Here is a 53,786-nt window from a genome sequence, read left to right on the forward strand (position 1 = left end):
CGGGAGGTCACGGCCCAGCTCCACGGTCAGGTCGACCGTGTCGCCGGGGCGCGCCACGCCGGTGGCGCCGAGGTCGATGTCGCCGACGACGTCCGCCGTACGGATGTAGAACTGCGGCCGGTAGCCGCTGCCGACCGGGGTGCTCCGGCCGCCCTCCTTGGTGGAGAGCACATACACCCGCGCGGTGAAGCGCCTGTTCGGCACGGTGCTCGCCGGCTCGGCCACGACATGGCCCCGGCGGACCGCGTCGCGCGCCGTGCCGCGCAGCAGCAGCGCGACATTGTCGCCGGCCTCGGCGGACTCCATCGGCTTGCCGAAGGTCTCCAGACCGGTGACGGTGGTGAGGAGCGGCCCGCCGTCGCCGCCCAGCACCTCCACCCGGTCGCCGACGCGCACCGTGCCGCGCTCGACGGCGCCGGTGACGACGGTGCCGCGCCCGGTGATGGTGAGGACGTTCTCCACCGACAGCAGGAACGGCGCGTCCGTGTACCGGACCGGCATCGGCACATAGGTGTCGACCGCGTCGAGGAGCGCCTCCACGGCGGCGGTCCACCGTGGCTCGCCCGCCAGCGCGCCCAGCGCGGAGACCCGGACGACGGGCGCCGCGTCGCCGCCGTACCCGTGCTCGGTGAGGAGTTCGCGCACCTCCAGCTCGACCAGGTCGGTCAGCTCGTCGTCGCCCAGGTCGGCCTTGGTGAGGGCGACGACGATGTGGTTGACGCCGACCTGCCGGGCGAGCAGGACGTGTTCGGCGGTCTGCGGCATGATCCCGTCGAGCGCGGAGACGACGAGGATCGCCCCGTCGAGCTGGGCGGCGCCGGTGACCATGTTCTTGATGAAATCGGCATGGCCGGGCATGTCGACATGGGCGTAGTGCCGGGTGCCCGTCTCGTACTCGACATGCGCGATGTTGATGGTGATCCCCCGGGCCGCCTCCTCCGGGGCCCGGTCGATCCGGTCGAAGGGCACGAAGGTGCCGGTCCCCCGGTCGCTGAGGACCTTGGTGATGGCGGCGGTCAGGGTGGTCTTGCCATGGTCGACATGGCCCATGGTCCCGATGTTGACGTGCGGCTTGGTCCGGACGTATGCCGTCTTGGGCATGGTTTCCTGCCTGAAATCTCGAAGCGTGAGCGGGACCCCCGGTTCCTGCCGACCCTCCCCCTGCGGGGTCCGCCGGACGTTCCGGGAAGGGTCAGCTTCGGGCGCCGCCGAGGAGCGCCCGTGCCGCTGCCGCGGCGAGCGGGGCCGCTGCGAGGTCCAGTGCGAGGTCCGGGGCAGCCTTCGGCGCGTCCGCGACGGCGGACGGCGCTGCGAGGAAGGCGTACCGGAACATGCCGCTGATCCTGCCGGGCCGGCCCGCGCCGCGTCGAATGGTTTTCTTTCCGGGCCCGGCGGTCGGCGGCCCACCCGCAGGGCCTGCGCGGGGGCCTGGCCCGGGTGCGGGCACGGGCCCCTGGGGTTGGTGCGGGGGCCGTACGACGTGCGTCACGTTTTACGGTCCGCGTCATCCGGGTCGGTTAGTCTCCCCGAATGCTCGACACCGCACGCCGGTCCTCCGCTCAGGGCCGCGCCGCCGCCGGGGTACGCCGCCGGGGCGCCCTGCTCCTCTCGCCGTGGGGCCGGTTCGCCCTGCTGGTCGTCTTGTTGGGCGCGGCGGCCGCCCTGGTGGTGGTGTACGAGCCGCAGCGGCTGCTCGCGGACGGCTGGCCCGCGCGGTTCCACGGACCGACGGCCGTGGTGCTCTTCGCCGTGGGGTACGGGGTGTGCGCCACCGCCTTCGTGCCGCGCCCGCTGCTCAACCTCGCGGCGGGCGCGCTCTTCGGCTCGTGGTTCGGTCTGGCCGCCTCGCTCGGCGGCACGGTCTTCGCGGCCTGGGCCTCGTTCGCGCTGGTCCGCGCCCTGGGTCAGGACGCGCTCCGCCCCCTGCTGCGGGGGCGCTGGCTGAAGGCGGCGGACGGCCAGCTCAGCGGCCACGGCTTCCGGTCGATGCTGGCGATCCGGCTCTTCCCTGGGCTGCCGTTCGCCGGGGTCAACTACGGTGCGGCGGTCTCCCGGATGCGGATGGCGCCGTTCCTGCTGGCGACGGGGATCGGGTCGGTGCCGAACACGGCGGCGTATGTGGTCGCGGGCAGCCGGGCGGCCTCCCCGACCTCGCCGGTCTTCCTGCTGGCGACCGGGTTCATCGTGGTCACGATGGTGGTCGCGCTGATCGTCGCCTGGCGCCAGCGCCACCGGCTCGCGCCCCCGGAGGAGCAGCCGGCACCGGGGCCCGGGACACCCGGGACGCAGGAGCCGAGCGCGTCATCCCGTACGGCCGCACCATCCCGTACAGCCGACTCACCGGGTACGGCCGCAGCACCGGGTACGGCGGCGGCCTCGCCCCGTACGGCCGCCGCACCCGGTACCACCGAGCCCTCGGGCGACAGGCTCTAACTCCCCCCGGCGAGCCCCAGATCCCCGCCCGGCGGCGGGGCCGTGAAGCGGGCCGCCTCCGCCTCGGCGACCTGGCCGAGTTCCGCCGGGGACCAGCGCGGGCTGCGGTCCTTGTCGACGACCCGGGCCCGGATCCCCTCCACCAGGTCGGGGTGGGCGAGCGCGGCGCACGAGGCGCGGTAGGCGCGGTCGAGGCTCTCCGCCAGGGTGGCCGGCGGCCCGTCGGCGCGCATCGCGGCGAGCGTCGCCGTGAGGGCGGTGGGCGAGCGGGTGAGCAGCGTCTCGGCGGCGGCCTTCGCCGCGGGCACCCCGCTGTCGAGGAGCCGTTCGAGGATCGCGGGCACCGAGTCCGCGGCGTAACAGGCGTCGATCCACGGCCGCTCCCCGGCGAGCAGCCCCTCGGGGGGTGTGGCCGCGTACCGCAGGACGGTCTCCCGTACGTCCGCCGCCGTCCGCACCCCGGGCGCGGCCAGCGCCTCGGTCAGCTCGGGCAGGAGCGCGGCGGGTACGCAGTGGTCGGCGAGGCCGCAGAGCAGCGCGTCGGCGGCGCCGACGGAGTCTCCGGTGAGGGCGAGATGGGTGCCGAGCCGGCCGGGCGCGCGGGCCAGCAGATGGGTGCCGCCGACATCGGGGACGAGGCCGATGGCCGTCTCGGGCATGGCCACGGCGGAGCGTTCGGTGACGACCCGGACCGAGGCGTGCCCCGAGAGGCCGACGCCGCCGCCCATCACGATGCCGTCCATGAGCGCGACGAAGGGCTTCGGGTAGCGGGCGATACGGAAGTTGAGCCGGTACTCGTCCCGCCAGAACCCCGGCGAGGCCGTACCGCCGCTCCGCGCGTCCTCGTGGATGGCCCGGATGTCGCCCCCGGCGCAGAGCCCGCGCTCCCCGGCGCCGGCGAGCACCACGGCGGTGACCTCGTCGTCGTGCTCCCACCGGTCCAGGGCGGCGGCGATCGCCGTCACCATCGGGTGGGTCAGGGCGTTGATGGCGCGCGGCCGGTTGAGCACGATACGGCCCGAGCGGCCCGCCCGGTCGAGGAGTACGGAGTCGTCGTCACGGCGCATACGGCCAGTATCGCCCCCGCCCCACCGGCCCCGGACGGCGGCCGGGGCACCCGCGCCCCCGCCGTCACCACCACTGTCCCCGTCCCCGTCCCCGTTCCCGTCACTATCACCGTCACCGTCACCGAGGCGGCGTCAGCGCCGCGATGATGCGTTCCGCCGCCAGCGTCGCGGTGAGGGTGCCCGCGCGGACCTCCCGCTCCAGCGTGGGGGCGATCTCGCGGACGCCCGGGTGGTCGCGGAGGCGGTCCAGGAGGTGGTCGCGGACCATCGACCAGGCCCAGTCGACCTGCTGGTCGCCGCGCTTGCGTGCGAGGCGGCCGTCGGCGGCGAGGAGCCCGCGGTGCTGTTCGAGCCGGTCCCACACCTCGTCGAGGCCGGTGCCCTCGCGCGCGCTACAGGTGAGCACGGGGGGTGTCCACGCCGCGTCGGCGGGGTGCATCAGCCGCAGCGCGCCCGCGAGTTCGCGGGCCGCGGCGCGCGCGTCGCGTTCGTGGGGGCCGTCCGCCTTGTTGACGGTGATGACGTCGGCCAGTTCCAGGACGCCCTTCTTGATGCCCTGGAGCTGGTCGCCGGTGCGGGCGAGGGTGAGCAGCAGGAAGGAGTCGACCATGTGGGCGACGGCGGTCTCCGACTGCCCCACGCCCACCGTCTCGACGAGCACGATGTCGTACCCGGCCGCCTCCATCACGATGATCGTCTCGCGGGTCGCCTTGGCGACCCCGCCCAGCGTGCCGGCGGTGGGCGAGGGCCGCACGAAGGCCGCCGGGTCGACGGCGAGCCGCTCCATCCGGGTCTTGTCGCCCAGGATCGAGCCGCCGGTCCGGCTGGAGGAGGGGTCGACGGCGAGCACGGCGACCCGGTGGCCGAGCACGGTGAGCCGGGTGCCGAGCGCGTCGATGAAGGTCGACTTGCCGACCCCGGGCACCCCGCTGATCCCGATCCGCCGGGCCCGCCCGGAGTACGGCAGCAACTCGGTCAGCAGCCGCTGGGCGAGGGCGCGGTGGTCGGCCCGGGTGGACTCCACCAGGGTGATGGCACGGGCGATGTACGAACGGGAGCCGTCCAGGACGCCCTTGGCGTAGGCGTCGAGGTCGATACGGGGCGGCACGCGCTCACCTCTCGGAGCCGTCGGAGCCGTCGGGGGCGTCCGGGGCGGTCGGGGCACCGGGACCGTCATCGGCTGCGGGGCCGTCGGCGTCGTCGGCGGCCCCGGGCGCGCCCGGCCCGTGCCCCAGCGCCTCCCCCAGCGCGCGCAGCAGTTCGTACGCCGCGTCCGGGATCACCGTGCCCGGCGGGAAGACCGCCGCCGCGCCCGCCCGGCGCAACTCCTCGATGTCCTGGGGCGGGATCACCCCGCCGACCACGATCATGATGTCGTCCCGCCCCTCCTCGGCCAGCGCCTCGCGCAGCGCGGGGACGAGGGTGAGGTGCCCGGCGGCGAGCGAGGAGACCCCGACGATATGCGCGTCGGCCTCCACCGCCTGCCGCGCCACCTCGGCCGGGGTCTGGAAGAGCGGGCCGACGTCGACGTCGAAGCCCAGGTCGGCGAAGGCGGTCGCGATGACCTTCTGCCCCCGGTCGTGGCCGTCCTGGCCCATCTTGGCGACCAGGATGCGCGGGCGGCGCCCCTCGGCCTCCTCGAACTCCTCGACGGCGGCGCGGGTCCGTTCGACGGCCGGGGAGTCGCCTGCCTCGTTGCGGTACACACCGGCGATGGTACGGATCTGACCCGCGTGGCGCCCGTACACCTGCTCCAGCGCGGCGGAGATCTCGCCGACGGTCGCCTTGGCGCGGGCGGCGTCCACCGCGAGGGCGAGCAGGTTGCCTTCGAGCCCGGGGCCAGGGCCTGCCTCGGCGGCGGCGGTGAGGGCGCGCAGCGCCTCCTGGCAGGCGGGCTCGGAGCGTTCGGCGCGCAGCCTGCGCAGCTTCTCCGTCTGCCGCGCGCGCACGGCGGAGTTGTCGACCTTGAGGACCTCGATCTCCTCGTCGGTCCCGACCCGGTACTTGTTGACGCCGATGACCGGCTGGCGCCCGGAGTCGATCCGGGCCTGGGTGCGCGCGGCGGCCTCCTCCACCCGGAGTTTGGGGATGCCCGCGTCGATGGCCCGGGCCATGCCGCCGGCCTCCTCGACCTCCCGGATATGGCGCCAGGCGCGGTGCGCGAGGTCGTGGGTGAGGCGTTCCACGTACGCGCTGCCGCCCCAGGGGTCGATGACCCGGCCGGTGCCGGACTCCTGCTGGAGGAGGAGCTGGGTGTTGCGGGCGATCCGCGCGGAGAAGTCGGTGGGGAGCGCCAGCGCCTCGTCGAGCGCGTTGGTGTGCAGCGACTGGGTGTGTCCCTGGGTGGCGGCCATCGCCTCGACGCAGGTGCGGGTGACGTTGTTGTAGACGTCCTGCGCGGTGAGCGACCAGCCGGAGGTCTGGGAGTGGGTGCGCAGGGAGAGCGACTTGGCGTTCTCCGGTTCGAACTGCCGGACCAGCTTGGCCCAGAGCAGCCGGGCCGCCCGCAACTTGGCGATCTCCATGAAGAAGTTCATGCCGATGGCCCAGAAGAAGGAGAGCCGGGGCGCGAACGCGTCCACGTCGAGCCCGGCGGCGAGCCCGGCGCGCAGATACTCGACGCCGTCGGCGAGGGTGTAGGCCAGCTCCAGATCGGCCGTCGCGCCGGCTTCCTGGATGTGGTAGCCGGAGATGGAGATGGAGTTGTAGCGGGGCATCTTCCGCGAGGTGTAGGCGAAGATGTCGGAGATGATCCGCATCGAGGGTTTCGGCGGATAGATATAGGTGTTGCGGACCATGAACTCCTTGAGGATGTCGTTCTGGATGGTCCCGGCCAGCTTCTCGGGCGGTACGCCCTGCTCCTCGGCGGCGACGATGTAGAGGGCGAGGACGGGCAGGACGGCGCCGTTCATCGTCATCGACACGGTCATCCGGTCGAGCGGGATGCCGTCGAAGAGCTGCCGCATGTCGTAGATCGAGTCGATGGCGACCCCGGCCATGCCGACATCGCCGGTGACCCGGGGGTGGTCGCTGTCGTAACCGCGGTGGGTCGGCAGGTCGAAGGCGACGGAGAGGCCCTTCTGCCCGGCGGCGAGGTTCCGCCGGTAGAACGCGTTGGACTCCTCGGCGGTGGAGAATCCGGCGTACTGCCGGACCGTCCAGGGCTGGTTGACGTACATCGTCGGGTAGGGGCCGCGCAGATAGGGGGCGATGCCCGGGTACGTGCCGAGGAAGTCGAGCCCGGTCAGGTCCTCGGCGGTGTAGAGCGGGTGGACGGCGATGCCCTCGGGGGTCTCCCAGCTCAGCTCGTCCGCGCTCCGGCCGGTGCGTTCCTTGACGGCCGTACGCCACTGGTCGGCGGTGACCGGGGCGGGCTCCCCCGGGCCCAGGTCGACCGTGGAGAAGTCGGGGATCGTCATGGCGCCACTCCCATCAGGTCGAGGGCGGAGGTGAGGAGGGCGACCGCGTCGCCGCCCGTGGTGATGAACGCGTCGACCCCGGCCCGGACATGGCGCTCGCGCGACTCGCCGGGGCGGCCGGCGAGGTACACCCGGAGCGCGCCCGCCGCCTTGAGCGCCGCCGCGACGGGCGCGGCGCCCTCGGCGTAGAGCGCGTCGCTGGAGCAGAGGCAGGCGATGGCGGCGCCGCTGCGGGCGAGCGCCTCGGCGGCGCTCTCCGCACCGCTCTCCGTACCGCGTTCGGCGCCGCTCGCCGGGCCGGCCGTCACCGGGGCCTGGACCGCTTCGATACCGCCCGCCTCGAAGAGCCCGGCGGCGAAGGCGGCCCGCGCGGTGTACGCGGCGGCCGGGCCGAGCGTGGCCAGCAGGACGCGGGGGCGGCGGCCGGTGGCGGCCAGGTGGGCGTCGGAGCGGGCGCGCAGCCGCTCGTACGCCTCGTCGCGGCGGACGACGGGCAGTCCGCCCGGGGGGCCGGCCGGACCGGCCGGTTCCGGTGGCGCGTCGCGGACCACGGGGGCCTGGGCGAGCTGCGGGAACTCGCTGACCCCGGTGATGGGTTCGCGCCGCTCCGCGAGGCGCGCTGAGCGCTCGGCCCAGGTGGCGGCGAGCCGTTCCGCCACCAGCCCGGAGCGGAGCGCGGCGCGCTGGCCGCCGGCGCGTTCGAGCTCCTGGAACCAGGCCCAGGCGGCGTGCGCGAGCGCGTCGGTGAGCGACTCGACGTACCAGGAGCCGCCCGCCGGGTCGATGACCCGGCCGAGGTGGGACTCCTCCAGCAGGATCGTGGAGGTGTTGCGGGCGATCCGGCGGGCGAAGGCGTCGGGGAGGCCGAGGGCGTCGTCGAAGGGGAGGACGGTCACCGCGTCGGCGCCGCCGGTCCCGGCGGCCAGCGCGGCGACCGTGGTACGGAGCATGTTCACCCAGGGGTCGCGGCGGGTCATCATCACCGGGGAGGTGACCGCGTGCTGCCGCTGCGCGCGGGCGGCCGGCCGGGCGCCGCAGGCCTCGGCGACGCGGGCCCAGAGCCGCCGGGCCGCGCGGAGTTTGGCGATGGTGAGGAACTGGTCGGCGGTGGCCGCGTACCGGAACTCCAGTTGCCGGCAGGCCGCTTCGACGGTCAGCCCGCGCGCGGTGAGTTCGCGGAGCCAGCCGACGCCGGTGGCGAGCGAGCACCCCAGCTCCTGGGCGTCGGAGGCGCCCGCCTCGTGGTACGGCAGAGCGTCCACGACCAGGGCGCGCACCCCCGGGTGGCGGCGGTCGCAGAGCGCGGCGAGTTCGGCGGCCTCGGCGGTGCCGTCCGCCGTCTCCCTTCCGGTACGGGCGAGTTGGCCGACCGGGTCGGCGCCGAGGATGGCCCGGACATCGGCCGGGGCGACCCCCCGCTCCTCGTGGAGGGCGAGCAGGGCGCGGGCGGCGGCGGGGAACGCGTCGCCCGCGTCGAGCACGACGGGCGCCAGGTCGAGGTGGACACCGTCGAGGACGGCGGGCAGGGCCGCGACGGGCACCCCCCGGTCGCCGACGGCGAGCCAGAGGGAGGTGACGCCGTGCTCCAGGTCGGCGAGGACCGCCTCGTTGGCCGGAGCGGGATCGGGGCGCGCATGGCGCTGCCGTACGTCCCATCCCGAGGCGGCGGCGCCCTCCGGGGTGGCCCCCCGGGTGAACGGCGCGAAGCCGGGGAAGCCGCCGGTGCCGGCCGCGCCGGGGGCGTCGCGGGCCGTGTAGAGCGGACGGGTGATCACCCCGTCCTGGAGCCGGGTGGCGAGCGCGTCCTCCGCCGCCGCCCCGGTGAGGTCCCGGCCCGCCTTGCGCAGCACGCCGGAGACCAGCTCCTGCCACTGGCCACGGGTGGCGTCGGGGAACTCTGCCGCCAGAGAGAGCCCATCGTCGTTGAGGAGCGTCATGGCGCGATCGTAGGGCAGCGCTCCGTACCCGCAGCAGAGCGCGTGGCTGTGATCTTGCCGACCTCGCGGGGGCCCGTGGCACACCGGGGCGTCAGATCCCTGCCGCCTTCCGTTCACCCGCAGGCGCTACGCTGCCCACGCCCGGGACGATCGGAACGCCATAGTTTGCACCTGAACGGGGTCTTTCGCCATGCCATGACTCCGCCTCAGCACCGCCGCGCCGGAGGAGGAGTCAGCGTGCGCGGGCATCCGCGTTCCCTCGTACGGGCGACTTCGCCCCGGGCTTCCCGGCCACGCACCTCCCGTACCCCACCCACCGCGCTCACCGCCGCCGCGCTCGCGCCGGCCGGTGCCTGATCTTCTTTTGGACGGCGTCGCACTCCATGTCTTGGTTCGAATCTTTCATCCTGGGGCTCGTCCAGGGTCTGACCGAGTTCCTGCCCATCTCGTCCAGCGCGCATCTGCGGCTGACCGCGGTGTTCGCGGGGTGGCACGACCCGGGTGCGGCGTTCACCGCGATCACCCAGATCGGCACCGAAGCGGCCGTGCTGATCTACTTCCGCAAGGACATCGCCCGCATCCTCTCGGCGTGGTTCCGCTCGCTGTTCAGCAAGGAGGCGCGGAGCGACCACGACGCCCAGATGGGGTGGCTGGTCATCGTCGGCTCGATCCCGATCGGGGTGCTCGGGGTGACGCTGAAGGACCAGATCAGCGGCCCGTTCCGGGATCTGCGGCTGATCGCCGTCACGCTGATCGTGATGGGCATCGTCCTCGGTGTCGCCGACCGGCTCGCGGCCCGCGAGGAGACCGCGTCGCGGCACCGCGCGGTGAAGGAGCGCAAGACGCTCAAGGAGCTGGGCGTCAAGGACGGCCTGATCTTCGGTCTCTGCCAGGCGATGGCGCTGGTCCCGGGCGTCTCCCGGTCGGGCGCGACGATCAGCGGCGGCCTGCTGATGGGGTACACCCGCGAGGCGGCGGCCCGCTACTCGTTCCTGCTGGCGATCCCGGCGGTGCTCGCCTCGGGCGCGTACGAACTGAAGGACGTCGGCGAGGGGCATGTCTCCTGGGGCCCGACGGTCCTGGCGACCGTGGTCGCTTTCGTGGTGGGATACGCCGTCATCGCGTGGTTCATGAAGTTCATCACCACCAAGAGCTTCATGCCCTTCGTGATCTACCGGGTGGCGCTGGGCATCGCCCTGTTCGTCCTCATCGGCACCGACACCCTGAGCCCGCACGCGGGCGAGTCGGCCGGCTGACGTGGCGGCCGGCCGACGTAACACCCTGCCGGTGTGACCAACGGCCGGGCGGCCTTACGGGAAGAGCACGATCCCGACCCCGATCACCACGACGACGATGGCCACGATGGCGATCATGGCCCAGGTCCCGGGGTGCACCAGCGGCTCCTTCGGGCCACCACCACGGGGCCGGTCCTCCGGGAGCTCGGGGTGAGCCGGACGGTCGCTCGCGTAGAACTCTGTCTCGGTCAGCATCAGAGCCTCCTGCACCAAGACCCCCCACGCCCCCTATGTCCATATTAATCGCAAATGAATGCGAGCTGACATTCGGATGTGTGAGGGGTTGCCTACCACGAGTGTGAGGAAGAACGCCCCCGGAATGGCACTGAGTGCCCCCACCCTGCCCCTAGGGTGGGGGCATGTCCTCACCTTCCGCATCCGCCATCCCGGCCTCCGGTGCCGTCGCGGCCAATGAGCGGATCCGCGCGCTGGTCGACGCGGCCGATGGAACGTGGCCCTCGGAGGCGTACGAAGTCCTCCTGCTCGAATGGGCCGCCGCCCTGCACGACGAGGTCGACCAGGCGGCCTAGCGCCCCTCCCGGCAAGCTTTGCCCCGTCGCGGCACCAGGCACGGCCGGCACACCCCGCACGACGCGCGAAGCGGCCCCCGGAGCAGATCCGGGGGCCGTTCCTCTGCCGCCTCCCCTGCCCCTCCTTCAGGCGCCTCCTTCAGTCGTCGGCGTGCGCGTCTCTTGGTCTGGGGCGTCCGCTGCCGGAGACTGATCCGATGACACAGCGTGTGGATCTGGCGACCGTGATGGACCGGCTCGCCATCGATGAGGTGATCACCCGCTACGCGGTGGCCCTGGACGAGGCGGACTGGCCCGGGTTCCGTGCCCTGTTCACCCCCGAAGGGCGCGCCGACTACACCGGGGCGGGCGGGATCGAGGGTCCCGCCGCCGAGGTCGCCGACTGGCTGGCCGGCACGCTGCGGCCGTATCCCGTACGGCAGCACCTGATCGTCAACCGGCGGCTGCGCCTCCAGGACCTGGGCGGCTACCCCGGCGACCGGGCCGAGGCGCGGGCCGACTATCTCAGCCCGCTGGCCGGCTCCGGCGGGGTGGAGCTGCTGCGGGGCGGCACCGTCCGCTTCGGGCTGCTCCGTGACGACGGGCGGTGGCGGCTCGGCTCCGTCGCCGTGACCGAGAAGTGGCGGTCGGCGGGGTGACGGCGGCCGGCGGGGTGACGGCCTGGTGGCGCGGGGCCGGGGCGGTCGCGGCGGGCTCGCTCGGCGCGCTCGCCTTCCCCGCGCCCTCCTTGTGGTGGTTCGCGTATGTCTGCCTGGTGCCCTGGATGGTGCTGCTGCGCACCGCGCCCACGCCCCGCCGGGCGGCCCTGGAGGGGTGGCTGGGCGGACTCGGGTTCATGGCCGCCGTACACCACTGGCTGCTGCCGAGCCTCCATGTCTTCCTGCTGGTGCTGGCGGGGGCGCTGGGGCTGCTCTGGGCGCCGTGGGGATGGCTGGTGCGCTCGGTGCTGGGCGATCCCGGCGAGCCGGGTGGCCCCGGCGGCCGGGCCGGGCCGCTCTCCGCGCGGCGGGCGTTCGCTGCGGTCGCCGTGGTGCCCTCGGGGTGGCTGATGATCGAGGTGACCCGGTCCTGGGAGGGGCTGGGCGGCCCGTGGGGGGTGCTCGGCGCCAGCCAGTGGGAGGTCTCCCCGGCGCTGCGGCTCGCCTCGGTGGGCGGGGTGTGGCTGGTGAGCCTGCTGGTGGTCGCCGTCAACACCGCGCTGACGCTGCTGCTCACGGTGGCCGCCGCGCGCGCCGCGGCCACCGTGGCCCTGGTGGTCTGCGCGGTGACCACCGGCGCGGTCGCGGCGTGGGCGCCCCGTCCGGAACCGGCCGGTTCCGCCACCGTCGCGGTCGTCCAGCCGGGGGTGGTCGCGGGCCCGGACTCCGTGGAGCGGCGCTTCACCCGGGGCGAGACGCTGACCCGTGCGCTCGCCGGGCGCGGGGTGGACCTGGTGGTCTGGGGCGAGAGCAGCGTCGGGACGGACCTGACGGAGCGGACCGACATCCGGGAGCGGCTCGCGGCGCTCTCCCGTACGGTCGGCGCCGGGATCCTGGTCAACGTGGACGCGCGGAGCACGGACGCCTCGGGCCGTACGGGCATCTTCAAGCGCACCGTCCTGGTGGGCCCCGAGGGGCCGGTCGGCGACCCGTACGACAAGATGCGCCTGGTCCCCTTCGGTGAGTACATACCGGTGCGCGGCGCGCTCGGCTGGGCGACGTCGGTCGGGAAGGCGGCGGGCGAGGACCGGGTGCGCGGCACCCGCCAGGTGGTGCTGACGGTGCCGGTCCACGGGGCGCGCGGCGGAGCCGCGGATCTCCGGGTCGGCCCGCTGATCTGTTTCGAGTCGGCGTTCCCCGATATGAGCCGGCGGCTGGTGCGGGCGGGCGCGGCGATGCTGGTGGCGCAGTCGTCCACCTCCTCGTTCCAGGAGAGCTGGGCGCCGGAGCAGCATGCGTCGCTGGCCGCGCTGCGGGCCGCCGAGACCGGCCGTCCGACGGTGCACGCCACGCTGACCGGGGTGAGCGCGGTCCACGGTCCTGAGGGGCGGCGGGCCGGGGAGCCGGTCGGCACGGACCGTTCCGCCGCCACCGTCTTCGAGGTGCCGCTGGCGGCCGGTACCACGCCGTATGTCCGGCTGGGCGACTGGCCGGTGTACGGGGCGCTCGCCGTGCTCGCCGCCGCGCTGGCGGTGGAGGGCGTACGGTCGCTCGGCGGACCCGCCCCCTCCGGTCCCGCCGGCCCCTCCGCGCCTTCGGTCAGTCCGGCTGCGGGGGCCGCCAGTCGGCGATGGACTCGAAGCCGCGCAGCATGAGCCCGGGGGCGAGCCGGGACACCCCGGCGAGCAGGTTGTCCCGTACGGCCACGGCGAACGCCCCCTGGAGGCTGGAGGCCCGGCCGGTCCGGTGGGCCTGGCGGACGATCGCGGTGGTACGGGGCAGCCGGGCGGCGGTGTACGCGGCGAGGTCGGGGGTCCCGGGGACGGACGGTGCGCCCGGGGCCGCCGGGGCGGTGCCCGGTCCGGCGTGGTGGGCGAGGACGACGGCGTCCTCGATCGCCTGGTTGCCGCCCTGCGCCAGGGTGGGCTGCATGGCGTGGGCGGCGTCCCCGACCAGGGCGGTGCGGCCCCGGTGGTACGCGGGGAGCGGTACCCGCATCTCCCGTACGTCGTGGCGGAGCACGTCCTCGGGGGCGGCGGCCTCGATGAGCCGGGGGACGGGGTCGTGCCAGTCGCCGAAGAGGCGGCGCAGCTCGGCCCGTTCGTCGTCGGGGGCGTGACCGCCCTCGGGGGTGAGGGCCATGGCGTACGCGTAGACCCGGCCGTCCTTGAGCGGCTGGGTGCCCCAGAGGCGGCCCCGGCCCCAGGTCTCGTGCGGTGCGAAGGGCCGCTCGGGGCGCGCCACGACCACCCGCCAGGTGGTGTAGCCGGCGTAGGCGGGCCCGGGGTGGTCCGGGAAGAGGACCCGGCGCGCGGCGGAGCGGATCCCGTCGGCGGCGACGACGAGTTCGGCCTCCAGAGGCCCGTCCGGGGTCGCCACGACGGCGGGCCGGCCCACGGGGGCGAGGGCGCCGGGGTCGGCGAGGGTGGCGGGGACCCCGGTTCTGACGGCCCCTTCGGGGAGCGCGTCGCGCAGCAGGCCGACCAGGGTGGCCCGGTGGAGCAGGACGAGCGGCCCGCCGAACCGGTCGGCCACCGCGCGCCCGTCCATCCGGCTGAGCCAGCGCCCCGCGGGGGTACGGAGCCCGCCCGCGCCCTGCCAGGCGGCGAGCTCCCTGACCCGGTCGCCGAGGCCGAGGACGTCCAGGGCGCGCTGGGCGTTGGGCATCAGGCCGATACCGGCGCCGACCGGGGTGAGCGCGGGGGCCCGCTCCAGGACGGTGACCGCCCAGCCGCGCTGGTGCAGGGCGGTGGCGGCGGTCAGTCCGCCGATCCCGCCGCCGATGACAAGGGCACGGGGCTGGTGCATGGCGACTCCAGGGGGTGCGGGCAGGCCCGAAGGACCCGAACGGCACTACAGGTGTAGTGTTCAGCGGATCTCAGCGTACTACAGGCGTAGTGACGGTGGCCCTCCGGCGAGGGATAGATTGGCGCCATGCCCCCTCGCACACCGTCTCCCACCAGCACCTCCCGGGCCGCCTCCGGCGCTGCGGACACCCCGGGCGCCCCCGGCGCCGCCCGTACGGAGCTGATCGCCGACGCCTCCCTCGCCCTGCTCGTGGAGCGCGGCATGCGCGGGCTGACGCACCGGGCGGTGGACGAGCGGGCCGGGCTCCCGCAGGGCTCCACCTCCAACCACGCGCGGACCCGGCAGGCGCTGCTGGAGACGGCGGTACGGCGCCACGCGGAGCTGGAGATGCGCGTCCTCGCCCCGGACGAACTGCCCGGCGCCATGGGCGGCCCGGGCGCCCCCGTCGACGCGCTGGCGCTGGCCCTGCACCGCTATCTGACCCGCCATCCCGATCTGCTCATCGCCCGCTACGAGTTGGCGCTGGAGGCCACCCGCCGCCCGGAGCTGCGGGCCTTCTACGACACGACGGGCGGCCAGTTCCGCGCACCGCTGGTCGCGATGATGACGGCGGCGGGCTCGCCGGAGCCCGAGCGGCACGCGCTCTCGCTGGTCGCGTGGTGCGACGGGCTGATGTTCTCGTGCGCGGCCGGCTCGTACCACAGCGCGGTGCCCACCCTGGAGGAGTTGCGCAGGGGCTTCGCCGAACTGCTCCGCGGCATGCTCGGCGACCGCGCCCCCGGGGCCCCGGAATAACCTCTGGCGGCGCTCTTCGGCGGTGGGTCACGATGGCCACATGACGACAACACCGAACGTGACGGCAACGAACACGACGACACCGGACGCGACGGCGACGGCACCGCCCGCGACGGGCCAGGACACCCGTACCACGCCCGCCGGTCTCGCGGGCGACCGCGAGATGCTGGAGGGCTGGCTCGACTTCCACCGGGCGACACTCGCCCTGAAGTGCGCCGGGCTGACCGACCGACAGCTCAGGGAACGCGCCGTACCCCCCTCGGAGCTGAGCCTGCTCGGCCTCGTCCGACATATGGCCGAGGTCGAGCGCTCGTGGTTCCGCAACCGGCTGACGGACGAGAAGGCCGCACCGCTCTACTTCTCCGAGGCCGACCCCGACGGGGACTTCCACACGGGCGAGGACGACACCTGGGAGGAGGCGTACGCGAGCTGGCAGGCCGAGATCGCGTACGCGCGGGAGGTGGCGGCGGCGCACACGCTGGACCAGCCCGGCACGGGCGAACGTCAGCGCAGCACCGGGGAGCCCTTCGGCCTCCGCTGGATCTACGCCCACCTGATCGAGGAGTACGCCCGGCACAACGGCCACGCCGACCTGCTGCGCGAGTGCCTGGACGGGACCACGGGCGACTGAGGCGGGGGCGCCGGGGCGGGGCACCGGGGCGGGGCTGGGGCATCGGGGGCGCGGGAGCGCCATCCGCGTCAACTCTCGTACGTCATGCCCCGGCCGGTGTCACCCGTGCGGGCCATCGCCTCCGCTTCCGGCCCGGCGGGGCGCCGGCGCCCGGCAGAGTGACGGGCGTGCGGCGGACGAGAAGCATGACGATGGCCCTGGTGGGGATGGCGGTCACGGCCGCCTCCGGATGTGTGGCGGTGCCCCCTGATCCCGCGCGGGAGGTACGCCCCGCGCCCCAGGCGGCGGCCCCCTCCCCCGCGACCGGCGAGGCGGCGGCACCGATCGCCCAGTCCCCGGCCAAGGAGGCCCTGGAGCGGATCGCCCCGGCCCCGGCCGGGGCCACCGGGGGCGCGGGCCCCGGCGGGCCGGACGGCGCCCCGGCCCCGGGAACAGGACCGGCGGGGACAGGACCGACAAGAACGGGACCGACGGGGAGGGGAACGGGGACGGTACGCACCCCGGCCGCACCCGCCGTCCCGGGGCACGGGCCGCGTCCCGGGACGCCCCGTCACCCCGTACCGCCGCCGACACCGGTGCCGCTTCCGTCCGTACGGTCGTTCAGCGACCTGTGCGCGCTGGGCGAGCGGTACGGGCGCTGGCCGGCCGACAGCCCGCAGGCCCGCGTCTGCCGGGGCACACAGCCGGACTGACCGCCGGGCGGGCCCCGCTCCCCGCCCCCGCCCGCCGCTGGCTCACCCCTCCCCCAGCAGCCGCCCCAGACGGTCGAGGCCCGCCCTGACCCCGGGCCCGTATCCGGCGGCCCCCAGCGCGTCGGCGGCGGCTTGGGCCCGGGCGAGGTGGAGCCGGGCCACATCGGGGCGGTGGAGCTTGAGATAGTCGGCCGCGAGGTCGAGATGGAGGGTGGGGCGGAAGGCGCGCGCGGCGGGCGAGAGCCGCCCCGCGCACCCGTCCGCCGCCAGGGCGGTCAGCGCCCGCAGGTCCCACGCCAGTTCGTCCCCCGGGTCGTCCTGGGCGTCGGCCAGGTAGTGCGCCAGGGTGCAGCGGTGCAGGGGGTCGCCCGTCTCACCGATCTCCGCCCAGAGCGCGCCGAGGCGGTTGCGGGCCTCCTCACGGTCGCCGGCGTGCAGCAGCATGACCGCCTGTCCGATCCTGGTCGGGACGGCGTCCGCCGCCTGCCGCTGCTCCGCCACTGCCGCCTCCGCTCGCCCGGGACCGTCCGGCACGCACCCGGCATCCGTCCGGCCGCACCCGGCGTACGCCCGGCAGGTCCGCCGGACATCACCGGTGTCCGCCGGACATCACGCTAGCCGGAGCCCCGGAGTTCCGCCCTCAGCCGAGGTCGGGGATGCGCCAGTCGATGGGCTCGTGGCCCTGCGCGGCGACCGCCTCGTCGATCTGGGTGAAGGGGCGCGAGCCGAAGAACTTCTTCGCCGAGAGCGGCGAGGGGTGCGCGCCCTTGACCACGACATGGCGGTCCTGGTCGATCAGAGGAAGCTTCTTCTGCGCGTAGGCACCCCAGAGGACGAAGACCGCCGGGTCGGGCCGCTCGGCCACGGCCCGGATCACCGCGTCCGTCACCTTCTCCCAGCCCTTGCCCTTGTGGGAGTTGGCCTCGCCCTCGCGGACCGTCAGCACCGCGTTGAGCAGCAGGACCCCCTGCTCGGCCCAGGGCATCAGATAGCCGTTGTCCGGGATCGGGTGGCCCAGCTCCTCCTTCATCTCCTTGTAGATGTTCCGCAGCGAGGGGGGCGTCCGCACCCCGGGGCGGACCGAGAAGCAGAGGCCGTGCCCCTGGCCGGCGCCGTGGTAGGGGTCCTGGCCCAGGATCAGGACCTTCACCCGCTCGTACGGGGTCGCGTCGAGCGCGGCGAAGACCTCTTCGCGCGGCGGGTAGACCGGCCCCTTGGCCCGCTCCTCCTCGACGAAGTCGGTCAGCTCCTTGAAGTAGGGCTTCTCCAGCTCCTCGCCGAGGACACCACGCCAGGACGCGGGCAGCATGTCGGTGACGGTCACGTCAGGAACCTCCGGTAAGCGATCACTTGTACTCCTCGAACCTACCGGCGACCACTGACAACGGGGCCCGCGCTCCGGAAAGCCGGAGACAGCGGACCCCGTGAGGGGGGCGGGACCGTCAGCCGACCCCGGCGTTGAGGAAGATCCCGCCGTCGACCACGAGGGTCTGCCCGGTGATCCAGTCCGACTGGTCGGAGGTGAGGAAGGCGGCGGCGCCCCCCACGTCCTCCGGCATCCCGAGCCGGCCCAGCGGGTAGGCGGCCGCGGCCTCGGCCTCCCGGCCCTCGTACAGCGCCTTGGCGAACCGGGTCTTGACGACGGCGGGCGCGATGGCGTTGACCCGGACCGCGGGCGCGAACTCGTGCGCGAGCTGGAGCGTCAGATTGACCATGGCCGCCTTGCTCATACCGTACGCGCCGATGAAGGGCGAGGCGGAGATCCCGGCGACGGAGGCGATGTTGACAATGGCGCCGCCGTTCTCCTTCTGCCAGGCGCGCCAGGTGTGCTGGGCGAAGCCGAGCGCGGAGATCACATTGGTCTCGAAGACCTTGCGGGCCACACCATGGTCGAGTTCGGCCAGCGGGCCGAAGACCGGGTTCGTCCCCGCGTTGTTGACGAGGAAGTCGACCCGTCCGAACGCCTCCATGGCGCGCTCGACGGCGACCGCCTGGTGCGCCTCGTCGTGCGCCTTGCCCGCCACGCCGATGACCCGGTCGGAGCCGAGCCGCGCCACGGCCTCCTTCAGGGCGTCCTCGTTCCGTCCGGTGACGCACACCCGGTCGCCGCGTGCCAGCAGCGCCTGGGCGATGCCGTATCCGATGCCCCGGCTCGCGCCGGTGACCAGGGCGGCCTTCCCGCTCTCCGGGGGGCGGGGGTCCCGTACCGTATCTTCGGCGGTCATGTCCGTTCTCCTCCGGGTCAGTTGAGCGGGCCGCCGGCGATGTACAGGACCTGCCCGGAGACGAAGCCGGCCGCGTCGCCCGTGAAGAAGGCGATGGCGTTGGCGACGTCCTCGGGCCGCCCGACGCGCTGGACCGGGATCTGACTCGCCGCGGCGGCCTGGAACTCCTCGAAGCCCATCCCGACCCGGGCGGCGGTCTGCGCGGTCATCTCGGTGACGATGAAGCCGGGGGCGACCGCGTTGGCGGTGACGCCGAACTTGCCCAGCTCCTTGGCGAGGGTCTTGGTGAAGCCCTGGAGGCCCGCCTTGACCGCCGCGTAGTTGGCCTGGCCCCGGTTGCCCAGCGCGGAGCTGGAGGAGAGGCTGACGATACGGCCGAACCCGGCGTCCACCATGTACTTCTGGCAGGCCTTCGACATCAGGAAGGCGCCCTTGAGGTGGACGCCGACGACCGTGTCCCAGTCGGACTCGCTCATCTTGAAGAGCAGGTTGTCGCGGAGTACGCCCGCGTTGTTGACGAGGACGGTCGGCGGGCCCAGTTCGGTGGCGATCCGGGCGACGGCCGCCTCCACCTGGGCGCCGTCCGAGACATCGCACCCCACGGCGAGGGCGGCGCCGCCCGCTTCGGTGATCCGCGCGACGGTGTCCGCGCAGGCCTTCTCGTCGAGGTCGAGTACGGCCACGGCGCGGCCCTCGGCGGCCAGCCGTACCGCCGTGGCGGCGCCGATGCCGCGCGCCGCCCCGGTCACGACCGCTACCCGCTGCTCGGTGGTGGACATCACTGCTCTCCCTCGCCCTAGGATCCCGCGGCCCAGAATGCTGAGCAACCGCTTAGTAGGTTCAGCAGGGAGACGCTAGAAGCCACGGCACTCCGTGTCAACGCCCAGCGGGTCGCGGCTCACCGCACGAGCGACCGCAGCAACCGCTCCATCTCGGCCTCGGGGTCGGCCGTCAGCCCCGTATGGACGGGCCCCGGCTGGACGACGGTGGAGCGCGGCGCGATCAGCCACCGGAACCGCCGCCCCGCGTCGTCCGCCCCGGCCTGGCCGGCTCCGTCGCCGCCCGCACAGACCCCCTCGACGGCGCGCAGCGCGGCCCGTACCCCGGCGACATCGGCCTGTGGGTCGAGCGCGGCGAGTTTGGCCTCGTCGAGGTGGGTACGGGCGCCGACCCAGGAGCGGGCCCGGCAGTAGACGAGCACCCCGGCGTTGAAGAACTCGCCGCGTTCGACCCGTGGCACGACCCGTACCAGGGCGTACTCGTACACATCCTTGTCGGCCCGGGAGTTCCTGACATAGGTGGGCCCGGTGATGTCCCGCATGCTCATCGGACACCCCTCCCGGTGAGCCAGCCCGGCGCCTGCGAGGGCCGGTCGGCGGTGGGCGGCCCGAGCACCACCCGTTCATGGATCGTGGCGGCGCGCTCCAGCAACGGCTCCACATACGCGCGGCGCAGCGCGTCGGCCGAATCGAACTCGGGCTCGTCCGCGAGCCACTCCTCGGGCACCTCGGCGGTGACCTCGGTCAGCAACTCCTCGGTGACCAGCGGGGCGAGCCGCGCGGCGGCGGCGGCGATATCGGGCGCGAAGGGCGCGAGCACATGGTCGGAGGCGTTGTAGGGCTTGGCGGCGGATGCCCGGGCTCCCGGCCAGTTGTGCTGCCAGATCATGGTGGCGCCATGGTCGATGAGCCACAGATCGCCGTGCCAGACCAGCAGGTTGGGGTTGCGCCAGGAGCGGTCGACGTTGTTGACGACGGCGTCGAACCAGACGATCCGCCCGGCCTCCTCGGCGCTCACCTCGTACGCCAGCGGGTCGAACCCGATCGACCCGGGCAGAAAGTCCATCCCGAGGTTGAGCCCCCCACTGGCCTTCAGCAGCTCCTGCACCTCCTGGTCCGGCTCGGAGAGCCCGATGACGGGATCGAGCTCCATCCGCACCAGTTCGGGGATCCGCAGCCCGAGCCGGCGGGCGAGTTCCCCGCAGACGACCTCGGCGACGAGTGTCTTGCGCCCCTGCCCGGCCCCGGTGAACTTCATGACGTACGTACCGAGGTCGTCGGCCTCGACGAGCCCCGGCAGCGAACCACCCTCACGCAGGGGCGTGATGTAGCGGGTGGCAGTGACCTCTCTCAGCATATTTCAAGGCTCCACCGATTGTTTTCCGGCCTCTGGTGTTTTCCGGCCTCTGGCATGAAGTGAGCATAGTGATCAGGCAGGACAGCCGTCACCGAGGTCATGGCTGTCACCCCTGATCAGCCAGCCGGTTCGCGCCCGAGACGTTCCGCCGTGACCTGCGCCGCATCGCATCCGCGCCGTCGGAGAGCACGACGGCCGACCGGGCGGCCGGCTGCCCCCTGGGCCAGGTCACGGGCGCGCCCGGCCCGCCCAGGGTGAGGGCGCCCGAGGTCAGAGGGGGAGTTCGGAGGTCAGTTTGATCTTCTCCATGGGCACCTCGGTCTTGACGTTCTGAACGCCCTTGATCCGGGTGAGGTGCTCGACCTGGAAGCGCCGGTACGCGGCCAGATCCGCGGCCACGATCCGCAGCAGGAAGTCGCTCTCGCCCGCCATGAAATGGCACTCCACGATCTCCGGCAGGCGCCGCACCTGCTCGGTGAAGTGATCGACCGTGGCTGGCACGACGCGCGGGTGGAGCCGTTCGGCCCGCTGGCGATCCTGCCGGGAGCCTCGGCACTCCAGTACGCGCAGCAGGTTTCGAGGGGATCAAGGCATACCGGCATCCGGACGGCAGTGTGTGGACCTTCCGGCCGGACCGTAACGCCGCCCGCCTGCGCGCCTCCGCCGAGCGGTTCTTCCTGCCCGCGCCGGACGACGAGCTGTTCCTGGCATCGCTCCGCGCCCTGCTCGCCGCCGACCACGCCTGGGGCCCCGCACCGGACGGCGAGCGGAGTCTGTACCTGCGGCCCTATCTGATCGGGACCGAGCAGTTCCTCGGGGTGCGACCCTCGCGGGAGGTCACCTACGGGGTGATCGCGAGTCCGGCGGGCGCGTTCGTCGGCGGGCCGGAGCGGCCGGCCGACGTCTGGCTGAGCGAGAGGCACGTACGCGCCGTACCGGGCGGCACCGGCGAGGCGAAGTACGGCGGCAACTACGCCGCCGGGCTCGGCCCGTACGCGGAGGCGGAAGCACACGGCTGCCGGCAGACGCTCTTCCTCGACGCCGAGACGCGCACCCAGGTCGAGGAGTTCAGCGGCATGAACGTCATGCTCGTCACCGGCGACGGGCGCCTGGTCACCCCGGAGCTGACCGGCACCATCCTCCACGGCGTCACCCGCGCCTCCCTGCTCAGGATCGCGGCCGAAGACCTCGGCCTGACGGTCGAGGAACGGCGTGTGAGCGTCGCGGAGTGGCGCGAACGGGTCGCCGACGGGACCTTCTCGGAGGTGTTCGCCTGCGGCACCGCCGCGGTCATCACCCCCGTCGGCCGGCTCAAGGCCCGCTCCTTCGAGGTCCCGCCCGCCCGTGACACCGCGGGCAGGGTCACCCGGGCGCTGCGGGAACGGCTCACCGGCATCCAGTACGGACACGTCCCGGACACGCGCGGCTGGATGGTGAAGATCCATGGCTGACCCGTATCCGCCGCTGGGCCCGGCCGAGCCGGTCGCGGTCATCGGCGCCGGGGCGATCGGCATGTTCCTCGCCGCCGCACTCGCCCGCGCCGGCCATCCCCTGACCGTCTACGGCGGGCGCCCGATCGACCGGATCGAGGTCACCGAAGGCGACCGGACCGACGTCTTCCCGGTGCGGCACAGCGCGGACCCCGCCGAGGCCACGGCGCACCGGCTGGCCGTCGTCGCGGTCAAAGCCCACCACACAGACGAAGCGTCGCCCTGGCTGCGGGCCGCCGTGCACGACGCGTCGACCGTGCTCGTCGCGCAGAACGGCATCGAGCACCGGGAGCGCGTCGCCCCGTACGTCGGCCGGGCGGCCGTCGTCCCCGCGATCGTCTACGTACCGGTCGAACGCCCCGCCCCCGGCCACGCGATCGTCCACCGCCCCGCCGACCGCGACCTCACCCTCCCCGCCGACCCCGCCGCCCTCGCGGCGACCGAACGGCTCGCCGCAGGCGGCATCAGGGTGGAGAACGCCGCCGACTTCACGACCGCGGCATGGCGGAAGGTCCTCACGAACATGGGCAGCAACCCGATCACCACCCTCACCACACGCCGCACCGAAGTCATCCGCGACCCCGGCGTCGCCCGCTACGCCCTCCGTCTCCTGCACGAGGCCGCCGCCGTCGCCCGCGCCGAAGGAGCCGCCATCGGCGACGACGTACCGGAGACGACCGTCACCTGGCTGTGGCGACTCCCCGACGGATCCTCCACCTCCATGCTCCAGGACCGCCTCTCCGGCAACCCACTGGAACACGACGCCCTCACCGGAGCGATTCTCCGCACCGCCGCCCGGCACCACCTCGACGTACCCCACATCGAGTCACTGCACGCCCTCCTGGAAGCCATCAGCGCGACCGCCACACCACACAACAGCACCACACCCCCGAAACACACACACCCCCGCACCCCCTGATCCCTCAACCCCCGCTCCTCCGCGCTCAGAAGTCGTCGGCGTCGGTCTCCCCGTCCTCGTATGTCCAGCCGAGGACCACCTGTCCCTCCTCTTCCGGTTCGCCGCCGGCGCGGTGGTATGTGGCGAGGGCGGCGGTGTTGTCCTTGTCCGTGATCGTCCACATGCCCTCGCAGTCACGCTCCCGGGCCAGTTCCCCGAGCGCCGTCACCAGGCCCCGGCCGACGCCGCGCCTGCGGAAGGCCTCGTCCACCCCCAGTTCGTAGAGGAACATCTCGGTCCCCTTGTCCGGGTGCGTCATCTCGACCCCGGTGACCATGCCCGCCGGGGCACCGGCCACGTACGCGATCAGCAGGTGATGGCGTTCATCGGCCAGAAAGCGCGCGGTCGCCTCGTCCTCCGGCCAACTGTCGAACAGGTGGCCGGCCGCAGTGACGTCCTCCGCCTGGGTGATACGACGAATCTCCATACGGGGATAGTGGCAGGCTCCGCCGTTCGGGGCGCCGCTTTCCCCGTCCCGTATCGGGGAGTTCGCTGTCGCGTTCACCACTCCCGGCGCGCGGTCTCGCGCAGCAGGGGTTCCGCCGGTTCCGGGCGGCATCCCGTCGGCGGGGGCCCGGGGCGCCGGTGGCGGGCCCCGGCACGGGCGCCCCGGAGCGGCCGGGGAACGCGGTCCCCGCCCCGGGCGTTCACCAAGAAATCTCCGAAGGGTTGAGCATCCCGGCGCCCGTTCGCGTACCTCCTGTCGAACCGGCGATGCGGGACAGACCAGATCGATCGGTGGAGTGACCAAGTGCCGGACGGAACACGGGAGCTGGGCATGACCGAACCGCAGGGGACCGCACGGATCGTGGAGCGCCGGACCATCGGGCGCAGAACGGTGGTCGCCGCCGCGGGCGCCGTGGGGCTGGGCGCGGCCCTGGTCGCCTGCGGGGGTTCGGACGACTCGGCGGCGGACGCCGCGGGCACCGGCTCCGAGCAGCCCGCCGCCACCGGCGGCGGCACGGCCGGCGCGGGCGGCGAGGGCGCGGGCTCGGGGAACGTCCTCGCGGAGACCACCGACATCCCCGAAGGCGGCGGCAAGGTCTTCGCGGACCAGGGCGTGGTCGTCACCCAGCCGACGGCGGGTGAGTACAAGGCGTTCTCGTCCAAGTGCACCCACACCGGGTGCGCGGTGAAGGACATCGTGGACGGGGTCATCCACTGCCCCTGCCACGGCAGCAAGTTCAGCGCGGCCGACGGCAGTGTGCAGGCGGGCCCGGCGACCACGCCGCTCCCTGCGGCCTCGATCAAGGTCTCCGGGACCTCGATCACCCTCGCCTGACCGCACCACGGGCGGTGACCGCGCCACGGGCGGGGTGACACACCCGGGTGTGCCGGGGGGACCTGACGACTCCGGTCCCCGGCGCGCCACCGCCCCCACAGACGACGGCTGACGGACCTCACTTTTCGTCGGCAGCGGGTGAGGCCCGTCAGCCGTCAACCTCCGCACCGCCGGGCCCGCCCGCGCCGCTCACCCCGGCCGCCGCCCGGCGCAGCGCCCCGACCGCCGCCCGGATCGACGGGCGGCGGTCGGCGTCCGTCCGCCACACCGCCGAGACATGACGGCGCATCGCGTTCCGTACGGGCACCACGGCCACCCCCTCGGGCAGCACCCCCCGCCCCAGCCGGGGCGCGACACAGACCCCGAGCCCCGCGGCGATCAGCGCGAGCTGGGTGTGCCCCTCCCCCGCCAGATGCCCGATCCTCGGCTCGACCCCCGTGCCCCGCAGGGTGAACATCAGCCAGTCGTGGCAGAACTCGCCCTCCGGCCAGGAGACCCACTCGTCCGTCGCGAAGTCCGCCAGGTCCACCTCGGTCCGGTCCGCGAGCGGATGGCCCACCGGCATCGCCACATCGGCGGCGTCGTCGAGCAGATGCGCGGTCGCGAGGCCGCCGGGCACCGGCATCCGCTTGTTGCTCCAGTCCAGAATGACCGCGAGATCGAGATCGCCCCTGACCACTCCGCGCACCCCCGCCTCCGGCTCCAGCTCCCGCGAGTGCACGCGGAGTTCGGGGTGCTCCTCGTGGAGCGAGCGGAGCGCCGCCGGGAAGAGCCCGCGGGCCGCCGTGGGGAACGCGGAGATCCGGACCTCGCCGACCACCCGGCCGCGCTGCGCCTCGATGTCCGACTGGGCGACCTCGACCTGCGAGAGGATCCGCGCGGCGTGGTCGGCGAGCAGCCGCCCCGCGTCGGTGAGACGGACGCCCCGGCCGTTCCTGGCGAGCAGCCGCTGGCCCACCTCGCGCTCCAGCTTGGCCATCTGCTGGGAGACGGCGGAGGTGGTCACATGCAGCCCGTCGGCGGCGGCGCTCACCGAGCCGTGCCGGGCCAGGGCGTCCAGGGTCCGCAGGCGCTCCAAATTCAACATGTAAGCAATACTAATGAAAGGGGTGGACAAAGTCTCGCTTGTTCTACGAGGTCCACCGCGCCATCGTGGATGCCATGACCACGGCCATCCCGCCCCGGCGTCCCGCGCCCGACACAGCCGGCACCCTCCCCGACGCCCCTGCCGCCCCTGCCGCCTCAGGCGCCCCGGGGATCCCCGAGACCTCCGTCTCCGCGCCGCCCGCGCCGCCCGCGCCGCCTGCCCCGGCCCCGGCCCGGCGCGCCCTGGACTGGCGCGTCCGGTTCGCCGTGCTCTCGCTCATCTGGGGTTTCAGCTTTCTGCTGATCAAGGTCGGCACACACGGCTTCGCCCCCTTCCAGGTCACCTTCGGCCGGCTCCTCTTCGGCACGGCGGTGCTCGCCGCCGCCCTGGTGGTCAAGCGCGACCGGCTGCCCCGGGGGGTCCGTACCTGGGGCCATCTCGCGGTCGCCGCGTTCCTCCTCAACGCGCTGCCGTTCTCGCTCTTCGCCTACGCCGAGCTGACCATCCCGTCCACCCTCGCCGGGATCTGCAACGCCACCTCCCCGCTCTGGGGCATGGCGCTCTCCATGGTCGCGCTCTCCGAGGACCGGCCCACCCGCCGCCGGGTCGCCGGGCTCGGCCTCGGCTTCCTGGGCGTGCTCACCGTGCTGGGCGCCTGGCAGGGCTTCGGCGGGCTGGACCCGGCCGGGACGTCGATGGCCCTGCTCGCCTCGCTCTGCTACCCGATCGGCTGGATCTACGTACGCCGCACCCTGGCCGGCGGCGACAGCTCGCACCTCGCCCTGACGGGCGCGCAGCTCTTCCTCGGTACGGTGCAACTCGCCCTGGTGACACCGGTGTTCACCACCCTGCCCGCCTCCTTCCCGGTGCTGCCGCTGCTCTCCGTGGTGGTGCTGGGCGCGCTGGGGACCGGGCTGGCGATCCTGTTGCAGTACGGGATCGTCGCGGAGGCCGGGCCGACCACCGCGCAGATGGTCACGTACTTCATCCCGGTCATCGCGACCGCCGCCGGGGTCACCCTGCTCGGGGAGCCGCTGAGCTGGAACACCCCGGTCGGCGCCGCGATCGTCCTGGCGGGCGCCGCCCTGGCGCAGAGCCGGGGCGGCCGGCGCGGAAACCGGGACCGTACCCCCGGCGGGAGCAAGGCCCCGGCCCAGGACCCCGCCCCCGTACGTCAGCCGTAGGCGCGGGCGGGCGCCGGGCCCGCCGCCATGGCCACCGCGTCCGCGAGCGGCCCCAGGTCATCGGCCGTGACGCCCGACACCGTCAGCCGTATGCCCGGGGGCGCCGCGGTACGGAAGCGGGCGCCCGGCGCCACCGCCCATCCGGCGCCCAGCAGCCGGGCCACCGCACCGGTCTCGTCGGCCACCGGCACCCAGACGTTCATCCCGCTCCGCCCGTACGCCGCCACGCCCCGCTCGGCGAGCGCCGCGACCAGCCCGTCCCTGCGCTCCCCGTACGAGCGCGCCACCGCGGGTACGTCCACCGCGCCCGAGCTCCACAGATGGACGACGGCCCGCTGGAGCAGCCGGCTCACCCAGCCGGGGCCGAGCTGCTGGCGCCCGCCGACCCGGTCGACGGTGAGCGTGTCCCCGGTGAGGACGGCGACCCGCAGGTCGGGGCCGTACGCCTTGGCGGTGGACCGTACGAACGCCCAGTGGTCCGTCGTCCCGGCCAGCGGGGTCAGCGGCAGGTCGACGATGGCGTGGCCGTGGTCGTCCTCGACGAGCACCACCTCGGGGCGGTCCGCGAGAAGTCCGCGGAGTGCGGCGGCGCGCCCGGGGCTCACCGACGCGCCGGTCGGGTTCTGGGCCCGGCAGGTGATCACGACCGCGCGGACCCCCTCGCGCAGCGCCCGGTCGAGCGCGCCGGGCAGCGGCCCCTCGTCGTCCAGCGCCATGGGCACCAGCCGCAGCCCGAGCGCCGGGACGAGGTCGAGCAGGCTCCCCCACCCCGGATCCTCCACGGCGACCGCGTCACCGGGGCGCAGATGCGCGGCGAGTACGCGTTCGATGGCGTCCAGCGATCCCGAGGCGACGGCGAGCGGCCCCGGTGCCACCCCGTCCGCGTCGAGCGCGGCACGGGCGAGCCGGGCGAACTCCGGGTCGACCGGGTCCTGTCCGTAGAGCCCCGGATGGCGGGCGTGGTGGCGCGCGGCGGCGGCGAGCGCCCCGTCCAGCGCGGGCAGCAGCGCCGTATCGGGGTTGCCCTCCGAGATGTCCCGCACCCCCGGCGGGGCGTCCACCCGGAGCGAGCCGCGCGGGGTGGACGCCGGGCGTGGCCGCACCCGGCTGCCCCGGCGCCCTGCGGTCTCGATCACGCCCCGGTCGCGCAGGGCGCGGTAGGCGGCGGCGACGGTATTGGGATTCACCCCGAGATCCGCCGCCAACTCCCGCATGGGCGGCAGCGATTGGCCCGGGGCCAGCTCCCCGGAGGCGATCCCTCGCTCCACGCTGGCGGAAATTTCGGCGGCGCCCCGCCCCACAATCCGATACTCTCCTAGCACAAAGAAGATTATGCACTAGTGCAATGGAGGACGCAAGTGTCCCAGCCGACGGAAACCACGAACCCCGCCGCCGACTCCCCCACCGCCGCGCCCGCCGGCACCGCGGCCCCCTCCGCCACGCCCACCGACATCACCGGCCCCGACGCCACGCCCCCCGCCTACCCCGCCACGCCCCGCACCGTCCCGACCCGCCACCGGGAGCGGGCCGCTTACGACCGCGCGTCGGTGCACGCGATCCTGGACGAGGCGTTCCTCTGCCATCTCGGCTTCGTCCGCGACGGCGCCCCGGTCGTCCTGCCCACGCTCTACGCACGGGTGGGCGAGCGGCTGTACGTGCACGGGTCGACCGGTTCCCGCCCGGTGCGCATGGGGGCGTCGGATCCCGGTCTCGCCGTCTGCCTGACCGTCACCCATGTCGACGCCCTGATCCTGGCCCGCTCCGCCTTCCACCACTCGCTGAACTACCGCTCCGTGGTGGTCCACGGCACCGCCCACCGGGTCACGGAGGCGGAGGAGGTGCGTACCGCGCTCGACGCGATCGTGGACCAGGCCGTCCCCGGCCGCTCCGCCGACTCCCGCCCCGCCAACGCCCGCGAGCTGGCCGCCACCGCCGTGCTCCGGCTGGATCTGGCCGAGGTCTCCGCCAAGGTCCGTACGGGCGGGCCCGCCGACGACCCCGAGGACGCCGGCCTGCCGTACTGGACGGGCACCGTTCCGCTGGTACGCGGCTACGGCGCCCCCGTACCGGCCGACGACCTCGACCCGTCCGTCGCGCTTCCGGACTACCTCTCGGCGCTCTGAGCCACGCTCCCGGGTGCCCCGGCGGGCCGGGCCCGGCGCCGTACGGACGCGCCCCGCGTCTCCGCGACCGCGAGCCCCACCACGGCCGCGAGCAGCAGCGCCGTGCCCAGCACGGTGGTCGCGGTCAGCCGCTCGCCGAGCAGCGCGACCGCGATCACCGCCGCGCTCACCGGCTCCAGCAGCATGATCACGGAGACGGTCGCCGCACGCACCACCGCGGCCCCGGCGAAGTAGAGGGCGTAAGCGAGCGCGGTCGGTACGGCGGCCACGTAGACCAGCAGCCAGACCACCCGGGCGGGTTCCGAGGTGACCGGAAGCAGCCCCTCCGTCGCGGCGAACGGCAGCAGCAGGACGGCGCCGACGGCGAAGGCCCAGGCGGTGGTGGCGGTCGGGTCGGCCCCGCCGCCGTCCCGACCCAGCCACCGGGTGAGCAGGGTGATCCCGGCGTATCCGGCGGCGGAGAGCAGGGCGTATCCGATCCCGGCCGGGCGTACGGTGGCCGCCTCGCCGCCGAGCACCAGCACCCCGAGCCCGGCGAGCGCGCCGGTCACCGCGGCGAGCCCGCCCGCGCCCAGCCGCTCGCCCAGGAGGAGCCGGGCGCCGAGCGCGATGAGGACGGGTCCCGCGCCGAGCGTCACGACCGTACCGACGGCGAGCCCGGTGGCCCCGACGGCGGCGAAGTAGGCGCTCTGGAAGACGGTGAGCCCGACACCGGTACCGAGAATCCGCACCACCCTGCGGCGGCGCGGTTCCCCGGGCGCCGGCGCCCTGCGCCGGCGCAGGGCGAGCGCGCCGAGCAGCAGCGCGAGGCCGCCGACGCAGCGCCAGAAGGAGAGGGCGAGGAAGCCGAGGTCGCTGACCCGGTAGAGGAGCGAGGCGGCGGCGCCCGCGGTCCCCCAGGCGATCCCGGCGACGATCAGGAAGAGGAGACTCCGCCCGGTGGAGGGCCCGGAGGCGGGCAGGGCGGCGCTGGACAGCGAGGTGGACACAGGGGTGGACGTAGGGGTGGCATTCGACACGGATGGACTCCGACGGAAGAACGGGCGGTGGTCGCTGGTCTCCGCGCGCGGGCAGCGACGGACCGCCCGGGGAGGGAGCGGCGCCCGCTGGGGTGCCGGTCCGGCCGGGTCCGGTCTTCGTCGGAAGGAGGGGCCGCCCGCGCTTAAGCGACGGGAGGCGGCAGAACGGTCGAGTGCATGACCGGCACCCTACGGGTTCGGCCGTACGGGGGACAACTCCACCGGATCCACCGGCTCACCCGCGGCCCCAGCCCCCGCTCCCGCCACCGCCGCCGCGCCGCCGGCGACCGGACCCGAGGGCGCCTTGGGGGTGGCGGACTGGGCGATGAACGCGCCGACGAGAACGACCGCACCGCCGAGGATCTGCGGTGCCGACAGGTGCTCCCGCAGCAGCACCCAGGCGAGCACGGTCGCTATGACCGCCTCCAGGCAGGCCACCACGCCCGCGATCTGCGGGGAGAGCTTGCGTACGGAGATCACCCCGGTGACGTACGCGAGCACGGTGGCGATCAGCACGATCCACGCCAGCAGCAGCCAGGCCGCGACCTGGGCGCCGCCGACCTCGACCGGGCCGCCGAGGACCCCGTAATCCAGGGTCCAGGGGCGGGCGACGGCGGTCAGGACCAGGGCACCGACGAGCAGCCCGTACGCGATGACCCCGAGCGGGTCGGGGGCGTCGGCCCCGTCGCCGCCCTGGTCGGCCAGGAGGAAGTAGGCGACCTGACAGCACGCGGCGCCGAGGGCGAGGAGGATCCCGAGCGGGTCGAAACCGAGCCCGGCCCAGATCTCCACCACACAGGCGAGCCCGCCCACGGCGAGGACGACCCCGACGGCGGCGGCGCGGGAGACCGGGCGGCGCTGGACGAAGCGGACCCAGAGCAGCACCAGCGCGGGGGCGAGGTACTCGACGAGCAGCGCGACCCCGACGGGGATCCGGGAGAGCGCGGCGAAATAGCACGCCTGCACCCCCGCGACGGCGAAGAGCCCGAACCCGGCGAGCAGCGCCGGCCTGCGCCGCACCAGCGCACGGTGGCGCCAGGCCACCGGCACCATGACGAGGGCGGCGCCCGCGACCCGGAGCCAGACCACATGGAGCGGGTCGAGCCCCGCCTCGATCAGCGGCTTGGCCGCGACCCCCGACCCCCCGAACGCGACGGCCGACCCCAGGGCCAGGGCGAGACCGGCGTTCCGCTGCTGTGACGCGTGCATGGCGCCATCATGACAGTTACCGTCAGGAGCGTCACGCCCGTGACACCTGTCGAGACGGCGCGGGCCCGGGCCTCACTGCCGCCCGGCGACCCGGGCCAGCCGGCGCTCCAGCGTCGCTGCGTCGGTCCCGGCCCGTTCCAGCACCTCGACGGCGCGGCAGCCGGGGTCGGCGATGAGCGCGGCCAGCAGATCGAGCCCGCCGACACGCTGCTCACCCCGGTGGGCGGCCCGCTCCAGGGCGCAGGCCAGGGCGGCGAGCGCCTGCGTGGACCAGCCGCTGACCGTACGGTCGTCCACGGCGTCCCGTGGTACGGGGGCGCCGCCGGTACCGGCGTCCTCCGCGGTGGCCTGCCAGCGCAGCCCGTAGCCGATGGAGCGCTGGACGAGATAGCCCAGCACCCTGACGACCTTCTGGTCGCCGCCGAAGACGTCCCGCACGCTGGGGTCGGTCTCCAGCAGGGAGTGCAGCAGATGCGCGGTGTCGACCTGGCTGTCCCCGCCGCGCAGCGCCCGTCGGCGCGCGCCCGAGACGACCGTCACCAGCTCCGCGGTGAGCCCGGACCCGACGGCGGCGCGGACCGGCGTGATGCCGGTGGGCTGCGGGGCGGCCGTTACCGGCACCAGAGGCGAAGGGTTCTGCACGTTCCCACCCCATCAGCCTCAGAGGCGCGGGTCCATCCCCGCGCGGGAGCATCTTCTCGTCCGACGGAAGGTGGGTACGCGTGGACGGGCCCTCCTCCTTGGGGATGAGATTTCCCCCATCTCCCCTGATTCTCCCACCCGGAGCCCGGCACCCGTATCCACCCGCGCGGGAGGCCCCGCGGCCGGGGCCGCGGGGCCTCCGCCCCTGCTCCGTCGCCCACCGGGCGGTCAGCCCTTGCCGTCGGTGACGTCGTCGTCGGCAAGGATCAGATAGAGCTTCTTGCGCGACTCGTTGATGACCGCGAGGGCCTTGGCCCGCTGGTCGGGGGTGCCGGTCTTCCAGACCTGGCCGAAGGCTTCCATCAGCCCGAACCCGGCCTGCCGTATCTCGTTCATCGACTCCCAGTCGATGCCGCGACCGGCCTCCTCCCAGGGCGCTTCGGGCCCCGAATCGGCCTCGGCGACGCCCGCCTCGGTGAGGGTGAACAGCTTCTTGCCGCCCTCGCTCTCGCTGACGATCAGCCCCTCGTCCTCCAGCAGTTGAAGGGTCGGGTAGACCGAGCCCGGGCTGGGCCGCCAGGCCCCGCCGCTGCGCTCGCCGATCTCCTGGATCATCTCGTAGCCGTGCATCGGCCGGTCCTTGAGCAGCGCGAGGATCGAGGCGCGCACATCACCGCGCCGCGCCCGCCCCCGCCCGGGCCCGCCACCGCGTCCCCGGCCGCCTCCGCCGAAGGGCCCTCCAGGCCCCCCGAACGGCGGCCCGAACGGCCCGAAGGCCCCCCGCAGCCGCTCGAACTCGCCCCACCCGGCCCGCCCGGGGCCACCGAAGCGACCGGGGCCGTGCTCGTGGTCGTGCTCATGACCGTGTCCGTGTCCATGTCCGTGTGAACGCATGATCGCGCTCCTTTCGTCGTCGAAGTATCGCGATCGAGTATCGCACCATCGTCGATCAGTCGCGATGCCTCAACGATATATCGGAAACAGTCGCCTGGCAAACCCCTCGCTCCGGCCGTTGCTGACCTGTGACTGAGATCTTGGGCCGATTGCCACCGAAGCTGGACCAAGGGCACTTTGTGTCAGCGAAGCGGGGCCGCTGCTTTGTCTGTGACATCGAAGATGGGCCGATGGCCGCTGCTCGGGGATGCGGAACACCGTGTGTCATGTGACAGCGGACCCTTGGGGAGCCTTCTGATTACGGGGCGCGGAATGTCGATGAGAGCGGACAACTCTCCCGGGCGGCTGGGGTTTTGGGTAGGGCGGCTGCCCGGCTTCTGACTGGAGGAGTCGGTCTTGGCTCTTGGGGGGGGTGCGTTCAGGGTTGTCCGGTCGCCTGTCGACAGGCGTGTGCGTAGTCCCGTACCAGGGGACGGTGGTCGTCGGCACGCCAGGCGAGCGCAAGTTGGCTGGGCGAGATACCACGCACCGGGCGGGTGACGACGCCGCCCAGGGCGATCAGTGGTGCGTTCCCGCTGGCCAGCAGGCAGACGCCGCGTCCGTCCACGAGCGCTTCGTACGTCTCGTCAGTGCTGGCGATCTCAGCCCCGATGCGCGGCGGCCTGCCACCGCGGGCGTCCAGCGCGAGCCAGTACTCCCGCAGCACCCCGGCGCTCTCCGGTAACGCGAGGAAGGGCTCGTCCAGCAGGTCGGCGAAGTCGACGGCTTCGCGAGCGGCCAGCGGATGCTCCTGGGACAGGGCGACCAGGCGCGGTTCCTCGGCCACCACCACCCAGGTGTAGCGGTCGGGGTCAGGCAGGGGCAGCCAGACGAAGGCGAGGTCGCTGGAGGCATCCGAGAGGCCCGCGGTCGAGTCCTCCCAGGTGATCTGGCGCAGTTTCACCGTGGCGTCGGGGTGTGCGTCGGTGAACCGGGATCTGATCGCCGGCAGCAGACCGCCGCGGCCCGGGCTGGTGCTCATCCCCACGAGGAGAGTCGTCCGCTGCCTGGCTTTGGTGACCTCGACCGCCTCCCGCGCGGCGTCCCAGGCGGCGAGCACCTGGCAGGCGTGGGGCAGCAGTGCGGCACCCACCGATGTGAGCCGGACACCCTTCCGGTCGCGCTCGAACAGCGGCGCGCCGAGCTGCCGTTCCAGCATCCGGATCTGTTTGCTCAGCGCGGGCTGCGAGACGAACAGCCGCTCGGCCGCACGGGTGAAGTGCAGTTCCTCCGCCACGGCGGCGAAATACCGAAGATCTCTGCCATGCACATCCATAACCATTGGTTATCACAGCGGGTCTTGGACGGGCGAACGATGCCCCGGCAGGGTTGAACCAGAAAGGTTCGCAGCACTTTCCGGGAAGGGGGATGTTCGATGAGCAAGGTATGGCTGGTGACCGGGGCGAGCAGCGGCTTCGGCCGGGCGATCACCGAGGCGGCGGTCGCCGCCGGGGACGTGGTCGTGGCAACCGCGCGCCGCGTCGACGCGCTGGCCGGCCTGGTCGCCGCGCATCCCGACCAGGTTGAGGCGCTGCCGCTCGACGTCACCGACACCGCAGGGATCGAGGTCACCGTGCGGGATGTGGTGGACCGTCACGGCAGGGTCGATGTACTGGTCAACAACGCTGGACGCAGTCATGTCGGCGCGGCGGAGGAGACCACCGACGCCGAACTGCGGTCTCTGTTCGACCTACACTTCTTCGGACCGGCCGCACTGGTCCGGTCCGTGCTCCCGCACATGCGCGCCCGACGCAGCGGTGCGATCGTCCAGATGAGCAGCATGGGCGGCCAGATGTCCTTCGCCGGGTTCTCCGCCTACAGCGCCACCAAGTTCGCTCTGGAAGGATTCTCGGAGGCGCTGGCCGACGAGGTGCGCCTGCTCGGCATCAAGGTGCTGATCGTCGAGCCCGGCGCCTTCCGTACCAGCCTGATGGGCAACATCAGCGCCAGTGAGGAGATCGCCGACTACGCCGAAACGGTCGGTCCCACCCGGCGGATGACCCAGACCGCCGACGGCGATGAACCAGGCGACCCAGCCAAGGCCGCGGCGGCGATCCTGGCCGCCCTGGACGCCGAGCAGACCCCGCTGCACCTGCCCCTGGGCAGCGACGCGGTCGACGCGGTCCTCGCCCATCTCGACGCCGTCCGCTCCGACGTCAACACCTGGGAGAAGACCGCTCGCGATACCGCCTACCCGCGATAAGGGCAGCGGGACCGGCAGACGCGTTATCCCACGGCCCGCGGGCCGTTGCGGTGCGGGCAACCACGTATGTTGACGGCTTGGCTATTTGTGCGGCTTCGGCTTTTCGGGCCAGCCACGGGCCAGCCGGTAGCACTTCATGGAGCACCAGCGTCGATCTTGGCCGTCGAAGGGCTTCTCGCAGTGCTTGCAGATCCGTCGTTTGAAGTAGGCGGCCGGGTCGTAGCCGCGGGATGCGCGTGAGCGGCATCGGCGGCTGCACCAGCGGCGGTGGGGGTCGGATGGGGATTTCGCTGCGATCGGGGTTCCGCAGAACGCGCATGTCCTTGAAGGCAGGGGAAGCCCGTGCTGTTCGATAAGCCAGTTCCAGCGAGAGACCAGTCTGTTGCTTTTCTCCGAGCAAGTGGCGTGCTCGGAGGTCTGGGCGGTTGGCGGTAAGGGGCCCTCGCAAGCATCGCAGACGGTGGGTTTGTTCTGCCTGGTGGTGTCGCTGCGGCGAAGTTGACGCTCGATGTAGGCCACTCGGCGACAGGCGGAAGAGCAGAGCCGGTGGCGTTGGCCGAACTGGATCTTCATGGGTTGTTGGCAGATCCGGCAGGGCTCGGTGATCTTGCGTTTGAGGGATGGACGGGCTCGGCATCGGGCTGAGCAGTAGCGGGGTAGGTGGCCGAACGTGCGGTCGAGCAGGAAGACGGAGCCGCATTCCTTGCACTTTGTGGTGTCGAGGATCCTCCGCAGTTGTTCGGCGTCGCGGCCGGTGAGGGCAGCGAGCCGTTCCCAGGACGGGTTGCCTCGATATCCGGGCGGTCCGGCGAGGAAACGCCGCAGGCAGGAGGGTGGGAGGCAGTTGGCTTGAGCGAGTCGCGCGATGAAGGGGTAGCAACCTTCCCCTGCGATCGGCCGGATCTGGAGCGGGAGTTCGGCGATCGGCTCGCCGTGCGTGCCGGGCTGTGTCACGTGCTGGCATCCGTGTCCGGGCTGCCGGGCCGCTTACGGCGGGAGGCGATGTCCAGGTCGACGGCCAGCAGGCCGGCTTTGGTGATCTTCTCGGTGCCGGTGAGGATGGCGTCGACGGCGGCTCCGCGGAGCTGGTGGGACAGCGAGCCGATCATGCCGCTGGTGCGGGTATGGAGGACGCGGTCCAGCCGGGACAAGGTGCCGCGTTTGTGCTGGTGCAGCAGGAGGTTGGCCTCCATCTGTGCGACCAATGCTTTCCATTCCGCGTTGTAGGGGAACGGGTTGGTGGCCACCGAGGTGAAGCGGGCGGCGATCTGGTCGCCGCGGGTGCCGGTGGGCAGGCTGCTGTCCTCGATGTCGATGCCCGCGTAGGCGAAGGTCGCCGGGATGCGCTCGGGATCACTTCGGCCAGCGTCTCCTCGTCCTCCGCCACTTCTTGCGGGGAAGGTTTGTCATCCGGCTCTGGCTCGGGTGGCGGCGGTGCTGCCGATGGCGCGGTGGCCTTGGTCCGCGCCGCGACGCGGCGGTCGCCCTTGGCAGCCTTGGCCTTGCGGCCCTTCTTCGGCGCCGACTGGTCGGGACCGGCATGAGCGCGGGTCAGCAGATCGGCGACGGCTTGTGCGAGTTCCTCTTCCGTCGCTTTGGGCAGCTGGTGGCTGACGTGGTCCCAGGCCAGGTCGCCGAACGGAACCGGGGACCGATTCGGGTACTTCCAGGTCGCTTGGATCCAGTTCCCGGCGCCGCGATGGTCACGGACCCGGACGCGAGAGACGTCGTAGGGATCACGGTGGACCTCCCAGAGCCCACGCTTGGCACGGACACCGGAATCACGCCGTCGCCTCGGCCCGATTTCAGGGCTGTCGTAGGTACGGTTGTTGATCCGGATGCCATAGGCGTTGACGGCCCGCCAGGCAGCCGGCAGCAGTTCGGTCCGATTCGCTTGCGATCTCAGGTGACCTGGTCCGCTGACGTCAGTAGTTGTCCCGCCTCACGGAGCTTCGACCGGTGGCTCGCCTTCCCTCTCGCGCGGCCAGCCGGGCGGCGCACAGGCTGAGGTGGTGCCGCTCCGGGAGGCTGGCGGTGCGGCGGGCGGCGGTGCGGTAGTCGGTGATGGCGGCCTCCCTTTCTCCGGCGAGTTCACGCAGATGGGCGCGGACCGCGTAGAGCCGGTGGTGGCCGGCGAGCGTGGGCGGTGGGTCGGCGAGCAGGGCGAGGCCGGCGGCGGGGCCGTTCACCATGGCGGTGGCGACCGCCTGGTTCAGGGTGATCAGTGGGCTGTCGGAGATGCGGGCGAGCACCCCGTACAGAGCGAGGATCTGGGGCCAGTCCGTGTCGGCGGCGGTGGGCGCCTCGTCGTGGACGGCCGCGATCGCCGCCTGCACCTGGTACGGCCCGACCCGGCCGCGCGGCAGGGCGGCGGTGACCAGCGCGACACCCTCGGCGATCGCGGCGGTGTCCCAGCGGCTGCGGTCCTGCTCGGCGAGCGGGACGAGTTCGCCGTCCGGGCCGGTGCGGGCCGGCCCGCGTGCCTCGGTGAGCAGCATCAGCGCGAGCAGTCCGTCCACTTCGGCGTTGTCCGGCAGCAGTGCGTGGACGGCCCGGGTGAGGCGGATCGCCTCGTGGGAGAGTTCGACGCGCCGCAACCGGGGGCCGGTGGTGCTGGCGTAGCCCTCGTTGAAGATCAGGTAGAGGACGTGCAGGACCGCGTCCAGCCGGGCCGGCCACTCGGCGTCGTCCGGCATCCGGAACGGGACTCCGGATTTCTTGATCCGCTGCTTGGCCCGGCTGATCCGCTGGCCCATGGTCGCCTCGGGGACGAGGAAGGCGCGGGCGATCTCGCCGGTGGTCAGGCCGCCCACCGAGCGAAGGGTGAGCGCGATCGCCGAGGCCGGCGACAGCACGGGGTGGCAGCACAGGAACAGCAGCGTGAGGGTGTCGTCGTGCGCGCCTTCGTCCCCCGCGTCGGCGCCCGGGGCGGACCGCAGGTGGACCGGGATCTGCCCGGCCACCAGCTCCTCACGCCGACGGCGGGCCTGCTCGCCGCGGACCTGCTCGGTCATCCGGCGACCGGCGACCCGAACCAGCCAGCCGCGCGGGTTGCGCGGCACGCCCTCGGTGGGCCACTGTGCGGCGGCGTCCAGCAGGGCCTCCTGGACGGCGTCCTCGGCGGCGGCGAAGTCCCCCCAGCGGCGGGTCAGGACGCCGACGACCTGCGGCGCGAGCGTGCGCAGCAGGTCCTCGACGGCCGGTTCGAAGGTCGTCACAGGGCGATGTTCACAGGTCGGCGGGCGGGGCCGCCATGACCTGGCGCACCTCGATCGGCATGTTGAGCGGCCGCCCGCCCGGGCCGGGAGCGGCGGAGACGGCGGCGGCAATCTCGATCGCCCGCTGCTCGGTGTCGCAGTCCACGATCCACCAGCCGGCCACCCACTCCTTGGCCTCCGGGAACGGGCCCTCGGTGACGACCGGCGCGCCGCCACTGTGGGAGCGCACGATCCGGGCGGTCTCCGGCATGGCCAGGCCCTGGGCATCGACCAGCTCACCGGCGGCGGTGAGGCCGGCATTGGTCTGCTTCATGAACTGGATGTGGGCCTGGATCTCCTCAGGCTTCCACTCGCCGAGCTGGGGGAAGTCGACGCTCTGCTCGCTGAACTGCATCAGCAGCATGTACTTCATGGTCCTGCTCCTCGTTCGTCGTGCCGCCCCGGGCGGGGCTCTCACGGGTAGGTAGAAACACGCCCGGCGTTTTCGACATCCTCGGCCGGAATCCGAGAAAAACTCAGCGGCCACGCCAAGAGGAACGAGCCCGCGGCGGCCCCGCGACCGACTACCGCCACGGGCATCCGCTTTCCTCGGACCGGATCACCGGGGATTCCCTGCCCCTGCGCCTCCGCGTCTCACCTGATCTGGTCGCTCCAGGTCCGAGCCGATTCCGCGGACCGGATCCGCTGCGACGGGACAGCACGGGGCCGGGCGGTTCGGAGGATCGGTTCACGGTGACCGGGTCCCTCTGAACCGGGTCACGGTGACCGGTCACGGTGACCCGGTTCAGAGGGACCGGTGGAAGTCGAGGATCAGTTGGCGGGACGCGATGGCTCCCCGCGCGGGGTCGGGGTCGCCCAGGCCGTTCTCCGCGTAGATCTCCAGGACCAGGGTCGCGTCGGTCCCACGCCAGTGGTTCGCCGCCAGCTCCTGCCACGGCACCGACCCGCCGCCGAGCCGGAAGTGGTTGTCCGCGCCGAGGTTGTTGTCGTGCACGTGCCAGTGCGCGACGGCGGGCAGAAGCGGTTCCAGGGCCTCGATGCCGCCCTCCATGGCCGCGTGACCGATGTCCGCGGTGGCGGCCAGCGAGGGCGACCCAGTGCGTTCGATGAGCTCGGCCAGGGGGCCGCAGCCGCCCGACAGGTCGGTCGGCAGGCTCGGCGGGGTGTTCTCCAGAGTCACCTGTACCCCACGCTCCGCGCCGTAGGCGGCGAGTCCGGCGAGCGGTCCGGCGAGCACGCGGTGCCGTTCCCGCTTCTCCGCCGGGGTCCTGCGCGCGGGCTCGCCTTCGAGGTGGAAGACGACGGGTCCGGCTCCGACGGTGGCCGCGTACTCCAGCACCTCACGGGCGAGCCGGTACGAGGCGGCGCGGCGGTCCGGGTCGTCGGCCGCCAGCACCAGGGTCGGTGCCGTCGGCGCGTGGATCGAGAGGGACAGCGCCCCGGCCGCCGGCCCCACCGCTTCGGTGGCGGAGCCGGCCGTCAACTGCCGACGGAGGCGCAGCGGATCGAGAAGGGCGATTTCCAGCGCGGGAAATCCGTTGGCCACGGCGAATTCGGCGCATTCACCGAAGGACGCGTCGGGGAGCGACCACGTGGACATCGCCAGTCGAGGAGTGCTCATGCTCACTTGGTGCCGATGAGCGGGGTGACGGTCTTCGCGGCGTCGTCCAGAGCCTGTCGCGCGCTCTTCTTCTGGTTCATCGCGTACTGGAGTTCCTTGGTGATGGTCTCGCTGATCTCGACACTGCGGGAGCCGGGGTACGTCGTCCACTGCTCGAGCCGGGGGATCTCCGCGATGGCGGGCCGGCGCAGCGGCTGGCCGGCCAGGAAGCCGCTCAGATACTTCGAGGAGTCGCGTGCCTCCTTGTTGATCGGCAGGTAGCCGGTGGCCTTGGTGAGGATCGTGGACGCCTGCGGCGTGGCGAACTTGGCGAGGGCCTTGGCGGCGAGTTTCTGCTTCTGGGCGTCCTTGGTGAGCACGATGAGTGCGGCTCCGCCGGCGGCGACCTTCGTGGGACTGCCGGTCTCGGTCGGGAAGGTGGTGGTGCGCACATCGAAGTTGACCTTGCTGGTCACGCTCGCGGCGAAGGCGCTGGATCCGACCCACATGCCGAGCTTGCCCTGGGTGAAGGCGGTCTGGTCGTCGGGGTTCGGCGTCGATGTGAGGGGCGGGAAGCTCCCGGACCTGGCCAGGTCGACCCAGTACTGGAGCGCCTTCACCCCTGCCGGGTCGTTGAAGGCGACCTTGCCGGAGCCGGTCAGCATGGTGCCGCCCGCGCTGTTCACCTGGGACTGGAAGACCCACTGGTCCTGGTCCCACTGGTAGACGATGCCGTGCCGTCCCGCGGCCTTGTCGGTCAGGGCCTTCGCCGCCTTCGCGACCTCGGCCCATGTCGTGGGCGGCTTGGCGGGGTCGAGTCCCGCCTTGGTGAACAGGTCGGCGTTGTAGTACAGCATCGGGGCGCTCAGCGCGAAGGGTACGGCGTACTGCTTGCCCTTGACCTTCGCGAGGTTCATCGCGGCCGGGTCGATGCCGGAGAGGTCGATGTGCTCCGCGTCCAGCAGCGTGTCCAGTGGCTGGGCGATGCCCTGCTCGACGAAGTTCGGCACCCGGTTGATGGGCACGAGGGCGATCTCGGGGCCGGAGCCGGTGGAGGCGTCCGCCTGCACGCGCTGGGTGAGGTCGTTGTAACTGCTCCCGACCACCTCGGCCTTGAGCTTCGGCCCCTGGGGGCTCCAGGTGCCGGCCTGGGCGACGATGTCGCTGATGGGCGCCTTGAAGACGTCGGGCATGGTGTATTCCACGGTGACGGTGTCGACGTCACCGGAGGCGCCCGGGGCCGAGGCACCGGAGCACGCGGTGAGCGCGAGCAGCGCGACACCCGTGCCGATGGCGAGCGGGAGCATCCCGCGCCGCTTGCGGCGGGCGAGAGCGGTGGAGAGCGTGGTCATGATGTTCCGGTCTTTCCTTCGTACGGGGCAATCGGGCGGGTCAAGCGGGTGGGTCAAGCGGGTGGGTCAAGCGGCCGGAAACGGCCGAGAAGGGCGCGAACGGGATCGTTATCGCTCGGTCTGGAGCGCGATTCCGGTGATGAAACGGCGCTGGAAGAAGAGGAAGAAGACGATGAGCGGGGCGATGGCGAAGAGTGCCGCCGCCATCTGCAAGCCGTATTGCGTGCCGGATTCGTTGCTCGCGAACATGGCGATCCCGAACGGCACCGTGGCCACGCTGTCCCCGCGGAGGGTGAAGAACGGCCAGAAGAAGTCGTTCCAGTGCGCACTCACGCTGAAGACGCTGAAAGAGATGACCGCGGGGCGTGACATCGGAAGCACCATGTGCCAGATGATGCGAGCCGTCCCCGCGCCGTCCAGGCGGGCGGCCTCGATGACCGACTCCGGCAGTTGCAGAAAGAACTGCCGGAACAGGTAGACGCCGAACGCGGAGCCGAGGAAGGGCAGGATCAGACCGCCGAGCGTGTTCAGGAGCCCGGCCGAGGAGAGCATCAGATAGACGGGGATCGCGCTGACCTGCGTCGGCACCAGGATGCAGAGCAGCACGATCCAGAACACGCCGCGCGAGCCCCGGAACTTCATCCGGGCCAGCGCGTACCCGGCCGGGATCGACGTGACGAGCTGGCCGATGAGGATCCCCCCGGCGACCAGCAGGCTGTTGGCGTAGTACCGCAGCAGCGGCAACTGCCGCCATACGGAGACGAAGTTCTCGACCGTGAACTGGTGGGGCAGGAGGCCGCCCGCGTTGATGTCCTGCTCGGTGCGGAGCGCCGTGAGGACCACCCAGACGAACGGGAAACCGATGAACACGCCGCCGACGGCGAGCAGGACGTGCACCCACCAGTCGCGCGCACGCCGCCGCCCGCGCTGCGGACGCGCGGCCGGCACGCGACGCGCGTCCGGAACACCCTGGGCCGGGGCGCGAGACGTGGTCGGCTCGCGGTGTGTGGTCGGGTCGCGGTGTGTGGTCGTCATCGGGCGCCCTCCTTCTCCAACTGGCGGAAACTCCGCACCTGCCAGACCGTGATCAGCGCGACGAGGAGCAGCAGCGCGACCGCGAGCACGGCCGCTCCCCCCACGTCCAGGTAGGAGACGCCCCTGCTCCAGAGCAGGAAGGTGAGCGTCTTGGTGGCATCGCCGGGCCCGCCGCCGGTGAGGACCTGGATCTGGTCGAACGCCCGCAGCGCCGTCGTGGTGCTGGTGATGACGGCGAACGTCGTCGAGGGCCCGATCGCGGGCCAGATGATGTGCCGGAACCGCTGCCACGCGTTCGCGCCGTCGAGGGTCGCGGCCTCGATCGCGTCGTTCGGCACCGCGGTCAGACCGGCCAGGAACAGCACGGTGTTGAATCCGCTCTGCTGCCACACCCCGACCACGGCCAGCGCGGGCAGCGCGAGGGAGTAGTCGTTGAGCCAGTCGGAGGTGCCGGTCAGCGCCCCGACGGTGTGGTCGAAGAGACCGTCGGGGGCGAAGATCCACTTCCAGGCGACCGCCATGGCCACGAGCGTCGCCGCGGTGGGGAGGAAGTAGACGGTACGCCAGAACGACTTGCCCCGCCGGATCCTGCGGATGCCGAGGGCGCTCAGCAGCCCGACGGCGAGCGCGGGCGGGACCGTCAGCACGGTGTACAGCACCGTGTTCCGCACCCCCGTGAGCAGTTCACCGTTGCTCACCTCCGCCCGCAGGTTCTGGAGTCCGGTGAAGGAGGCCGTGCGGCCGATGAGGTCGATGTTGAACAGGGCCAGTACGGGCGTGAGCAGCGCCGGCACGAACACGAAGACGGCGAGGAACGCCAGCGCGGGCGTCAGCAGCACGGCGGGTACGGCGGAGCGACGGCGCGCGGCGCGGTCACGGGGGAACTGCCGGCCACGAGGGGCCTGCCGGAGACGAGGGGAGCCGGTGGTGGTGGCCATGGTCAGACCTGGTTCGTGGTCGTGGTGCGCTGGAGCAGATCGAGGGCGGCGGCCGAACGTTCCGGGTTGCTCACCGCGACGGCCGTGCAGAGGGCGTCCACGACGCAGAGGTGCGCGAGCCGGCTCGCGGCGGCCTCCGCCCGGTACGGAAGGTTGCGCCCGCCGGCCGGCAGCAGGTTGTCGACCAGCTTGCTGAGCGGCGTACGGCGGTACGAGCTCACCGCCACCCCGGTCGCCCCCGCCGCCTGCGCCGCCGCGACGCACTGAAGGATGACGGTGGTCGCCCCGGTGTGGCTGACGGCGAAGCAGACGTCGTCGGGACCGAGCCGGCCGGCCTCGAAGAGCTGGGTGAAGCCGTCGACCGGGGCGTCGACCCGCAGCCCGATGGAGCGGAACTGGTGCGCCGCGTCCTGGGCGATCGCCGAGGACGCCCCGATGCCGAGCACCAGGACCCGGTCGGCTGCCGAGAGGGCGCGTACGGCGGCGTCGAAGGCGTCGAGCGCCTCGTCGTCCATGCCCGTCGCGACATCGGTGATGAGCGCCGCCGTCTCCCCGACGGTCTTCTGGATGATCTCCTGGCTGGAGTCGCCGGGCCGCACATGCCCCCGGGCCAGTTGGAGCGGGCTCGACGTACGCCGCGCGAGGATGAGCTTCAGCTCACCGAACCCCTTCAGGCCCAACTGCTGGCAGAGGCGCACCACGGTCGACTCCGAGCTGGACACCCGGGCCGCCAGCTCCGTGATGCTCTCCAGCGGGATCCGGTCGGGCTGCTCGACGATGACCAGCAGGACCTTGCGCTCACTCGGTCGCAGAGCGGGCAGGAGGAGTCGGGCCTCGGCGAGGAATCGGTCGGGATCGATCACCGGTTCGCGCGGTGGCGGGTCGTCGTTCATGCGCTCGATGCTCGGCGGCGAGAGTGACACGCAGCCGAACGCGCACACCGCTCCTGGTGAATATTTCCAGAGGAGCCGGAGTCCTGGAATTTCTCTCCCGGACCGCCTCTCCCCGGTACGCCCGCCGCGCCGGAGAGGATGGCCCCCATGAATACGACACCACCGACACCACCGACACCACCGATGCCACCGATGCCACCGATGCCAACGGCGCCGTCGGCCCAGGAGCTGGTCGAAGCGGGCTGGCGGAAGGTACGCGCCGACGGCCGGGTCCGTCCCGAGCTGCTCGACGCCGCCCGCGCCGAGCCCCGCCTGCGGCAGTTGTTCCCCTGGACCGGAATGGGAGAACTGCACTTCAGCCGCTGTACGGAGCAGCCGTGGACCTGGGACATCCCCTATATCGGGCCGGCGGCGGACGGCGGCTACCAGGTCTCCGGCCCCCTGCGCGGCGAGACCGTCGGCCCGGCCGCCACCGCGCGGGAGGCCGTCGCCATGGTGGCCGAGCGCCTCCCCGCCGGCTCCGGCCCCGCGTTCCCCGGCACCCGGGAAGAACTGGCCAAGGTGCGCAAGCGCCCCTTCCTTGTGCTGCACGACTACGGGATGGGCGGCGTGTGGTGGCGGATCCGGGCGCGTTCCGAGCGGGAGATCCTCGAAACGTACGCCTGGGTCGAGGTCGTCACCGACCCGGAGATCGTGGCCCGGTTCCAGGACGAGGAGCTGACGGACGTCGACATCGACATTCCCCGGCCCCATCCCGGGCTGGACGATCTGCGGGCCGAACGTGACGCGCAGCGCGGGCGCGAGGGGTTCGGCGCCCTCGCGGGCCGGGATGTCGTGTATCTGCGGCGCCCCTGGGACGAGGAGGACGAGGAACCGTTCGACTACCTGATGGAGGTGGGACCCGACGGCCGCCGGACCCGCCAGGTCGAACTCGCCGACGACGGAACGGGGATACGCAGCGGCCCCGACGACTGGCCGCTCAACCCGCCGATCGTGGATCTCTTCGACCCCGCTCTCCAAACCCAGGAGATCGGCCGGAGCGAGTTCGAGGAACACTGGGCGGCGGCTCGCCCGGCGGATACGGATACGGATGCAGGTGCGGATGCGGATGCAGGTGCGGATGCGGGTACGGGTACCGCTGCCGCCGGAAATGGCCATGCCGATACGGGGCGGAGTTCATAGGCTCCGTCCATGACCGACGAGGACGACCAGGCAGTACGGGCGGCACGGGCGATACGGGCGGCCACCGAGGGGGAGTTGCGGCTCCTCGATCCTGAGGTGCGTGCCTCTCCGGCCCTCGTCTCCGAGCTCCTGGACCCGGAGTTCACCGAGATCGGGGCGTCCGGCCGCTGGTGGGACGCGGCGTCGATCCTCACGGTCACGAGCGCGGAATCGGTGTCCCCGCACTCGCCGGTCCAGGTCAGCGAGGTGTCGGGGACCGTGCCGGCCCCGGGGATCGTCCATCTCACGTACTTCGCCGACAACCAGGGGCGCCGGACCTGGCGGAGTTCCCTGTGGCGCCTGACGGAGACGGGCTGGCGCCTCTACTTCCACCAGGGCACCCTGGCCGGTACCCCGGCGTCCGGGACCGGGGACGAGAACAAGGACGGCGGTGGCCGAAGGCAGGCCCCCGGGCGGCGATGATGCCCGTATGTCCGCCCACTCCCGCGCCCACTCCCACTCCCGCGCCCGGTCCTTCGACACGGCCGCCACGCGGTACGCGGCGAGCCGCCCCGGCTACCCGCCCGCGCTCTTCGGCTCCGTCGAGGAGTTCACCGGCCGCCCTCTGGCGGGTGCCCGGGTCGCCGATGTCGGGGCGGGGACCGGCATCGCCAGTGCGCTGCTGCGGGCGCGCGGGGCCGAGGTGGTCGGCGTCGAGCCCGGCGAGGCCATGGCCGCCGCGTTCCGCCGGGCGCTCCCGGAGGTGCCGGTCGTACGGGGCGACGGCAACGCCCTGCCGCTCGCCGGGGCCTCCGTCGACCTCGTCACGTACGCGCAGTCCTGGCAGTGGACCGACCCCGGCCGCTCCGTCCCGGAGGCGCTGCGCGTCCTGCGGGCGGGCGGGGCGCTGGCGATCTGGTGGAACACCACGGCCTTCGACGTGCCGTGGATCCGCGAGCAGCACGAGCGCGCCGCACGCCACTGCGGGGTGGAGCCACGCTCCCCGGTGCGCCCCTCGGACAGCGAGGCCGTCCGGCTCGCGGGGCTGACCGGGCTCCGGGCCGCCCGCCGCCAACTGCGCTGGAGCCGCACCGTCCCGCTGGACACGCACCTCGCCAACCTGGGCACCCGCTCGGCCTTCCTCATCCTCGAAGAGCCCGCCCGCCACGCGTTCTTCGTGGCGGAACGCGCGCGGCTCGGCGCGCTCTTCCCCGGCGGGGAGGTCGAGGAGACCTACGTGGCCGACCTCCTCATGGCGCTCCGCCCCTGAGAAGCTGTTTGCGATCCCCGGTTCTGACCGCTCTTGCGTTCTCGCCGGCATGGTGTCCAAGGTCACCGGACGGGCCGGAGAACGGCACGAACACAGCCCGTTTCCGTTCCCGCCGCCCGGACCTACGGACTGTGCGATGGCAGCTCCGGGCGGCGGGCCGGGATCAGGCCCTATCTGTCGTCAAACCCTGTCGTCGGCGATCAGCATCACATCTGATCGTCGCGCGCGATCAGCAGAGATCGCCCGCGCCTGACGGGTTGATGAGTGCGACCATGCTGGAGCCGTTCTGAACGGTACAGATGGGGGGCGGCGTGAATACGGCGATGATCTGAGGGTTGTCGTCTGCGGCGGCAGTGCCGCCGACGGCAACGCTGAGAGAAGCCGCGGCAAGGGCGGTAGCGACGAGGATGCTGCGCAGGCGCATAGCTGTCCTTCCTGATAGTGCTTAAGCGACACCCCTATTGACGTCGCAAGCACTCTGCAACGTCATGATTCATTCTTTGGTGGGCGCGCCTGGCGCAGCTGGGAGTCGCGACACAAGATGCCCTGGGGGCGTGTATCGCAGCTTCCCGGGGAGAGGTCGACGATTGCGTCGATACCGCAGGGAACTACGGCATCCCCCGCAAGGTGGCGCTTCCCATCTGCCGACTGGCACCATCGCCTGTTCCACAGCAGGAGCGCCGAGGCCGCAGGGGCGCAGCCCGCGTGATCAGGCTGCCGGTCTTCCCGGAATCCGCTACCGGTCTCGTGCCCATCGAGCCAGCCTCAGTTGTTCCCGTTCGGGGAACGGTCACCGTGACCGTTCCCCGAACGCTTTCCCAAAGCACCCATTTCGGACTGACACCCTTTGACCTGCTGAAAAATGGTTCAGAAACAAGTACTGAGCCCTGGGGCGGAGGCCCCTCACCCGGACGCGGACGACGGCGGTTCGGCGACGCCGACGAAGTGCCCTGCCGTGGTGCGGATACGGGCCGACCACCCCAGCGCCGTCAGCTCACCTGTCAGGGTCCTGGCGTCGTGGAAGACCTTCACGACGCGGTACCGGCTGCCGTCGTCGAGCCGGCGCAGCGCCGCCGGGGCCGGCTGGTCCGTGAGGAGTTCCTCGTCCGCCGCCACGGCGGGACCGTCGTCGACGAAGACGGCCCTGCCGCCCGGCACGAGCGCGCCGGCGACCCTGCGCCAGAAGTCCGGCAGCCGGGCCGGCGGGACATGGGAGAGCCAGAAGGCGAAGAACACCGTGTCGTAGCGGCGCGGCGGCTGCCACCGGAACAGGTCGGCCTGGAGGAAATGGACGGCGGCCGACGCGGGCGGCGGTACGGGGGCGGACGCCCCCGGTGGCACGGGCGACGACGGCCCGGGCGGCACAGCGGCAGGCACCCCGGGTGCCCCGCGCGCCCCCGAAGCCCCCGGCACCCCCGGCGCCCCGGGCGCCCCACCGGCCGACGCGACGCGCGCCCGCGCGATGTCCAGCACCTCGGCCGACGCGTCGACGGCCGTCACCGAACGCGCCCGCGCCGCGAGCCTCGGCGTCCACTGGCCCGTCCCGCAGGCCAGTTCCAGCACGTCCCCGGTGATCGGCAGGTCGTCGACGACGGTCAGCAGCTCCTGGAGGGCCGCCTGTTCCGCGTAGGGCCGGTCGTACGCCGCCGCCCCGGCGCGGTAGTAGGCCGCCTGTTCCGCCAACAACGCCTCGTCCGACAACGCCTCGTCGCTCATACGGGGTCCTCTCCTCGGGTGCCGTCAGGTACGCCGGGTCCCGCGCATCCCTAGCAGATACGTCGCTGTGAGCGCCACCGCACGGTCCTCGTCCCGTGCCAGCTCCGCCAGCGCCCCCGCCGCCACGGGGCCCGGAATGTCCGCGAGCGCCTGGGTCAGCCGTCGGCGCGCCGACGCGTCGACGGCGCCCCCGCTCCCCAGGCGCGCCACGAGCCCGGCCGCGATCCGGTCCGCCACCGCCGGATCGCCCGCCAGCGCGCTCAGCGCGTCGGCCGCCTCGACGTCATGCGCCCCGCCGACGACCAGGTCGACCAGTGCCGGTACCGCGCCGGGCACCCCGCGCACCCCGAGCGCCAGCGCCGCGTACCCCCGTACCACCGGGTCGGGACCGTCCAGAGCCTCCCGCAGCAGCGCGGTCGCCGCCGCGTCCGGAAACTCCGCGACGGCATGGACGGCCCGCTTCCGCGCCTCGGCCTCCGACGCGCCCAGCCCCTCGGCGAGCAGCGGCAGCGCGCGCTCGCCCGCCCGCGCCAGAGCCCATCTGAGGGCCCCGGCGACATGCGGGTCCCGCTCCCCCAACACCGCCTCCACCAGGGCCTCCACCGGTCCCGGCGCCCCCTCCGCCGCCGACAGGGCGGCGCGCTGGCGCGTCCCCGCGCTCTCCGACCCGAGCGCCCTGAGCAGCGCGACGGTCCGCAGGACATCCGACCAGTCGGCGGGTTCCGCCGCGTCGATCCGGCGCAGCCGCGTGAGCAGCTCCGTCTCCCGCGCGATACGCTCCCGCGTCTTCCGGGCGAGGTCGTCGACGAGCTCCGCCGGGCTGAACCCGGGATCGTCCAGCGCCCGCCCGACCTCCCGCAGCGACAGCCCCAGCGACCGCAGGGACTCGATATGGAGGATGCGCCGGATGTCCTCGCCCGCGTACTCCCGGTACCCGGCGCCGCTGCGGCCCGTCGGCCGTACCAGGCCGAGCGACTCGTAATGCCGGAGCATCCGGGCGCTCACCCCGGACCGCCGCGCCACCTCACCGATGAGCACGCCCCGTCATCCCTCCTCCCGGCCCGCCGCCGTACCGAGGACCGCGACCCGTTTCGCCTCCTCGACCGCCCACCCGAACCCGGCGTCCGGATCGCGCCGCAGCCGCTCGGTGGCGCTCGCATGGTCCCGTACGCGGGGATCGGGGGCCGCCGAGGCCGCGCGCAGGACCGGCGCGCTCGCCTCCCCCAGCGCGATCAGCGCCCGGCTGAGACTCAACGCCGTCTCACGCCCACCGCGCCCGAGCTGCGTCGCCAGCACCCGGGCCAGCTCCGCTCTCCCGCCTCCGCCGTCCTCCGCATCGTCCGGTACGGGCTCATCCTCCGGTACGAGAACGACCGCCGCCCGCCAGGCGCTCCGCGCCACCTCCTCGTCGGCGTCGGTCAGCAGCGCCCGCGTCAGCGCGGGCCACGCGCTCCGGTCCCCGATCTTGGACAGGGTGTGCAGCGCCTGGCTCCGCGCCCGCGCCCCCTCCGAACGGAGTTCCCCGACAAGCCTCGGAACCGTCACCGACGGCGCGTGCCGGGTGAGCGCCCACGTCAGCATCTCGCGTACGGAGAAATCCGGCTCGGCCCCGCACCGCGCGACCAGCGCGTCGACATATCCCGGATCCGGAGCCGTACCGACCGCCAGCGCCGCCCGCAGCCGTACCGTCGCGCTCCCGTGCTCCAGTCCCTGAACCACCCGCGCCATGTCCGCGCGCATCGCACTCACGCCCACCGGGCTCACGCCCATCGCGCCCATCGCGCCCGCGCCCACCGGACTCGCGCCCGTCGATTCCGCGCCGTCCTGCTCCGAAGTCACCAGGACCACCTCCTCGGCCCCACTGAAGTCCTTGCCACCGTGTCAAGGTCAACCACGGCCCCTGCCCAGCCCCCCTCAGCCGGGCGGCAGACCGCCCCGGCCGAAGGCGAGCCGGAACTGCGGGAAGCGGGCCTCCTGCGGGTCCAGCAGGTCGATCAGCGCGACCAGCTCCGTCTGCAACTCCCCCAGCCTCGGCACGGCCGGGGCGGTGTCCCCGGCGAGCCGGTCCACGTCCGCCAGCAGGTCGGAGAACCACAGGGCGAAGGCCGCGTCGTCGTCCAGCTTCGCGCAGAACTCCGCGAACCCCAGACAGCGCCGCCGCCCCGGCTCGCCCTCCGGATGGACCATCAGCTCGCCGATCGCCCGCTGCTGGCCCCGGAAGAGCCGTAATTCGTTGCTCACCGCGTCGATCCTGGCCAGAATCGCGCCTATCCGGGAGAGCTGGAGCATGACCCGGGTGTTGAGACGGTTCCCGCCCAAGTCGAGAAACTGGACATCCCGCCGCAGGATCTCCACCCACCCCAGGTACTCGGCGAGCACGAAGACCGTACTGCGCCGCGCGAACGCCGCCTCGCGCTCGGTGCCCCGGGTGAGAAACGACGTCATATAGCCGTCACCACGGTCGGGATCGTTGTCGAGGACATGGCCGCGCAGGATGTTGAAGAGCCGGGTCTGCAAGTCGAACGCGGCCCAGGCCAGCGAGGCCCCGTACCGGTCCATGTAGTCGCGCTGCTCCCAGGAGCGCAGCCGACGCTGCTGCCAGTACCCGAAGAACCCGGCCAGCGCGGCGCTGCACACAGCGACGACCGCCGACACCAAGGACACCGCATCCATACGTCCACTCCCCCGAGGTCACAGACAGGGTGTCCGGTTCCCGGCCGGAATTCCAGTCCGCCTGCCCCCGATTGGCCATGGGCGGCGGTTCCGTACCCCTCCTACGCTCGCCCCATGCGTATCCGAATCGTCGATGCCTTCGCCGACCGCCCCTTCACCGGCAACCCCGCCGGAGTCCTCCTCCTGGAGTCCGGCGCCTTCCCCGACGACGGCTGGCTCCAGGCGGTCGCCGCCGAGGTGAACCTCTCCGAGACCGCCTTCGCCCATCCTCTGCCGCCCGGCGGCGACGCCGACTGGGCGCTGCGGTGGTTCACCCCGCTCACCGAGGTGGGGATGTGCGGTCACGCCACCCTCGCCACCGCCCACGTGCTCCACTCCACCGGGCGGGCGGGCGGCGCCCTGCGCTTCGCCGCCCGGCCCGGGGTGCTCGGCGCCGAGGCGCACGAGGACGGTTCGATCACCCTGGACTTCCCCACCTCCCCGCTGACCCCGCTCGCTCTCTCCGGCCCCGAAGGCATCGCCACCCCGCTCAACGCGTCGCTCACCACCGCCCTCGGCACCGAGCCCGTCTCCGTGCACGACACCTCGGCGGACGTGGGCGACCTGCTGGTGGAGGTCGCCGACGAGCGGACCGTACGGAGCCTCGCCCCGGACTTCGCCGCGCTCAAGGGCCTCTCCGGCCAGGGCCTCTCCGGCCGGGGCGTCATCGTCACGGCCGCCGCCGAGGACCCGGACGGCGGTTACGACTTCGTCTCGCGCGGGTTCTTCCCCGGCGTCGGGATCGACGAGGACCCGGTGACCGGCAGCGCGCACACCGTGCTCGCCCCGTTCTGGTCGGCGCGCCTGGGCCGTACGGAGCTGACCGGCCTCCAGGCGTCCGCGCGCACCGGCCTGGTCCGCACGGCGCTCCGCGGCGGCCGTACGCTGCTCTCCGGCCGGGCCGTGACCGTCATCGACGGCGAGCTGCTCACCGCTCCGTGACGGGTGCGGTACGGCGCGGCGCGGCCCGGCGCGGCGCGGCGCCGTCACACCGTCGGCAGCCAGGACACCTGCCCCGCCAGCAGCGCGTACCCCACGAACGCCCCGATGTCGAGCAGCGCGTGGGCGACCACCAGCGGACCGACCCGCCCCCACCGCCGGTAGAGCAGCACGAACACCACGCCCATCACCATGTTGCCGATGAACCCGCCGATGCCCTGGTACAGGTGGTACGAGCCGCGCAGCACCGAACTCGCCGCCAGCGCGGCCAGCGGCGACCAGCCGAACTGCCCCAGCCTGCGCAGCAGATAGCCGACGACGATGACCTCCTCCAGGACGGAGTTCTGCACCGCGGAGAGGATCAGCACCGGGAACTTCCACCACACCGGGGGCAGCGACTCCGGCTGGACCGTCAGATTGAACCCGCCCGCCTGCATCGCCAGGTAGAAGGCGAGCCCGCAACTCCCGATCCCGGCCGCCACCAGCGTGCCGCGCCCCAGGTCGGACCAGGGCCGGCGGCCGTCGAAGCCGAGTTCCCGCAGCCCGCTGCCCTCGCGCAGCAGCAGATGCGCGACGAGGGCGACCGGCACCAGCGCGGTGGTGATCCCGAAGAGCTGCCAGGCGAGATCCAGCCAAGGACGGCCCGGCGCCGCCGAGGCGTTGAGCCGGGCGGCCTGTTGGCTCAGCGCCTCGGGCCGGGTCAGCGCGCCGATGAAGCTGATGAGCGCGGACACCCCGCTCGCCCCCAGCGAGAGCGCCAGCACGAGCACCGTCTCGTGCCGCAACGTCCGTGTGGAAACGGCCTCTTGAGCGTACGAGCCGTCCCCGCGCCCCGCCCCGCGCCCCGCCTCGTCCTGCACCCCGGCCTCCAGTTGACTAGTTCACTATTCGCGCCTCATGCCCGTCACGGTGCCGCTAGGGTCTCGAAAGCAGGTACGAAGATCGCGCGCGACAGGCCGGGAGACCGGCACCGTCCGGCGACCGGCCCTGGTCCTCCGGGCCCGTCCACTCTGCCAGCCCTTGTTCACCCTTCACGAAGGAGGGGCGTCACCGTCATGGGACGTCACAGCTTGCCCGACGCACGACCGGCGGGAGCGCGCAGGGCCCGGCCGCCGCGCCGGCGCACGGTCGCCATCGCCGCGGCGGTCGTGGCGGCGGTGGCCGCGGGGACCGGGATCGCAGGAGCGAGCGGCCTGCTCTCCTCGGGGAGCGCCTGTGAGAACACCCCGGTACGGCTGGATCTCGTCGCCTCCCCCGATATCGCGCCCGCCCTGCGCGATGTCGCCGACCGGGCCCGCCGGGACCATGTCACCTCCGACGGCCGCTGTATCGACATCCGGGTCACGGCGCGGGAGAACGCCGAGGTCGCGAAGGCGCTCGCGGCCGGGGGCGGCGCGCCCGAGTACCAGATCTGGGTGCCGGACTCGGACGTCTGGGTGGAGCGCGCCAAGGGCGCGGGCGACGGTGTGCCGCTGACCCCGGCCGGCAATGTGGCGCTCTCCCCGCTGGCGCTGGCCGCGCTGCCCTCCTCGGCGCGCGAACTGGGGTGGCCGGCGAAGACGTACACCTGGGCCGCGCTGGCCGAGGCGACCGGCAACGCCGGCACTCTCCGGCTCGGCGCGGCCGACCCGGCGCGCAGCGCCACCGGGCTGCTCGCGCTCGCCGGCATCGCGGAGTCGGAGCGGCAGGAGTCCCGGCGGCAGAGCGCGCAACCCGCCGACAGGTCCGACGGAGCCGGCGGGCCCGGCGGCACCCGGGCCGCCGCCACCGCCAAGCTGCTCGCCCAGCGGGTCTCGGAGTCGGACACGCGGGTGCTGGAGAGCCTGGCACAGGACGACGAGGGCACGGGGGCGGCCGACCCCCGGCGCAATCAGGTGCTGCTCCTCTCCGAGCAGGCCGCGTTCCGGCACAACTCGGCGCGCGGCGACGCGCCCCGGCTGGAACTCTTCTACCCCACCGACGGCACGCCCGCGCTCGACTACCCGTACAGCCTGGTCGACCAGACCGGGATGACCACGGACGAGGGCCGCGCCGCCATGCGGTTCATGGCGCTGCTCAGCGAGGAGAGTTCGTACCGCACCCTGGCCGAGCACGGTTTCCGGGTCGCCGATGTCCCCGTCCCGGCCGATGTGCTGGTCACGGCGGGCGGCAGGGCGCCCCAGCCGTACGCGCGGGAGGACGCCCGCCCGCCGTCCACGGAGGCCGTGGAGGAGGCC

General features: G+C 73.1%; 56 protein-coding genes and 2 pseudogenes (2 of these 58 cut by a window edge). 19 read left to right on the forward strand and 39 right to left on the reverse strand.

Translation table 11 applies throughout. From position 1 onward, the window contains the following. On the reverse strand, positions 1-1,101 hold the 5' portion of the coding sequence (gene tuf / locus AB0O07_RS10415; protein ID WP_365630042.1) for an elongation factor Tu. Its footprint begins 78 nt before the window's first position; the window shows 1,101 of its 1,179 coding nt (coding positions 1-1,101); the start codon lies at positions 1,099-1,101; its stop codon lies off the left edge, out of view. Between the two features lie 91 nt (positions 1,102-1,192). Beyond that, positions 1,193-1,333 (reverse strand): hypothetical protein, encoded by a 141-nt coding sequence (locus tag AB0O07_RS10420; protein WP_365630045.1) that lies wholly within the window; start codon positions 1,331-1,333, stop codon positions 1,193-1,195. A 197-nt stretch (positions 1,334-1,530) separates the two neighbouring features. Between AB0O07_RS10420 and AB0O07_RS10425 the strand changes: the two genes are divergently transcribed. Beyond that, positions 1,531-2,433, forward strand: a complete 903-nt coding sequence (locus AB0O07_RS10425) for a TVP38/TMEM64 family protein (protein ID WP_365630048.1) — start codon at positions 1,531-1,533, stop codon at positions 2,431-2,433. Here the strand turns inward: AB0O07_RS10425 and AB0O07_RS10430 are convergent. From AB0O07_RS10430 to AB0O07_RS10445, 4 genes are all read right to left on the reverse strand, one after another. Next, on the reverse strand, positions 2,430-3,500 hold the full coding sequence (locus AB0O07_RS10430) for an enoyl-CoA hydratase/isomerase family protein (RefSeq protein ID WP_365630051.1): 1,071 nt from the start codon (positions 3,498-3,500) through the stop codon (positions 2,430-2,432). The two genes, AB0O07_RS10425 and AB0O07_RS10430, sit on opposite strands and share 4 nt — an antisense overlap. Before the next feature lie 118 nt (positions 3,501-3,618). Beyond that, positions 3,619-4,608 carry a methylmalonyl Co-A mutase-associated GTPase MeaB gene (gene meaB / locus AB0O07_RS10435; protein ID WP_365630054.1) on the reverse strand — a complete coding sequence of 330 codons (990 nt, stop codon included), beginning with the start codon at positions 4,606-4,608 and terminating at the stop codon, positions 3,619-3,621. Positions 4,609-4,612: 4 nt separating this feature from the next. Continuing rightward, positions 4,613-6,919, reverse strand: a complete 2,307-nt coding sequence (scpA, locus tag AB0O07_RS10440) for a methylmalonyl-CoA mutase (RefSeq protein ID WP_365630057.1) — start codon at positions 6,917-6,919, stop codon at positions 4,613-4,615. After that, positions 6,916-8,856: a methylmalonyl-CoA mutase subunit beta gene (locus AB0O07_RS10445; protein WP_365630060.1), complete on the reverse strand. Its 1,941-nt coding sequence runs from the start codon at positions 8,854-8,856 to the stop codon at positions 6,916-6,918. Before AB0O07_RS10445 ends, scpA begins: the two co-directional genes overlap by 4 nt. A 383-nt stretch (positions 8,857-9,239) precedes the next feature. Here AB0O07_RS10445 and AB0O07_RS10450 point away from each other — a divergent pair, with 383 nt between their 5' ends. Continuing rightward, a complete protein-coding gene (locus AB0O07_RS10450; RefSeq protein WP_365630063.1) occupies positions 9,240-10,112 on the forward strand; it encodes an undecaprenyl-diphosphate phosphatase in 873 nt (290 codons plus the stop codon). Between the two features lie 54 nt (positions 10,113-10,166). Here the strand turns inward: AB0O07_RS10450 and AB0O07_RS10455 are convergent, their stop codons facing one another. Further along, complete coding sequence (locus AB0O07_RS10455) at positions 10,167-10,346, reverse strand: hypothetical protein (protein ID WP_365630066.1); 180 nt, start codon at positions 10,344-10,346, stop codon at positions 10,167-10,169. Between the two features lie 164 nt (positions 10,347-10,510). On the opposite strand from AB0O07_RS10455, the gene AB0O07_RS10460 reads away from it, so the two are divergent. The 3 genes from AB0O07_RS10460 (at position 10,511) to lnt (ending at position 12,974) form a co-directional block, all read left to right on the forward strand. Then, a complete protein-coding gene (locus AB0O07_RS10460) occupies positions 10,511-10,681 on the forward strand; it encodes a hypothetical protein (protein ID WP_365630069.1) in 171 nt (56 codons plus the stop codon). Positions 10,682-10,878: 197 nt separating this feature from the next. Then, the gene (locus AB0O07_RS10465; protein WP_365630072.1) at positions 10,879-11,319 is read left to right on the forward strand and encodes a nuclear transport factor 2 family protein; all 441 of its coding nucleotides are present in this window, start codon (positions 10,879-10,881) and stop codon (positions 11,317-11,319) included. Continuing rightward, positions 11,316-12,974 (forward strand): apolipoprotein N-acyltransferase, encoded by a 1,659-nt coding sequence (lnt, locus tag AB0O07_RS10470; protein WP_365630075.1) that lies wholly within the window; start codon positions 11,316-11,318, stop codon positions 12,972-12,974. Before AB0O07_RS10465 ends, lnt begins: the two co-directional genes overlap by 4 nt. Here lnt and AB0O07_RS10475 read toward each other — a convergent pair. Next, positions 12,919-14,127 carry an FAD-dependent monooxygenase gene (locus AB0O07_RS10475; RefSeq protein ID WP_365630077.1) on the reverse strand — a complete coding sequence of 403 codons (1,209 nt, stop codon included), beginning with the start codon at positions 14,125-14,127 and terminating at the stop codon, positions 12,919-12,921. The two genes, lnt and AB0O07_RS10475, sit on opposite strands and share 56 nt — an antisense overlap. Positions 14,128-14,253: 126 nt before the next feature. Here AB0O07_RS10475 and AB0O07_RS10480 point away from each other — a divergent pair, with 126 nt between their 5' ends. From AB0O07_RS10480 to AB0O07_RS10490, 3 genes are all read left to right on the forward strand, one after another. Continuing rightward, positions 14,254-14,922, forward strand: a complete 669-nt coding sequence (locus AB0O07_RS10480) for a TetR/AcrR family transcriptional regulator (RefSeq protein ID WP_365630080.1) — start codon at positions 14,254-14,256, stop codon at positions 14,920-14,922. A gap of 163 nt (positions 14,923-15,085) precedes the next feature. Further along, positions 15,086-15,553, forward strand: a complete 468-nt coding sequence (locus AB0O07_RS10485) for a DinB family protein (RefSeq protein WP_365630374.1) — start codon at positions 15,086-15,088, stop codon at positions 15,551-15,553. 185 nt (positions 15,554-15,738) lie between these two features. Continuing rightward, a complete protein-coding gene (locus AB0O07_RS10490; RefSeq protein WP_365630083.1) occupies positions 15,739-16,245 on the forward strand; it encodes a hypothetical protein in 507 nt (168 codons plus the stop codon). A gap of 42 nt (positions 16,246-16,287) precedes the next feature. Here the strand turns inward: AB0O07_RS10490 and AB0O07_RS10495 are convergent, their stop codons facing one another. The 7 genes from AB0O07_RS10495 to AB0O07_RS10525 form a co-directional block, all read right to left on the reverse strand. Beyond that, positions 16,288-16,746: a hypothetical protein gene (locus AB0O07_RS10495; protein ID WP_365630086.1), complete on the reverse strand. Its 459-nt coding sequence runs from the start codon at positions 16,744-16,746 to the stop codon at positions 16,288-16,290. Between the two features lie 139 nt (positions 16,747-16,885). After that, positions 16,886-17,554, reverse strand: coding sequence for a uracil-DNA glycosylase (locus AB0O07_RS10500; RefSeq protein ID WP_365630377.1), 669 nt, complete (start codon positions 17,552-17,554; stop codon positions 16,886-16,888). 133 nt (positions 17,555-17,687) lie between these two features. Then, the gene (locus tag AB0O07_RS10505) at positions 17,688-18,470 is read right to left on the reverse strand and encodes an SDR family oxidoreductase (protein WP_365630088.1); all 783 of its coding nucleotides are present in this window, start codon (positions 18,468-18,470) and stop codon (positions 17,688-17,690) included. Between the two features lie 17 nt (positions 18,471-18,487). Further along, entirely contained in the window at positions 18,488-19,249 is a 762-nt protein-coding gene (gene fabG, locus AB0O07_RS10510; protein ID WP_365630091.1) for a 3-oxoacyl-ACP reductase FabG, read from the reverse strand. A gap of 119 nt (positions 19,250-19,368) precedes the next feature. Continuing rightward, positions 19,369-19,797: a DUF3037 domain-containing protein gene (locus AB0O07_RS10515; protein WP_365630094.1), complete on the reverse strand. Its 429-nt coding sequence runs from the start codon at positions 19,795-19,797 to the stop codon at positions 19,369-19,371. Then, positions 19,794-20,606, reverse strand: coding sequence for a HipA family kinase (locus tag AB0O07_RS10520; RefSeq protein WP_365630097.1), 813 nt, complete (start codon positions 20,604-20,606; stop codon positions 19,794-19,796). Before AB0O07_RS10520 ends, AB0O07_RS10515 begins: the two co-directional genes overlap by 4 nt. Before the next feature lie 270 nt (positions 20,607-20,876). Then, a complete protein-coding gene (locus AB0O07_RS10525) occupies positions 20,877-21,107 on the reverse strand; it encodes an Lrp/AsnC ligand binding domain-containing protein (RefSeq protein ID WP_365630100.1) in 231 nt (76 codons plus the stop codon). Between the two features lie 83 nt (positions 21,108-21,190). On the opposite strand from AB0O07_RS10525, the gene AB0O07_RS10530 reads away from it, so the two are divergent. Together AB0O07_RS10530 and AB0O07_RS10535 are read left to right on the forward strand one after the other, a co-directional pair. Further along, entirely contained in the window at positions 21,191-22,057 is an 867-nt protein-coding gene (locus tag AB0O07_RS10530) for a branched-chain amino acid aminotransferase (RefSeq protein ID WP_365630380.1), read from the forward strand. After that, on the forward strand, positions 22,050-23,015 hold the full coding sequence (locus AB0O07_RS10535) for a 2-dehydropantoate 2-reductase (protein ID WP_365630103.1): 966 nt from the start codon (positions 22,050-22,052) through the stop codon (positions 23,013-23,015). The genes AB0O07_RS10530 and AB0O07_RS10535 overlap by 8 nt, the downstream gene beginning before the upstream one ends. A gap of 25 nt (positions 23,016-23,040) precedes the next feature. On the opposite strand, the gene AB0O07_RS10540 is transcribed toward AB0O07_RS10535, so the two are convergent. Further along, positions 23,041-23,481 carry a GNAT family N-acetyltransferase gene (locus AB0O07_RS10540; protein ID WP_365630106.1) on the reverse strand — a complete coding sequence of 147 codons (441 nt, stop codon included), beginning with the start codon at positions 23,479-23,481 and terminating at the stop codon, positions 23,041-23,043. Positions 23,482-23,832: 351 nt separating this feature from the next. Here AB0O07_RS10540 and AB0O07_RS10545 point away from each other — a divergent pair, with 351 nt between their 5' ends. After that, positions 23,833-24,336, forward strand: a complete 504-nt coding sequence (locus AB0O07_RS10545) for a Rieske (2Fe-2S) protein (protein ID WP_365630109.1) — start codon at positions 23,833-23,835, stop codon at positions 24,334-24,336. A gap of 148 nt (positions 24,337-24,484) precedes the next feature. Here AB0O07_RS10545 and AB0O07_RS10550 read toward each other — a convergent pair whose 3' ends face one another. Further along, the gene (locus AB0O07_RS10550; protein WP_365630112.1) at positions 24,485-25,423 is read right to left on the reverse strand and encodes a LysR family transcriptional regulator; all 939 of its coding nucleotides are present in this window, start codon (positions 25,421-25,423) and stop codon (positions 24,485-24,487) included. 74 nt (positions 25,424-25,497) lie between these two features. Between AB0O07_RS10550 and AB0O07_RS10555 the strand changes: the two genes are divergently transcribed. Continuing rightward, entirely contained in the window at positions 25,498-26,607 is a 1,110-nt protein-coding gene (locus tag AB0O07_RS10555; protein WP_365630114.1) for a DMT family transporter, read from the forward strand. On the opposite strand, the gene AB0O07_RS10560 is transcribed toward AB0O07_RS10555, so the two are convergent. Beyond that, a complete protein-coding gene (locus AB0O07_RS10560; RefSeq protein ID WP_365630117.1) occupies positions 26,598-27,929 on the reverse strand; it encodes an aminotransferase class I/II-fold pyridoxal phosphate-dependent enzyme in 1,332 nt (443 codons plus the stop codon). The genes AB0O07_RS10555 and AB0O07_RS10560 overlap by 10 nt on opposite strands. Positions 27,930-28,058: 129 nt before the next feature. Here AB0O07_RS10560 and AB0O07_RS10565 point away from each other — a divergent pair, with 129 nt between their 5' ends. Then, a complete protein-coding gene (locus tag AB0O07_RS10565) occupies positions 28,059-28,730 on the forward strand; it encodes a pyridoxamine 5'-phosphate oxidase family protein (RefSeq protein ID WP_365630383.1) in 672 nt (223 codons plus the stop codon). On the opposite strand, the gene AB0O07_RS10570 is transcribed toward AB0O07_RS10565, so the two are convergent. The 5 genes from AB0O07_RS10570 to AB0O07_RS10590 all read right to left on the reverse strand — a co-directional run bounded on the left by AB0O07_RS10570 (position 28,712) and on the right by AB0O07_RS10590 (position 33,815). Next, positions 28,712-29,719, reverse strand: coding sequence for an EamA family transporter (locus AB0O07_RS10570; protein ID WP_365630121.1), 1,008 nt, complete (start codon positions 29,717-29,719; stop codon positions 28,712-28,714). The two genes, AB0O07_RS10565 and AB0O07_RS10570, sit on opposite strands and share 19 nt — an antisense overlap. Before the next feature lie 219 nt (positions 29,720-29,938). Continuing rightward, positions 29,939-30,958, reverse strand: a complete 1,020-nt coding sequence (locus tag AB0O07_RS10575; protein ID WP_365630124.1) for an EamA family transporter — start codon at positions 30,956-30,958, stop codon at positions 29,939-29,941. Between the two features lie 72 nt (positions 30,959-31,030). Beyond that, the gene (locus AB0O07_RS10580; RefSeq protein ID WP_365630386.1) at positions 31,031-31,546 is read right to left on the reverse strand and encodes a Clp protease N-terminal domain-containing protein; all 516 of its coding nucleotides are present in this window, start codon (positions 31,544-31,546) and stop codon (positions 31,031-31,033) included. A 282-nt stretch (positions 31,547-31,828) separates the two neighbouring features. Then, on the reverse strand, positions 31,829-32,494 hold the full coding sequence (locus tag AB0O07_RS10585; protein WP_365630127.1) for a PadR family transcriptional regulator: 666 nt from the start codon (positions 32,492-32,494) through the stop codon (positions 31,829-31,831). Positions 32,495-32,912: 418 nt separating this feature from the next. Then, the gene (locus AB0O07_RS10590) at positions 32,913-33,815 is read right to left on the reverse strand and encodes a LysR substrate-binding domain-containing protein (protein WP_365630130.1); all 903 of its coding nucleotides are present in this window, start codon (positions 33,813-33,815) and stop codon (positions 32,913-32,915) included. Between the two features lie 93 nt (positions 33,816-33,908). Between AB0O07_RS10590 and AB0O07_RS10595 the strand changes: the two genes are divergently transcribed. Further along, complete coding sequence (locus AB0O07_RS10595) at positions 33,909-34,736, forward strand: oxidoreductase (RefSeq protein WP_365630133.1); 828 nt, start codon at positions 33,909-33,911, stop codon at positions 34,734-34,736. Positions 34,737-34,817: 81 nt separating this feature from the next. On the opposite strand, the gene AB0O07_RS10600 is transcribed toward AB0O07_RS10595, so the two are convergent. The 10 genes and pseudogenes from AB0O07_RS10600 to AB0O07_RS10645 all read right to left on the reverse strand — a co-directional run bounded on the left by AB0O07_RS10600 (position 34,818) and on the right by AB0O07_RS10645 (position 43,772). Further along, positions 34,818-35,690 (reverse strand): hypothetical protein, encoded by an 873-nt coding sequence (locus tag AB0O07_RS10600; protein WP_365630136.1) that lies wholly within the window; start codon positions 35,688-35,690, stop codon positions 34,818-34,820. Beyond that, positions 35,687-36,085, reverse strand: a pseudogene (locus tag AB0O07_RS10605) (ATP/GTP-binding protein); the annotation flags it as partial. The gene AB0O07_RS10600 and the pseudogene AB0O07_RS10605, both read right to left, overlap by 4 nt. A gap of 356 nt (positions 36,086-36,441) precedes the next feature. Next, a pseudogene (locus AB0O07_RS10610) lies at positions 36,442-36,642 on the reverse strand (Mu transposase C-terminal domain-containing protein); the annotation flags it as partial. Between the two features lie 19 nt (positions 36,643-36,661). After that, on the reverse strand, positions 36,662-37,954 hold the full coding sequence (locus tag AB0O07_RS10615) for a DUF6596 domain-containing protein (RefSeq protein ID WP_365630139.1): 1,293 nt from the start codon (positions 37,952-37,954) through the stop codon (positions 36,662-36,664). A gap of 10 nt (positions 37,955-37,964) precedes the next feature. Beyond that, positions 37,965-38,366 (reverse strand): YciI family protein, encoded by a 402-nt coding sequence (locus AB0O07_RS10620; RefSeq protein ID WP_365630142.1) that lies wholly within the window; start codon positions 38,364-38,366, stop codon positions 37,965-37,967. 372 nt (positions 38,367-38,738) lie between these two features. Beyond that, positions 38,739-39,575 (reverse strand): sugar phosphate isomerase/epimerase, encoded by an 837-nt coding sequence (locus AB0O07_RS10625; RefSeq protein ID WP_365630145.1) that lies wholly within the window; start codon positions 39,573-39,575, stop codon positions 38,739-38,741. Between the two features lie 2 nt (positions 39,576-39,577). Further along, entirely contained in the window at positions 39,578-40,906 is a 1,329-nt protein-coding gene (locus AB0O07_RS10630) for an extracellular solute-binding protein (RefSeq protein ID WP_365630148.1), read from the reverse strand. A gap of 108 nt (positions 40,907-41,014) precedes the next feature. Continuing rightward, positions 41,015-41,941: a carbohydrate ABC transporter permease gene (locus AB0O07_RS10635; RefSeq protein WP_365630151.1), complete on the reverse strand. Its 927-nt coding sequence runs from the start codon at positions 41,939-41,941 to the stop codon at positions 41,015-41,017. After that, entirely contained in the window at positions 41,938-42,879 is a 942-nt protein-coding gene (locus tag AB0O07_RS10640; protein ID WP_365630154.1) for a sugar ABC transporter permease, read from the reverse strand. Before AB0O07_RS10640 ends, AB0O07_RS10635 begins: the two co-directional genes overlap by 4 nt. Positions 42,880-42,881: 2 nt before the next feature. Further along, a complete protein-coding gene (locus tag AB0O07_RS10645; RefSeq protein ID WP_365630157.1) occupies positions 42,882-43,772 on the reverse strand; it encodes a MurR/RpiR family transcriptional regulator in 891 nt (296 codons plus the stop codon). A 192-nt stretch (positions 43,773-43,964) separates the two neighbouring features. Here AB0O07_RS10645 and AB0O07_RS10650 point away from each other — a divergent pair, with 192 nt between their 5' ends. From AB0O07_RS10650 to AB0O07_RS10660, 3 genes are read left to right on the forward strand one after another with little or no spacing between them, the layout of a single operon-like run. Further along, positions 43,965-44,954, forward strand: a complete 990-nt coding sequence (locus AB0O07_RS10650; protein ID WP_365630159.1) for a DUF6193 family natural product biosynthesis protein — start codon at positions 43,965-43,967, stop codon at positions 44,952-44,954. 9 nt (positions 44,955-44,963) lie between these two features. Further along, complete coding sequence (locus tag AB0O07_RS10655) at positions 44,964-45,416, forward strand: DUF4440 domain-containing protein (protein ID WP_365630161.1); 453 nt, start codon at positions 44,964-44,966, stop codon at positions 45,414-45,416. Positions 45,417-45,423: 7 nt separating this feature from the next. Beyond that, positions 45,424-46,203 carry a class I SAM-dependent methyltransferase gene (locus AB0O07_RS10660; protein WP_365630164.1) on the forward strand — a complete coding sequence of 260 codons (780 nt, stop codon included), beginning with the start codon at positions 45,424-45,426 and terminating at the stop codon, positions 46,201-46,203. Between the two features lie 229 nt (positions 46,204-46,432). Here the strand turns inward: AB0O07_RS10660 and AB0O07_RS10665 are convergent, their stop codons facing one another. The 5 genes from AB0O07_RS10665 to AB0O07_RS10685 all read right to left on the reverse strand — a co-directional run bounded on the left by AB0O07_RS10665 (position 46,433) and on the right by AB0O07_RS10685 (position 50,592). Continuing rightward, positions 46,433-46,627, reverse strand: a complete 195-nt coding sequence (locus AB0O07_RS10665) for a hypothetical protein (RefSeq protein ID WP_365630167.1) — start codon at positions 46,625-46,627, stop codon at positions 46,433-46,435. A 479-nt stretch (positions 46,628-47,106) separates the two neighbouring features. Then, positions 47,107-47,919, reverse strand: coding sequence for a class I SAM-dependent methyltransferase (locus tag AB0O07_RS10670; RefSeq protein ID WP_365630169.1), 813 nt, complete (start codon positions 47,917-47,919; stop codon positions 47,107-47,109). Positions 47,920-47,943: 24 nt separating this feature from the next. After that, entirely contained in the window at positions 47,944-48,957 is a 1,014-nt protein-coding gene (locus AB0O07_RS10675) for a HEAT repeat domain-containing protein (RefSeq protein ID WP_365630172.1), read from the reverse strand. A gap of 6 nt (positions 48,958-48,963) precedes the next feature. Continuing rightward, positions 48,964-49,659 (reverse strand): HEAT repeat domain-containing protein, encoded by a 696-nt coding sequence (locus AB0O07_RS10680; RefSeq protein ID WP_365630389.1) that lies wholly within the window; start codon positions 49,657-49,659, stop codon positions 48,964-48,966. Positions 49,660-49,833: 174 nt separating this feature from the next. Further along, positions 49,834-50,592 (reverse strand): hypothetical protein, encoded by a 759-nt coding sequence (locus tag AB0O07_RS10685; protein WP_365630175.1) that lies wholly within the window; start codon positions 50,590-50,592, stop codon positions 49,834-49,836. A gap of 114 nt (positions 50,593-50,706) precedes the next feature. On the opposite strand from AB0O07_RS10685, the gene AB0O07_RS10690 reads away from it, so the two are divergent. After that, positions 50,707-51,573 carry a PhzF family phenazine biosynthesis protein gene (locus AB0O07_RS10690; RefSeq protein WP_365630178.1) on the forward strand — a complete coding sequence of 289 codons (867 nt, stop codon included), beginning with the start codon at positions 50,707-50,709 and terminating at the stop codon, positions 51,571-51,573. A gap of 44 nt (positions 51,574-51,617) precedes the next feature. On the opposite strand, the gene AB0O07_RS10695 is transcribed toward AB0O07_RS10690, so the two are convergent. Next, entirely contained in the window at positions 51,618-52,355 is a 738-nt protein-coding gene (locus AB0O07_RS10695) for a type II CAAX endopeptidase family protein (protein ID WP_365630181.1), read from the reverse strand. Positions 52,356-52,625: 270 nt separating this feature from the next. Between AB0O07_RS10695 and AB0O07_RS10700 the strand changes: the two genes are divergently transcribed. Further along, on the forward strand, positions 52,626-53,786 hold the 5' portion of the coding sequence (locus AB0O07_RS10700) for a substrate-binding domain-containing protein (RefSeq protein WP_365630184.1). The gene runs 684 nt beyond the window's last position; 1,161 of the gene's 1,845 nt are visible here — the first part of the coding sequence; it begins with the start codon at positions 52,626-52,628; its stop codon lies off the right edge, out of view.

The sequence above is a fragment of the Streptomyces sp. NPDC093085 genome (assembly GCF_040683935.1).
Classification (GTDB): domain Bacteria; phylum Actinomycetota; class Actinomycetes; order Streptomycetales; family Streptomycetaceae; genus Streptomyces.

Excerpts from the sequence above, each read along its gene's own strand:
- AB0O07_RS10590 (WP_365630130.1), bottom strand. The coding sequence starts at position 33,815 with ATGGTTATGGATGTGCATGGCAGAGATCTTCGGTATTTCGCCGCCGTG.
- AB0O07_RS10465 (WP_365630072.1), top strand. The coding sequence starts at position 10,879 with ATGACACAGCGTGTGGATCTGGCGACCGTGATGGACCGGCTCGCCATC.
- scpA (WP_365630057.1), bottom strand. The coding sequence starts at position 6,919 with ATGACGATCCCCGACTTCTCCACGGTCGACCTGGGCCCGGGGGAGCCC.
- AB0O07_RS10545 (WP_365630109.1), top strand. The coding sequence starts at position 23,833 with ATGACCGAACCGCAGGGGACCGCACGGATCGTGGAGCGCCGGACCATC.
- AB0O07_RS10520 (WP_365630097.1), bottom strand. The coding sequence starts at position 20,606 with ATGCTGAGAGAGGTCACTGCCACCCGCTACATCACGCCCCTGCGTGAG.
- AB0O07_RS10430 (WP_365630051.1), bottom strand. The coding sequence starts at position 3,500 with ATGCGCCGTGACGACGACTCCGTACTCCTCGACCGGGCGGGCCGCTCG.
- AB0O07_RS10500 (WP_365630377.1), bottom strand. The coding sequence starts at position 17,554 with ATGCTGCCCGCGTCCTGGCGTGGTGTCCTCGGCGAGGAGCTGGAGAAG.
- AB0O07_RS10650 (WP_365630159.1), top strand. The coding sequence starts at position 43,965 with ATGCCACCGATGCCAACGGCGCCGTCGGCCCAGGAGCTGGTCGAAGCG.
- AB0O07_RS10505 (WP_365630088.1), bottom strand. The coding sequence starts at position 18,470 with ATGACCGCCGAAGATACGGTACGGGACCCCCGCCCCCCGGAGAGCGGG.
- AB0O07_RS10575 (WP_365630124.1), bottom strand. The coding sequence starts at position 30,958 with ATGCACGCGTCACAGCAGCGGAACGCCGGTCTCGCCCTGGCCCTGGGG.
- AB0O07_RS10485 (WP_365630374.1), top strand. The coding sequence starts at position 15,086 with ATGCTGGAGGGCTGGCTCGACTTCCACCGGGCGACACTCGCCCTGAAG.
- AB0O07_RS10620 (WP_365630142.1), bottom strand. The coding sequence starts at position 38,366 with ATGAAGTACATGCTGCTGATGCAGTTCAGCGAGCAGAGCGTCGACTTC.
- AB0O07_RS10670 (WP_365630169.1), bottom strand. The coding sequence starts at position 47,919 with ATGAGCGACGAGGCGTTGTCGGACGAGGCGTTGTTGGCGGAACAGGCG.
- AB0O07_RS10425 (WP_365630048.1), top strand. The coding sequence starts at position 1,531 with ATGCTCGACACCGCACGCCGGTCCTCCGCTCAGGGCCGCGCCGCCGCC.
- AB0O07_RS10420 (WP_365630045.1), bottom strand. The coding sequence starts at position 1,333 with ATGTTCCGGTACGCCTTCCTCGCAGCGCCGTCCGCCGTCGCGGACGCG.
- AB0O07_RS10685 (WP_365630175.1), bottom strand. The coding sequence starts at position 50,592 with ATGGATGCGGTGTCCTTGGTGTCGGCGGTCGTCGCTGTGTGCAGCGCC.
- AB0O07_RS10445 (WP_365630060.1), bottom strand. The coding sequence starts at position 8,856 with ATGACGCTCCTCAACGACGATGGGCTCTCTCTGGCGGCAGAGTTCCCC.
- AB0O07_RS10665 (WP_365630167.1), bottom strand. The coding sequence starts at position 46,627 with ATGCGCCTGCGCAGCATCCTCGTCGCTACCGCCCTTGCCGCGGCTTCT.
- AB0O07_RS10595 (WP_365630133.1), top strand. The coding sequence starts at position 33,909 with ATGAGCAAGGTATGGCTGGTGACCGGGGCGAGCAGCGGCTTCGGCCGG.
- AB0O07_RS10460 (WP_365630069.1), top strand. The coding sequence starts at position 10,511 with ATGTCCTCACCTTCCGCATCCGCCATCCCGGCCTCCGGTGCCGTCGCG.
- AB0O07_RS10655 (WP_365630161.1), top strand. The coding sequence starts at position 44,964 with ATGACCGACGAGGACGACCAGGCAGTACGGGCGGCACGGGCGATACGG.
- AB0O07_RS10660 (WP_365630164.1), top strand. The coding sequence starts at position 45,424 with ATGTCCGCCCACTCCCGCGCCCACTCCCACTCCCGCGCCCGGTCCTTC.
- AB0O07_RS10450 (WP_365630063.1), top strand. The coding sequence starts at position 9,240 with ATGTCTTGGTTCGAATCTTTCATCCTGGGGCTCGTCCAGGGTCTGACC.
- AB0O07_RS10475 (WP_365630077.1), bottom strand. The coding sequence starts at position 14,127 with ATGCACCAGCCCCGTGCCCTTGTCATCGGCGGCGGGATCGGCGGACTG.
- AB0O07_RS10480 (WP_365630080.1), top strand. The coding sequence starts at position 14,254 with ATGCCCCCTCGCACACCGTCTCCCACCAGCACCTCCCGGGCCGCCTCC.
- AB0O07_RS10540 (WP_365630106.1), bottom strand. The coding sequence starts at position 23,481 with ATGGAGATTCGTCGTATCACCCAGGCGGAGGACGTCACTGCGGCCGGC.
- AB0O07_RS10455 (WP_365630066.1), bottom strand. The coding sequence starts at position 10,346 with ATGCTGACCGAGACAGAGTTCTACGCGAGCGACCGTCCGGCTCACCCC.
- AB0O07_RS10630 (WP_365630148.1), bottom strand. The coding sequence starts at position 40,906 with ATGACCACGCTCTCCACCGCTCTCGCCCGCCGCAAGCGGCGCGGGATG.
- AB0O07_RS10515 (WP_365630094.1), bottom strand. The coding sequence starts at position 19,797 with ATGAGCATGCGGGACATCACCGGGCCCACCTATGTCAGGAACTCCCGG.
- AB0O07_RS10585 (WP_365630127.1), bottom strand. The coding sequence starts at position 32,494 with ATGCGTTCACACGGACATGGACACGGACACGGTCATGAGCACGACCAC.
- AB0O07_RS10555 (WP_365630114.1), top strand. The coding sequence starts at position 25,498 with ATGACCACGGCCATCCCGCCCCGGCGTCCCGCGCCCGACACAGCCGGC.
- AB0O07_RS10490 (WP_365630083.1), top strand. The coding sequence starts at position 15,739 with ATGACGATGGCCCTGGTGGGGATGGCGGTCACGGCCGCCTCCGGATGT.
- AB0O07_RS10550 (WP_365630112.1), bottom strand. The coding sequence starts at position 25,423 with ATGTTGAATTTGGAGCGCCTGCGGACCCTGGACGCCCTGGCCCGGCAC.
- AB0O07_RS10625 (WP_365630145.1), bottom strand. The coding sequence starts at position 39,575 with ATGAGCACTCCTCGACTGGCGATGTCCACGTGGTCGCTCCCCGACGCG.
- AB0O07_RS10635 (WP_365630151.1), bottom strand. The coding sequence starts at position 41,941 with ATGACGACCACACACCGCGACCCGACCACACACCGCGAGCCGACCACG.
- AB0O07_RS10690 (WP_365630178.1), top strand. The coding sequence starts at position 50,707 with ATGCGTATCCGAATCGTCGATGCCTTCGCCGACCGCCCCTTCACCGGC.
- fabG (WP_365630091.1), bottom strand. The coding sequence starts at position 19,249 with ATGTCCACCACCGAGCAGCGGGTAGCGGTCGTGACCGGGGCGGCGCGC.
- AB0O07_RS10680 (WP_365630389.1), bottom strand. The coding sequence starts at position 49,659 with ATGCGCGCGGACATGGCGCGGGTGGTTCAGGGACTGGAGCACGGGAGC.
- AB0O07_RS10535 (WP_365630103.1), top strand. The coding sequence starts at position 22,050 with ATGGCTGACCCGTATCCGCCGCTGGGCCCGGCCGAGCCGGTCGCGGTC.
- AB0O07_RS10640 (WP_365630154.1), bottom strand. The coding sequence starts at position 42,879 with ATGGCCACCACCACCGGCTCCCCTCGTCTCCGGCAGGCCCCTCGTGGC.
- AB0O07_RS10645 (WP_365630157.1), bottom strand. The coding sequence starts at position 43,772 with ATGAACGACGACCCGCCACCGCGCGAACCGGTGATCGATCCCGACCGA.